Annotated in this window: 57 protein-coding genes (2 of these 57 only partly in view); 27 read left to right on the top strand and 30 right to left on the bottom strand. The window is 35.5% G+C overall.

The window, feature by feature from the left end:
• The 3 genes from PUH65_RS06960 to PUH65_RS06950 all read left to right on the top strand — a co-directional run.
• On the top strand, positions 1 to 211 hold the final stretch of the coding sequence (locus PUH65_RS06960) for a hypothetical protein (protein ID WP_305519149.1). Its footprint begins 374 nt before the window's first position; only the last 211 of its 585 coding nucleotides appear in the window; its start codon lies off the left edge, out of view; the stop codon is at positions 209 to 211.
• Positions 212 to 255: 44 nt separating this feature from the next.
• Positions 256 to 903: an HD domain-containing protein gene (locus PUH65_RS06955; protein ID WP_305519148.1), complete on the top strand. Its 648-nt coding sequence runs from the start codon at positions 256 to 258 to the stop codon at positions 901 to 903.
• Positions 904 to 1,125: 222 nt separating this feature from the next.
• On the top strand, positions 1,126 to 1,737 hold the full coding sequence (locus tag PUH65_RS06950) for a hypothetical protein (RefSeq protein ID WP_305519146.1): 612 nt from the start codon (positions 1,126 to 1,128) through the stop codon (positions 1,735 to 1,737).
• 55 nt (positions 1,738 to 1,792) lie between these two features.
• On the opposite strand, the gene PUH65_RS06945 is transcribed toward PUH65_RS06950, so the two are convergent.
• The 5 genes from PUH65_RS06945 to PUH65_RS06925 all read right to left on the bottom strand — a co-directional run bounded on the left by PUH65_RS06945 (position 1,793) and on the right by PUH65_RS06925 (position 7,061).
• On the bottom strand, positions 1,793 to 1,996 hold the full coding sequence (locus PUH65_RS06945; protein WP_305519145.1) for a hypothetical protein: 204 nt from the start codon (positions 1,994 to 1,996) through the stop codon (positions 1,793 to 1,795).
• Positions 1,997 to 2,339: 343 nt separating this feature from the next.
• Positions 2,340 to 3,536, bottom strand: coding sequence for an efflux RND transporter periplasmic adaptor subunit (locus PUH65_RS06940; RefSeq protein ID WP_305519144.1), 1,197 nt, complete (start codon positions 3,534 to 3,536; stop codon positions 2,340 to 2,342).
• Positions 3,537 to 3,703: 167 nt separating this feature from the next.
• Positions 3,704 to 4,972: an ABC transporter permease gene (locus PUH65_RS06935; protein ID WP_305519143.1), complete on the bottom strand. Its 1,269-nt coding sequence runs from the start codon at positions 4,970 to 4,972 to the stop codon at positions 3,704 to 3,706.
• 100 nt (positions 4,973 to 5,072) lie between these two features.
• Positions 5,073 to 6,302, bottom strand: a complete 1,230-nt coding sequence (locus PUH65_RS06930; protein WP_305519142.1) for an ABC transporter permease — start codon at positions 6,300 to 6,302, stop codon at positions 5,073 to 5,075.
• A gap of 66 nt (positions 6,303 to 6,368) precedes the next feature.
• Positions 6,369 to 7,061: an ABC transporter ATP-binding protein gene (locus PUH65_RS06925; protein WP_305519141.1), complete on the bottom strand. Its 693-nt coding sequence runs from the start codon at positions 7,059 to 7,061 to the stop codon at positions 6,369 to 6,371.
• A gap of 407 nt (positions 7,062 to 7,468) precedes the next feature.
• Here PUH65_RS06925 and PUH65_RS06920 point away from each other — a divergent pair, with 407 nt between their 5' ends.
• From PUH65_RS06920 to PUH65_RS06875, 10 genes are all read left to right on the top strand, one after another.
• Positions 7,469 to 8,443, top strand: coding sequence for a ribonucleotide-diphosphate reductase subunit beta (locus tag PUH65_RS06920; protein WP_305519140.1), 975 nt, complete (start codon positions 7,469 to 7,471; stop codon positions 8,441 to 8,443).
• Positions 8,444 to 8,842: 399 nt separating this feature from the next.
• On the top strand, positions 8,843 to 10,498 hold the full coding sequence (locus PUH65_RS06915; RefSeq protein WP_305519139.1) for a ribonucleoside-diphosphate reductase subunit alpha: 1,656 nt from the start codon (positions 8,843 to 8,845) through the stop codon (positions 10,496 to 10,498).
• A 331-nt stretch (positions 10,499 to 10,829) separates the two neighbouring features.
• Positions 10,830 to 11,681, top strand: a complete 852-nt coding sequence (locus PUH65_RS06910) for a DUF72 domain-containing protein (protein ID WP_305519317.1) — start codon at positions 10,830 to 10,832, stop codon at positions 11,679 to 11,681.
• Positions 11,682 to 11,809: 128 nt separating this feature from the next.
• Positions 11,810 to 12,244, top strand: a complete 435-nt coding sequence (locus tag PUH65_RS06905; RefSeq protein WP_125025885.1) for an Rrf2 family transcriptional regulator — start codon at positions 11,810 to 11,812, stop codon at positions 12,242 to 12,244.
• A gap of 47 nt (positions 12,245 to 12,291) precedes the next feature.
• Positions 12,292 to 14,043 (top strand): cbb3-type cytochrome c oxidase subunit I, encoded by a 1,752-nt coding sequence (locus tag PUH65_RS06900; RefSeq protein WP_305519138.1) that lies wholly within the window; start codon positions 12,292 to 12,294, stop codon positions 14,041 to 14,043.
• Between the two features lie 9 nt (positions 14,044 to 14,052).
• A complete protein-coding gene (locus tag PUH65_RS06895; RefSeq protein ID WP_305519137.1) occupies positions 14,053 to 15,045 on the top strand; it encodes a cytochrome c in 993 nt (330 codons plus the stop codon).
• A 45-nt stretch (positions 15,046 to 15,090) separates the two neighbouring features.
• Positions 15,091 to 15,351: a hypothetical protein gene (locus PUH65_RS06890; protein WP_305519135.1), complete on the top strand. Its 261-nt coding sequence runs from the start codon at positions 15,091 to 15,093 to the stop codon at positions 15,349 to 15,351.
• 19 nt (positions 15,352 to 15,370) lie between these two features.
• Positions 15,371 to 15,784: a cytochrome C gene (locus tag PUH65_RS06885; protein WP_305519134.1), complete on the top strand. Its 414-nt coding sequence runs from the start codon at positions 15,371 to 15,373 to the stop codon at positions 15,782 to 15,784.
• 182 nt (positions 15,785 to 15,966) lie between these two features.
• Positions 15,967 to 16,581 carry a hypothetical protein gene (locus PUH65_RS06880; RefSeq protein WP_305519132.1) on the top strand — a complete coding sequence of 205 codons (615 nt, stop codon included), beginning with the start codon at positions 15,967 to 15,969 and terminating at the stop codon, positions 16,579 to 16,581.
• A 17-nt stretch (positions 16,582 to 16,598) separates the two neighbouring features.
• Complete coding sequence (locus PUH65_RS06875; protein WP_305519130.1) at positions 16,599 to 17,978, top strand: hypothetical protein; 1,380 nt, start codon at positions 16,599 to 16,601, stop codon at positions 17,976 to 17,978.
• 51 nt (positions 17,979 to 18,029) lie between these two features.
• Here PUH65_RS06875 and PUH65_RS06870 read toward each other — a convergent pair whose 3' ends face one another.
• A complete protein-coding gene (locus PUH65_RS06870) occupies positions 18,030 to 18,329 on the bottom strand; it encodes a hypothetical protein (RefSeq protein WP_305519128.1) in 300 nt (99 codons plus the stop codon).
• Positions 18,330 to 18,454: 125 nt separating this feature from the next.
• Between PUH65_RS06870 and PUH65_RS06865 the strand changes: the two genes are divergently transcribed.
• The 4 genes from PUH65_RS06865 to PUH65_RS06850 all read left to right on the top strand — a co-directional run bounded on the left by PUH65_RS06865 (position 18,455) and on the right by PUH65_RS06850 (position 22,543).
• Positions 18,455 to 19,012, top strand: coding sequence for an RNA polymerase sigma factor (locus tag PUH65_RS06865; protein WP_305519126.1), 558 nt, complete (start codon positions 18,455 to 18,457; stop codon positions 19,010 to 19,012).
• A gap of 117 nt (positions 19,013 to 19,129) precedes the next feature.
• Positions 19,130 to 19,996, top strand: a complete 867-nt coding sequence (lipA, locus tag PUH65_RS06860) for a lipoyl synthase (protein ID WP_305519124.1) — start codon at positions 19,130 to 19,132, stop codon at positions 19,994 to 19,996.
• 97 nt (positions 19,997 to 20,093) lie between these two features.
• Positions 20,094 to 20,930, top strand: a complete 837-nt coding sequence (locus PUH65_RS06855) for a dienelactone hydrolase family protein (RefSeq protein ID WP_305519122.1) — start codon at positions 20,094 to 20,096, stop codon at positions 20,928 to 20,930.
• 323 nt (positions 20,931 to 21,253) lie between these two features.
• The gene (locus PUH65_RS06850; RefSeq protein ID WP_305519121.1) at positions 21,254 to 22,543 is read left to right on the top strand and encodes a T9SS type A sorting domain-containing protein; all 1,290 of its coding nucleotides are present in this window, start codon (positions 21,254 to 21,256) and stop codon (positions 22,541 to 22,543) included.
• Between the two features lie 76 nt (positions 22,544 to 22,619).
• Here the strand turns inward: PUH65_RS06850 and PUH65_RS06845 are convergent, their stop codons facing one another.
• Both PUH65_RS06845 and PUH65_RS06840 read right to left on the bottom strand, forming a co-directional pair.
• Entirely contained in the window at positions 22,620 to 23,096 is a 477-nt protein-coding gene (locus tag PUH65_RS06845; RefSeq protein WP_305519120.1) for a Dps family protein, read from the bottom strand.
• A 26-nt stretch (positions 23,097 to 23,122) separates the two neighbouring features.
• A complete protein-coding gene (locus tag PUH65_RS06840) occupies positions 23,123 to 23,629 on the bottom strand; it encodes a pyridoxamine 5'-phosphate oxidase family protein (RefSeq protein WP_305519119.1) in 507 nt (168 codons plus the stop codon).
• A 259-nt stretch (positions 23,630 to 23,888) separates the two neighbouring features.
• Between PUH65_RS06840 and PUH65_RS06835 the strand changes: the two genes are divergently transcribed.
• On the top strand, positions 23,889 to 24,431 hold the full coding sequence (locus tag PUH65_RS06835; protein ID WP_305519118.1) for a lipocalin family protein: 543 nt from the start codon (positions 23,889 to 23,891) through the stop codon (positions 24,429 to 24,431).
• Between the two features lie 186 nt (positions 24,432 to 24,617).
• The gene (locus tag PUH65_RS06830; RefSeq protein WP_305519117.1) at positions 24,618 to 25,871 is read left to right on the top strand and encodes a CinA family nicotinamide mononucleotide deamidase-related protein; all 1,254 of its coding nucleotides are present in this window, start codon (positions 24,618 to 24,620) and stop codon (positions 25,869 to 25,871) included.
• Between the two features lie 4 nt (positions 25,872 to 25,875).
• Here the strand turns inward: PUH65_RS06830 and pdeM are convergent, their stop codons facing one another.
• The 4 genes from pdeM to PUH65_RS06810 all read right to left on the bottom strand — a co-directional run bounded on the left by pdeM (position 25,876) and on the right by PUH65_RS06810 (position 31,740).
• Positions 25,876 to 26,520, bottom strand: a complete 645-nt coding sequence (gene pdeM, locus PUH65_RS06825; protein ID WP_305519115.1) for a ligase-associated DNA damage response endonuclease PdeM — start codon at positions 26,518 to 26,520, stop codon at positions 25,876 to 25,878.
• Positions 26,517 to 28,970 carry a ligase-associated DNA damage response DEXH box helicase gene (locus PUH65_RS06820; protein WP_305519113.1) on the bottom strand — a complete coding sequence of 818 codons (2,454 nt, stop codon included), beginning with the start codon at positions 28,968 to 28,970 and terminating at the stop codon, positions 26,517 to 26,519. The genes pdeM and PUH65_RS06820 overlap by 4 nt, the downstream gene beginning before the upstream one ends.
• A 169-nt stretch (positions 28,971 to 29,139) precedes the next feature.
• On the bottom strand, positions 29,140 to 30,720 hold the full coding sequence (locus tag PUH65_RS06815) for an ATP-dependent DNA ligase (protein ID WP_305519112.1): 1,581 nt from the start codon (positions 30,718 to 30,720) through the stop codon (positions 29,140 to 29,142).
• On the bottom strand, positions 30,721 to 31,740 hold the full coding sequence (locus PUH65_RS06810) for a ligase-associated DNA damage response exonuclease (protein ID WP_305519111.1): 1,020 nt from the start codon (positions 31,738 to 31,740) through the stop codon (positions 30,721 to 30,723).
• 192 nt (positions 31,741 to 31,932) lie between these two features.
• On the opposite strand from PUH65_RS06810, the gene PUH65_RS06805 reads away from it, so the two are divergent.
• From PUH65_RS06805 to PUH65_RS06785, 5 genes are all read left to right on the top strand, one after another.
• On the top strand, positions 31,933 to 32,589 hold the full coding sequence (locus PUH65_RS06805) for a head GIN domain-containing protein (protein WP_305519110.1): 657 nt from the start codon (positions 31,933 to 31,935) through the stop codon (positions 32,587 to 32,589).
• A 95-nt stretch (positions 32,590 to 32,684) separates the two neighbouring features.
• Positions 32,685 to 34,766, top strand: coding sequence for a M13 family metallopeptidase (locus tag PUH65_RS06800; protein ID WP_305519109.1), 2,082 nt, complete (start codon positions 32,685 to 32,687; stop codon positions 34,764 to 34,766).
• A gap of 261 nt (positions 34,767 to 35,027) precedes the next feature.
• On the top strand, positions 35,028 to 37,115 hold the full coding sequence (locus tag PUH65_RS06795) for a M13 family metallopeptidase (RefSeq protein ID WP_305519108.1): 2,088 nt from the start codon (positions 35,028 to 35,030) through the stop codon (positions 37,113 to 37,115).
• 244 nt (positions 37,116 to 37,359) lie between these two features.
• Positions 37,360 to 38,214 (top strand): S9 family peptidase, encoded by an 855-nt coding sequence (locus PUH65_RS06790; protein ID WP_305519107.1) that lies wholly within the window; start codon positions 37,360 to 37,362, stop codon positions 38,212 to 38,214.
• A gap of 61 nt (positions 38,215 to 38,275) precedes the next feature.
• Positions 38,276 to 39,103, top strand: coding sequence for a TerC family protein (locus PUH65_RS06785; RefSeq protein WP_305519106.1), 828 nt, complete (start codon positions 38,276 to 38,278; stop codon positions 39,101 to 39,103).
• Positions 39,104 to 39,174: 71 nt separating this feature from the next.
• Here PUH65_RS06785 and PUH65_RS06780 read toward each other — a convergent pair whose 3' ends face one another.
• Positions 39,175 to 40,089, bottom strand: coding sequence for a T9SS type A sorting domain-containing protein (locus tag PUH65_RS06780; protein WP_305519105.1), 915 nt, complete (start codon positions 40,087 to 40,089; stop codon positions 39,175 to 39,177).
• 189 nt (positions 40,090 to 40,278) lie between these two features.
• Here PUH65_RS06780 and PUH65_RS06775 point away from each other — a divergent pair, with 189 nt between their 5' ends.
• Positions 40,279 to 41,112: a T9SS type A sorting domain-containing protein gene (locus PUH65_RS06775; protein WP_305519104.1), complete on the top strand. Its 834-nt coding sequence runs from the start codon at positions 40,279 to 40,281 to the stop codon at positions 41,110 to 41,112.
• A gap of 70 nt (positions 41,113 to 41,182) precedes the next feature.
• Here the strand turns inward: PUH65_RS06775 and PUH65_RS06770 are convergent, their stop codons facing one another.
• The 16 genes from PUH65_RS06770 to PUH65_RS06695 all read right to left on the bottom strand — a co-directional run bounded on the left by PUH65_RS06770 (position 41,183) and on the right by PUH65_RS06695 (position 55,164).
• Positions 41,183 to 42,262 carry a hypothetical protein gene (locus PUH65_RS06770; RefSeq protein ID WP_305519103.1) on the bottom strand — a complete coding sequence of 360 codons (1,080 nt, stop codon included), beginning with the start codon at positions 42,260 to 42,262 and terminating at the stop codon, positions 41,183 to 41,185.
• Between the two features lie 268 nt (positions 42,263 to 42,530).
• Positions 42,531 to 43,352 (bottom strand): flavin reductase family protein, encoded by an 822-nt coding sequence (locus PUH65_RS06765; protein WP_305519102.1) that lies wholly within the window; start codon positions 43,350 to 43,352, stop codon positions 42,531 to 42,533.
• 128 nt (positions 43,353 to 43,480) lie between these two features.
• Positions 43,481 to 43,792 (bottom strand): GxxExxY protein, encoded by a 312-nt coding sequence (locus PUH65_RS06760; protein ID WP_305519316.1) that lies wholly within the window; start codon positions 43,790 to 43,792, stop codon positions 43,481 to 43,483.
• A 198-nt stretch (positions 43,793 to 43,990) separates the two neighbouring features.
• Complete coding sequence (gene fahA / locus PUH65_RS06755) at positions 43,991 to 45,238, bottom strand: fumarylacetoacetase (RefSeq protein ID WP_305519101.1); 1,248 nt, start codon at positions 45,236 to 45,238, stop codon at positions 43,991 to 43,993.
• Positions 45,239 to 45,315: 77 nt separating this feature from the next.
• A complete protein-coding gene (locus PUH65_RS06750) occupies positions 45,316 to 45,774 on the bottom strand; it encodes a hypothetical protein (RefSeq protein ID WP_305519100.1) in 459 nt (152 codons plus the stop codon).
• Positions 45,775 to 45,816: 42 nt separating this feature from the next.
• On the bottom strand, positions 45,817 to 46,947 hold the full coding sequence (hppD, locus tag PUH65_RS06745) for a 4-hydroxyphenylpyruvate dioxygenase (RefSeq protein ID WP_305519099.1): 1,131 nt from the start codon (positions 46,945 to 46,947) through the stop codon (positions 45,817 to 45,819).
• 203 nt (positions 46,948 to 47,150) lie between these two features.
• Entirely contained in the window at positions 47,151 to 47,936 is a 786-nt protein-coding gene (locus tag PUH65_RS06740; RefSeq protein WP_305519097.1) for a hypothetical protein, read from the bottom strand.
• Positions 47,937 to 48,093: 157 nt separating this feature from the next.
• On the bottom strand, positions 48,094 to 49,374 hold the full coding sequence (locus PUH65_RS06735) for an acetyl-CoA hydrolase/transferase family protein (protein ID WP_305519096.1): 1,281 nt from the start codon (positions 49,372 to 49,374) through the stop codon (positions 48,094 to 48,096).
• Positions 49,375 to 49,569: 195 nt separating this feature from the next.
• Positions 49,570 to 50,757, bottom strand: coding sequence for a homogentisate 1,2-dioxygenase (locus tag PUH65_RS06730; RefSeq protein ID WP_305519095.1), 1,188 nt, complete (start codon positions 50,755 to 50,757; stop codon positions 49,570 to 49,572).
• Between the two features lie 75 nt (positions 50,758 to 50,832).
• Positions 50,833 to 51,369, bottom strand: coding sequence for a hypothetical protein (locus PUH65_RS06725; protein ID WP_305519093.1), 537 nt, complete (start codon positions 51,367 to 51,369; stop codon positions 50,833 to 50,835).
• A 19-nt stretch (positions 51,370 to 51,388) separates the two neighbouring features.
• Positions 51,389 to 51,826, bottom strand: coding sequence for a hypothetical protein (locus PUH65_RS06720; RefSeq protein WP_305519092.1), 438 nt, complete (start codon positions 51,824 to 51,826; stop codon positions 51,389 to 51,391).
• Between the two features lie 11 nt (positions 51,827 to 51,837).
• Positions 51,838 to 52,635: a 1-acyl-sn-glycerol-3-phosphate acyltransferase gene (locus PUH65_RS06715; protein ID WP_305519091.1), complete on the bottom strand. Its 798-nt coding sequence runs from the start codon at positions 52,633 to 52,635 to the stop codon at positions 51,838 to 51,840.
• 25 nt (positions 52,636 to 52,660) lie between these two features.
• Entirely contained in the window at positions 52,661 to 53,290 is a 630-nt protein-coding gene (locus PUH65_RS06710) for a CoA pyrophosphatase (RefSeq protein WP_305519090.1), read from the bottom strand.
• A gap of 62 nt (positions 53,291 to 53,352) precedes the next feature.
• A complete protein-coding gene (locus PUH65_RS06705; protein ID WP_305519088.1) occupies positions 53,353 to 53,955 on the bottom strand; it encodes a hypothetical protein in 603 nt (200 codons plus the stop codon).
• A 37-nt stretch (positions 53,956 to 53,992) separates the two neighbouring features.
• Positions 53,993 to 54,484, bottom strand: a complete 492-nt coding sequence (locus PUH65_RS06700) for a PDZ domain-containing protein (protein WP_305519087.1) — start codon at positions 54,482 to 54,484, stop codon at positions 53,993 to 53,995.
• Positions 54,485 to 54,603: 119 nt separating this feature from the next.
• On the bottom strand, positions 54,604 to 55,164 hold the full coding sequence (locus PUH65_RS06695; protein ID WP_305519086.1) for a retropepsin-like aspartic protease: 561 nt from the start codon (positions 55,162 to 55,164) through the stop codon (positions 54,604 to 54,606).
• Between the two features lie 320 nt (positions 55,165 to 55,484).
• Between PUH65_RS06695 and mgtE the strand changes: the two genes are divergently transcribed.
• Together mgtE and PUH65_RS06685 are read left to right on the top strand one after the other, a co-directional pair.
• The gene (gene mgtE, locus PUH65_RS06690) at positions 55,485 to 56,804 is read left to right on the top strand and encodes a magnesium transporter (protein ID WP_305519085.1); all 1,320 of its coding nucleotides are present in this window, start codon (positions 55,485 to 55,487) and stop codon (positions 56,802 to 56,804) included.
• A gap of 5 nt (positions 56,805 to 56,809) precedes the next feature.
• A complete protein-coding gene (locus tag PUH65_RS06685; protein ID WP_305519084.1) occupies positions 56,810 to 57,535 on the top strand; it encodes an ABC transporter substrate-binding protein in 726 nt (241 codons plus the stop codon).
• A 53-nt stretch (positions 57,536 to 57,588) separates the two neighbouring features.
• Here the strand turns inward: PUH65_RS06685 and dapA are convergent, their stop codons facing one another.
• Positions 57,589 to 57,671: the end of a 4-hydroxy-tetrahydrodipicolinate synthase gene (dapA, locus tag PUH65_RS06680; protein ID WP_305519082.1), read on the bottom strand. Its footprint extends 790 nt past the window's final position; only the last 83 of its 873 coding nucleotides appear in the window; its start codon lies beyond the right edge, outside the window — the gene reads right to left on this strand; the stop codon is at positions 57,589 to 57,591.

Here is a 57,671-nt window from a genome sequence, read left to right as displayed (position 1 = left end):
GAAAAAAATCGATGGGAAAACCTTCATCGATAAATTAAGTTTTGTGGAGAAATTCTTGCCGGAAAATACGATTGATATGAGTTTTTTAGAAGATATTAAAAACGATAAAAGTATCGAGTATTATAAATTAAAAAGATTCCCAAACAGCAGCACAATTATTTATAATCCTAAAACAGAGCAGGTTTTTCAGTTTGTAGAAACCGCGAAATAATTTTGTGACTTAAAGTCTTTACTTCCTAATTCATTTATAAAAATATGCCCCAAAATATAATTCAAAATACAGTCGCTTTTGTTAAAGAAAAATTAGAAGGTGCTGAAGCCGGTCACGATTGGTTTCATATTGAAAGAGTTTGGAAATTATCAAAAAAAATTGCTGCTGTAGAAACCTGTAATCTAGAAGTTGTGGAACTTTCTGCCTTGCTTCATGATATTGCGGATCCAAAATTTCACGAGGGCGATGAAACTTTGGCTCTTAAAATTTCTCAGGAATTTCTAGAAGGTCAAAATGTTTCTGGTGAAGTTATCGATCAGATTTTATTTATTATTAAAAATATTTCCTTCAAAAATAGGGGAGAAATTCCTGATGTTCTGCCTATCGAACTTCAAATTGTTCAGGATGCCGACCGAATCGATGCTATTGGTGCGATTGGAATAGCGCGAACCTTTAATTATGGAGGCTTTAAAAATAATTTAATGTATCATCCCGAAATTCAGCCAAAGTTGAATATGACAAAAGAGGAATACAAAAAGTCTACAGGAACAACGATCAATCATTTTTACGAAAAATTACTCCTTTTAAAAGATTTAATGAACACAGATACCGGGAAAAAATTAGCAGAAGAGCGACACGATTTTATGCTTAATTTCCTTGACCAATTCTCCCGTGAATGGAATGTAGAGTGAATAAGAGCCGAATAAAAGGAGACAATTAAAAAAGAAACGATACAAGTTAAAAGAATTTACGTCCGCAATAAAAAACAGCATTTTTGTTTATGATTTGCGACTTTGTCATAATGAAAAATTACTGCTGCTGTATGATTTTTTAGATTAAAGAATATCTTGTAATAACTTGCTAAGGCAAGAAGTTTCGGTTTGCTAGTTGTTAATTTTATTTATCTTTACGCCATGTTTTATTTGTTTTTCCTGCTTGCCGTTTTACTTGCGTTTTGTTTACTGCTGTCCGTCATTAAAACTGGTAGATTCAAATTTTGGGCGAAAGCGCTTCGGATTGTTATTGTGGGAATTTCCGTGGTGGTTTTTGCTTATTATTTCATTCAGAAAAGTGTGGATCATTTCCTGAAAGATTCTCTCACGATACAAGTTGTAAACAAATTGCCATTTCCATTAGATTTTTATATTATTAAAATCAATGAAGATTCTGATCCTGATTTAAAATACGAAACCAGGCATCTTGGCAAAATTAGAACAGATTATTACAGAATCGATTATTTAAAAATGGATCAATCAGATCAGTTTTGGGTAGCAGGATATATGGGTAAAAAGAATTTGGTTTATTTCTCTCAACATTCAATTCCCAATAAAAATGAAGATCAAATCGTTGAGGTCAGAAACTATATCGTGCAAAGTTCTAAGTTAGCAGATGTGGCCAAAGTTGAAATTGAAGCGCTCAAGTTCGATAATATAAAAACCGCAATTTGGATGACTTTGGGATTGCTTCTTTTATTTCTGAATCTTGCAGTTTTGCTTAGAAAAAATAAAATAAAAAAAATCAGATAATTATTTTTCAATAAATATCTGATTCTAAATTTTACGTTTACAAGAAGAAAACATTTTAAAGAAAATATTTTACCAGAATTAGTAAGCAAACAATTTCTAATTTTTCATATAAAGACATTTTCTTTTTTTTGCGGTTATTATTCAATTGAACTTTATTGCTTAGATCTAAATCTGCATTTCTACAACTTCCCATTTCTTTACTTAAAGAATTACAGGCTGAATCAAAGCAATCATCTACGTCGAAATTAAATGTTTTCATAATGGTGATTTTTTACATTTTATTTTATCTTGAATAAAATGTTCTGTTTTCTAATACAAATTTCAACAAAATAAGAGGCGAAACATACGAGATAAAGACCCAAATTAATGTCAAAAATCACCCTTTTTTTTATGGTGCTTTTACAAGATAAATTAGAAATCATCCCTAAATATTGCTAATGACACAAAATGTTATTTAGGAAAATGTACTTTTTTTTTGGTACTGAGATACTTTATTCATCGCGTTTTTCGATTTGTTCAAATTAATCTGGAGAAGTGTTTACATAAAACAAATCCCGAGAAATTTCCCGGGATTTGTTTATTTTAAAAAAAAGTAAAATTGTTTATTTACCTTTCTTTTCTTTCAATGCTTCTTTATCTTTATCAGACGGATTCCAAACTTTCACTTCAGAATCTTTATTAATTCCTGATAAGATCTGAACATTAATTCCGTCGCTTGCGCCGAGCTTTACATTCACTTTTTTGAATTTTCCGTCCGGCTGTTTTACTTCAACGAAAGAATTATCTTTTCCATTCACCTTTTCATATTGAATTAGAGATTCATCCAAAAGCAAAGCATTTTTCTGAGAACTCAAAATAATTTCTCCGTTTGCAGAAAATCCTGCGCGGATATATTCATTGGTTTTATTAAAAACGTCGGCTTCAATTGGGAATTTAATCGTTCCATTTTCCTCTTTTCCTTTCGGTGCAATCATCGTTACACGACCTGGAAAAGATTTATTTTGCAAAGCACCGATGACCACATTCATATCCAAACCTTCTTTCAATTTTCCGGCTTGTGCTTCGTCAATCGTTCCTTCAAAAATAAGAGAATTTAAATCTGCGATGGAACAAATAGTACTTCCTGCATTAAATGAATTCGCCTCAATGACCTGACTTCCAACTTTTACGGGAACTTCTAAAACAGTTCCATTCGCTTTGGATCGAATTTGAGTGGTTGCCAAACCAGCCAATTCTGGAGTTGCACCCGTTTTTGCGATTTGTAGGTTTTTTTGAGCCGTTTGTCTTTGTTGTTGCGCATTTCGTAATGCTTGCTGCGTAGATTGTAATTGCTGTTGTGCCGAAATATATTCTTGCTTAGAAATTACGCCTTGCGAATACAATCTTTCTTGCATTGCAAATTGTTTTTGCTGTTGCGATACATTAATTTGAGCATTGCTAATCTGCAGATTCGCGTTGTTAATTTCTTGTTGTGCAGCGTTCACATTCTGAATGCTCGGTACAATTCTAATGGTCGCAACCAATTGTCCAGCGGTAACTTTATCACCTTCGGTCACTAGAATTTTATCGATAATCCCAGAAATATTGGGTTTGATTTCAATTTCCTCTCTCGGTACAATTTTTCCAGTTGCCATTACTTTATCGTCCATGTTTTGAACGAATGGTTTTTTAGTCAAAAACTGTTCGCTTTCTTTAGAATTGGATGAGATCAGATATTTAATTCCCATAAACAGTGCCGTGGCAAAGATTACTGCCAAGAGAATATAGATGGCTTTTTTTAAAGTGAACTTCTTTTTCATATATTTCGTTTATTTTTTAATTATTTTTTTGGGCGACTATTTCCGCCCTCCATTCCCGCTTTTTTGTTCGTCGTGCCTCCTCGCAAAAAGAGCTCCATTCAGGTCGGGTCGCAATATCGTCTTGAGTATTAAAATTAGTTTTTAAATTACCCCTTATTCATTACCGATTATTCAGATCTCAACGCTTCAATCGGACGAATCTTCACCGCTCGTTGCGCCGGAATCATGCCGACAATTAAACCTAATACTACCATAATCGCCATCGCACCGAAAACCTGTCCATAATTTACTGTCGGATTATAAAACGGAAAAGTATCCTGGCCTTGAGTCACCGCATTCAGAATCATCAGCAGGAAGATTCCGAGCATAAATCCCAAAAGTCCTGAAGACAAAGTAATAACCACACTTTCTAGTAAAATCTGATTCCGTACTTCTGCGGGTTTTGCACCCAAAGCACGGCGAATACCAATTTCTTTGGTTCTTTCTTTTACTGTAATCAATAATATATTTGATATCGCAATAACGCCGGCTAAAATGGTTAATGTTCCCACTGTAATTGTTAGTAACTGCATTCCTGTAAGAAATCCGGTCAGTTTCGCAAATTCTTTTCCGAGGTTAAAACTTCCAAAAGCATTGGTGTCTTCTGGCGAAACATTATATTTCTTTTTGAGTTCATTTTTTACCTGATCTTCAACAACGCTCAAATCAGCATCGGGTTTACTTACAATTGCAAAAAATCCAACTTTGTCGCCTTCATTATACATTTTGGAAAAAGTGGAAAAGGGGATAAAAGCGGACTGGTCATTTTCTGGTCCACCCGTCTTTTTAACTCTAAATACTCCGATGACATTAAAGAAAATACCTTTCACATTAATGGATTGTCCAATTGGATTTTCATTCTTTTTAGCATCGAAAAAATTTTTATAAATCTCTTCACCGATGACGATTACATTTTTATTTCCGGTAATATCGGCGTCATTTAAATAACGTCCGAAAATCAGTTTCTTCTCAGAGATTTTATTTCCAACTGGGAAATCGCCCGTTAAAGTATAAGTTGCATTTTTTCCATTTCTCGAAAAAGATTCTCCTGGAGTACCGAATTTTCCCCGTGAACTTTGAGGAGAAATATAGTCGATTGCCTGAACTTTTTGTGGAAGCAGATCAAGGTCACTTAAATGCAAATCCATTTTTCTACCCTTCGGAAATCCATCATAAGGAATTGAAGTATTCTGCGCCCAAAGGAAAATAGAGTTGGTTGCAAAGCCAGAGAAAACTTTATCAAAACCATTTTCCATTCCTTTTGCAGCGCCCAAAAGGGCAACAAAAAGAAACATTCCCCAACCTACGCCAATCATGGTTAGAAAGGTCCTCAACTTATTATTTTTCAGGGAATAATAAATTTCTTGCCAGGTATCTATTTTGAAAATGATGTTCATAATGTCAATTTCTTAAAGTGAGTAAATTCACTAATTAGTTCGAAATTAATTTAAATGGTGTTTGTAAAGTCTTTTCTCTATATTCTTTCATCAGCAGAGCCTATTCGCTTCTCAATGCTTCAATCGGTTTAATTCTACTGGCGCGATATGCTGGTACAAATCCTGCAATCAGCCCGGAAATAACCAGACTTACAAAAGCCACAATAACTAATCCCCACCCAACGGAAGGATCTACAATAAAATATTTTTCTAAACTGTCGCCGAGTAAATGCAAGGTCAGAATTCCTAAGGCAACACCCATTAAACCAGAAACTACCGTAATGACGATACTTTCCTGCATAATCAAACCGACAATGCTGCTGGGTTTTGCTCCAATTGCTTTTCGAACGCCAATTTCCTGTGTTCTTTCTTTAACAATGTAAACCATAATATTACTGATTCCGATAATTCCAGCGAGCAAAGTTCCCATACCGATAAAACCAACAATTAAGGTGATAATGAATAAAAATTGAAAAGTCTGACCCATATTTTTAGCATTATTCCTTACGACGACACCATTCTCATCATCGGGAGAAACTTTGTGTTTTGCTTTTAATTCTTTTTCTACTTGTTCACCATATTTAATGGCTTGGTCTGGAGTAAGATTGGTATTGTAAGTCAAGAAAATAGTACTTACGGTATCTGAACCTTTCTTGAGTTGTTGCAGAGTAGTAATAGGAACGGTAATCATTCGTTCATCGAAATCCCCACCATCATCGGAAAACACTCCAACAACTTTAAACATGCTTCCATTAATATCCAAATCTTTTCCAATTGGACTTCCGTTTTTTATTAAATCACGCTGAACCATTCTACCAATCACAGCAACATTTTGTTTGCGGTCCAGATCCATAGGATTAATGTATCGGCCTTCTGTTAATTTACGGTTTTCGATAATAATCTCGTCAGGATTTGCACCGCTAATTTGATAGTTTCCGCTTTCTTTTCCGTATTTCACGGTCATGTTCGAGGAATATCTTGGTGTGGCACTTTCTAATTTTTCAGGTTCTTCATTGGTGATTTTTTCGTAATCCTCATTTTTAAGAACGATTTGGCGATCTGATTGTAAACCGCCGTAAGCGATGGTGGTTTTTCTGGTGAAAATTGTGATCAGGTTCGTTGCGTCTCTGGCGAAGCCTTGAGTAAACGCATTTTGCAAACCAGTACCAATGCCAAAAAGTACGATGAAAATATATAAACCTAAGGCCACTGTAAAGCCGGAAAGTACTGTCCGCAGTACATTACTGCGAATCGATTCGAATATTTCTCTCCAGCGGTCGAGGTCAAACATAATTTTTAATTCTATTTATTTTTATAATGAATTCACCATTCAGTAATTCATTGTTAAGCAAATCTGCTATTGCAAAACTCTTTGAGTAATAAATTCATCACTTTCGATAATACCGTCTTTTAGAATGACGTTTCTTTTCGTTTCTGCCGCAACATCAGGTTCATGGGTAACGACAATAATGGTTTTCCCCTCGCGATTAATTTCCTGCAGCAATTTCATAATGTCGTAGGTTGTTTTAGAATCCAGTGCTCCGGTAGGTTCATCGGCCAAAATTACTTTTGGATCAGTAATTAAAGCGCGGGCAATAGCAACTCTTTGTTTTTGTCCACCTGAAAGTTCATTTGGCAAATGGGTCGCCCATTCTGCAAGTCCAACTTTCTCTAGATATTCCATGGCTCTCTGGTTTCTTTGTTTTCTGGGAACATCCTGATAGTAGAGTGGCAGTGCTACATTTTCTAAAGCAGTTTTATAACCAATTAAGTTAAAAGACTGAAAGATAAATCCGAGAAATTTACTTCGGTATTCTGCGGCTCTCACTTCTGAAAGATGCTCAATAGGAATTCCATCGAGTTCATAAATCCCAGAATCTTTCTCATCTAAAATGCCGATGATATTTAATAAGGTCGATTTCCCAGAACCCGAACTTCCCATAATGGAAACAAATTCGCCTTCATCAATCGAAAGATTAATTCCTTTTAGAACATGGAGTTTGCTCTTACCGGTGTCGTATGATTTATTCAGGTCTTTAATTACTAACATCAAGTGGGGGATTAATTTTATAATAGGTAGGATTAATATTTTATTTGTTACAATTTTACCTTCTAATTATTTTTTCTTACGCTGTTTAATTTAGTTGTATTATCATATTTGGGTTTACAGCGACATGTTTAATAAATATGGTTGTAAAACGTTACTTCAATAATTCAATCTTTGGGATTGCTTTATAGGTACGCCGTCTGTGTGATTGTGGAAAACTTTTACACCTTATAGTCAATCAATTAATCATTACGGCTTTCTTAGTATGGTTTCATTTCCTATTTTTGTACGGAACGCATTAAAGGAGAAATTCTATACATTCTAGTTAATTCTTTTTGCAACCATTTAATAATCATATCGTTATATAATTTTGCTTTTCCAAGAGAAGTGATTTAAAATTAATTTTTACCATGGGAATTTTTGACAAAAGAGTAGGGTACAAACCATTTGAGTATCCGGAAATCTTACAGTTTGTGGAAGCGATTAACAAATCATTTTGGGTGCATTCTGAAGTTGATTTTACGGCAGATGTTCAGGATTTTCATTCTCAGTTAGAACCTCATGAAAAAAACGCGATTAAGAACGCTCTTTTAGCCATTGCCCAAATCGAAGTTTCTGTAAAAACATTTTGGGGAAATCTTTATAATCACATGCCGAAGCCGGAATTGAATGGATTGGGTGCTACGTTTGCAGAATGCGAATTCCGTCACTCCGAAGCCTATTCCCGTTTGTTGGAGGTTTTAGGGTACAATGACGAGTTTAATCAGGTAATCGAAATTCCTGCCATTAAAAAGAGAATTGATTTTCTATCCAATGTTTTAAAACATGCGAATTCAACAACGCATAAAGAATACGTTTCTTCGCTGTTATTATTCAGTATTTTAATTGAAAACGTTTCTTTGTTTTCTCAGTTTGCGATTATTTTATCGTTCACAAGATTCAAAGGTTACATGAAAAATGTATCCAACATTATCGCCTGGACTTCCGTTGATGAGCAAATTCACGCCAATGCGGGGATTTATCTGATCAACAAAATCCGTCAGGAACAACCTGATTTGTTAACCGATTCAGACATCGAAGATATTTACACTTTGGTTGATCATTCCATCAATGTAGAAGAAGAAATCCTGGACTGGATTTTCGAAATGGGAGAAATCGATAATGTGAGCAAGGAGAACTTATTGAACTTCATGAAATTCCGTGTGGATGACAGTTTGAAGAAAATTAATATGAAAACCCGTTACAATATTTCGCCGGAACAATACCGTCCGATGGTTTGGTTTGAAGAAGAAGTTTTCGCCAATTCAATGGATGATTTCTTCGCCAAAAGACCGGTGGACTATACCAAACACGATAAGAGTATTACAGAGAACGATTTGTTCTAGTTTTATTTGGGCGCCTTTTTCCGCCTTCCACTCCCAATCTTTTTGTTCCGCTTTGCTTCACAAAAAGGATTTCCGTTCAAGTCGGGGCGTAGTTGGGAATATTAAATATAATTGGGATTTTAAACGAAAGAATTTCCAGCAGTATCGAAATTAACCTTGTCAAGGTTCGAAACCTTGACAAGGTTTTAAACTGAATTAGAAAATCTTCGAAAGAAAAAAGACAGAAATAAATAGCCGCGATTGAAACGGTATCCTTTTTTGGTGATTGAGCGCAGTCGAAATTACCGAAAAAGATAGAGTGGAAAGCGGGACCGTGATAGAAAAGAAGCGAACATTTTATGCTTCTGGAAAAATTAATAAAAAACACATTGTACGCGGTACATTTTAGAGAGAGAAAATATGGAAGAACAATCAAAAATCTGGTGGCTGAACGAAGAGTCGGAGCAAATGTTAAACCGCGGCTATTTGTTGAAAGGCGAAACCGTAGATGGTGCCATTACCAGAATTACAACAGCAGCCGCGAAAAGATTATATAAACCGGAATTGCAGCCTGCCTTTGAGGAAATGATCAGAAAAGGCTGGATCAGTTTCTCCTCGCCGGTTTGGGCAAATATGGGAACTGAACGCGGTTTGCCGATTTCCTGTTTCAATGTTCATGTGCCGGATAATATTGAAGGAATTACGCACAAATTAGGGGAAGTGATTATGCAGACCAAAATTGGGGGCGGAACTTCCGGATATTTTGGAGAATTGAGAAACCGTGGAACAGCGGTTACGGATAACGGAAAGTCTTCGGGTGCAGTTTCTTTTATGAAATTGTACGATACTGCAATGGATGTGGTTTCGCAAGGTGGCGTTCGTCGTGGTGCTTTTGCGGCTTATCTGGATGTCGACCACGGAGATATTGAAGAGTTTTTATCGATTAAAGATATTGGAAGTCCGATTCAGAATTTGTTCACCGGAATCTGCGTGCCAGATTACTGGATGCAGGACATGATCGACGGCGATATGGAGAAACGTAAAATCTGGGCAAGAGTTCTTGAAAGCCGTGCACAGAAAGGTTTACCGTACATTTTCTTCACCGATAATGTGAACCGTAATAAACCACAAGTTTACAAAGATCAGGGAATGACCGTGAATGCAAGTAATTTGTGTTCGGAAATCATGTTGCCGTCCAGCGAAGCGGAATCGTTTATCTGCTGTCTTTCTTCGATGAACTTAGAATTATATGACGAGTGGAAAGATACGGATGCGGTGAAATTAGCGATCTATTTCTTGGATGCTGTTTTGTCGGAATTCATTGAAAAAACAGAAGGGAATTATTATCTGACCGGAGCGAGAAACTTTGCTTTGCGCCACAGAGCCTTAGGTTTGGGGGTTCTCGGATACCATTCTTATCTGCAGAAAAACATGATTCCGTTTGAAAGTTTTGAGGCGACCCAGTTTAATGCAAAAGCCTTCAGACAAATTAAAGAGCAGTCGATTGTTGCTTCTCAGGAGTTGGCGAATATTTATGGTGAACCGGAATTGTTGAAAGGCTACGGAATGCGTAATACCACAACGATGGCGATTGCTCCTACGACTTCAAGTTCTGCGATTTTGGGACAGACTTCTCCGGGAATCGAGCCGTTTGCGTCAAATTATTATAAAGCAGGTTTGGCGAAAGGAAACTTTATGCGTAAAAATAAATACCTCGCGAAATTACTTCAGGAAAAAGGAATCGACAACGAAGATACATGGAGAACAATTATGTTGAATCACGGTTCTGTTCAGAATCTTGCGGAATTGAGTGACGAAGAAAAAGCAGTATTTAAAACATTCAGAGAGATTTCTCCAATGGAAATTATTTCTCAGGCTGCACAAAGACAACAATATATTGATCAGGGACAATCACTGAACTTGCAAATCCCATCGACTATGCCAGTGAAAGATGTGAATTACCTTTATATCGAGGCTTGGAAGAAAGGCGTGAAATCTTTGTATTACCAAAGAAGTTCTTCTGTTTCGAAAGAAATGATGGTGAACTTTGTGACGTGTTCGAGTTGTGAAGCGTAAACATTAGAGAAGAAAAACATAGACTTTATACAAACCACAGGATTATTTCTGTGGTTTTTTTATTAAACTATTTTGAATGATCTGCGATTGATTTTTCTAAAATGCCAGCAGATTATAGTTCATTGTGAACTTTCCTAAGTAAAACGCCTTTGCGAACTTAAAAGCGAGTTAGAAACAGAATGTTTGTAAGAAAACTTTGTATTTCTTTGCGTTAAATATTTTTATTACGTTTGAATATTAATAAACATAAATCTAAAATCCATAACTTTAAACCTCTAATTCTAAATCAGCACCAGTTTTGAAATTCGGATAAGTAGAAGACCCGTCGCAAATTGATTTTACACTTCCTAAAGATCATCTAAGAACCAAAGAAATTTTAAAGGAAAATCAGTCCAAAGATTTCAATGTTTCCATCGGGTGCGCAAAATGGAACAAAACCGATCTGAAAGGATTTTATCCAAAAAGGACTAAAGATGAATTGACGTATTATTCGACGCAGTTTAATTCAATTGAGTTGAACGCTACGTTTTACAGCATGCCGTCGCCCGAGCAGGTTCTAACCTGGAAAGATAAAACGCCGGCTGATTTTAAATTCTTCCCAAAGATTCCAAATACGGTTTCGCATTACAGAAGACTGTTGAATATTACCGATGTGGTGACGCAATTTGCAACTTCCGTTTTAATTTTTGATGAAAAATTAGGAATGGTTTTTCTGCAACTCCACGATAATTTCAAACCGAAAGATGACGAGCGTTTAGAAAAATTTATTCAGGACTGGCCAAAAGAAGTTCCGCTTGCCATAGAATTAAGAAATAGTGAATGGTTTGCAGATGAAGAAATTTTCAACAAAACAACGGACCTTTTTGAGAAGCACAACATTACCAATATCATTGTAGATACGGCTGGAAGAAGAGATATGTTGCATATGCGGCTTACGACACCAACTGCATTTATCCGTTATGTTGGCGCCAATGCCGAAAGCGATTACACCCGACTTGATGACTGGCTGGAAAGAATTAAACTTTGGAAGAAAGAAGGCTTGGAAAATCTGTATTTCTTTGTTCACCAGAATATCGAGAAAGCCTCTCCGCTTTTATCTGCCTATTTTATTGAAGCAGTAAATAAAGAGTTTGATATGAAAATTCACGTTCCGGTTATGGCAGAAGTAAAAACCAAATTCTAGATTATTTTAAAATTGGTGGTTTCCACTTTTTACTCGATTTTAAATTAGTTAAAATTGAGTAGAAAATAATAAAGGACTTATTTGTCTTTTATTAAATTATTATTTACATTTGTTCTAGTTATAAAAATATGTTTTCAAAGTCATGTGAATATGGTATTCGTGCAGCGATTTATGTTGCCAAGCATTCTCTTAAAAATGAGAAAGTAAGTTTAATAGAAGTAGCAAAACATACCGATTCCCCGCCCGCATTTATGGCGAAGATATTACAGAAATTAACCCGAACCGAAGTGCTGTCTTCTATTAAAGGTCCGAATGGTGGGTTTTTTATAACAGATGATCATTTACATTCAGTATCACTCCTAAATATTGTATTAGCAATGGATGGTGATGGTATTTTTGAAAACTGTACGTTAGGTCTCAGAAGATGTGATGGACAAAAACCTTGTCCGATGCATTTCAGTTTTGTGAAAATTCGGGACGAGATGAGGGAAACCTTACAGAGGGCTACGCTGAAATCTTTGGCTGAAGAAGTCTCCGATGGGATTACGTTTTTAAAGCGCTAGTTTTTTTTACTACAATAAAGGACAATTTTATCTTTTAATATTTCTATATGAATAATTCACTATTTGGGGAATCGGGTATTCAGATTACGGTACTTCTCATTTTAATACCAGTGCTTGCTGGTTTAGTCATTGCTATTGTGAAGACTTATGGAACGTACAAAGACTTAAAAAACCAACGTAAACTTTTAGAATTCCGAAAAAAGATTGAAAGGCTCTCTCCAGAAGAACTCGCGGTTTACGAAAAAAAGAAAAAAGAAGATGATTATCAACTTCCTCACAATGCATTGTCTGGTGAATTACCGCCTTCAGATGAGAAAGGAATTATTCACAATATTAATTCTATCGAAGAACTTCGGGTAATACCTCACAAGAAAAGTTTTGTTCCTCAAAAATATGTTTCACCTGAACTCGCAAAATTAATTTTATATTTTATCGGATTCTCTATTTTTTGGTTGCTGTTCGGAACCACGGTTGGAGAGTACTTGGGAATTAAATTTGTTGCGCCAGATGCCGATCATGTAAGTTGGTTAAATTTTGGGCGGCTTCGTCCTGTACATACCAATATGGTATTTTGGGGCTGGGCTTCTTTTGCAATGGTTGGATTGTCATATTATGTAATTCCGAGAGTAAGTAATGTTGGGATTCACAGTCTCAAAATCGGCTATTATTCGTTAATCCTTATGAATGCTGCAGTTTTGCTGGGAACCATTTCATTAATGGCTGGAATTAATAATGGTGGTGGTGAATACCGAGAATATATCTGGCCAATTATGGCGCTCTTTGCCATAGCAATCATTTTGACCCTTTATAATTTCTTGATGACCGTGGCAAATCGGACAACCAAAGAAATCTATGTTTCGAACTGGTATATCATCGCTGCCGTAATGTATGTGATTGTTATCTTGGTGGTTGCATATCTTCCATTTTGGCAGGATGGACTTGCAGAAACTATTATTCAGGGGTATTATATGCACCAAGGGGTAGGCATGTGGTTTATGTTTTTATGTTTGGGATTAATGTATTATTTCCTTCCGCAACAGTTAAACAAACCCATCTATTCTTACAGTTTAGGAATCTTGGCATTTTGGACTCAAATTTTATTCTACACCTTAATTGGAAGTCACCACTTTATATTCAGCGCAATTCCTTGGTGGATGCAAACCGTTGCAATTGTTGCCAGTGTGGGTATGGTAATCCCTGTTGTTGCAGGAACAGCTAACTTTTTACTTACATTTAATGGTGCTTGGTATCAGGTTAAAAGTTCATATACGCTTCCATTTTATCTCATCGGAATAGTTTTCTACTTCACGGGCTCAATGCAGGGAACGGTAGAAGCATTTCGATTTACGAATCTCATTTGGCACTTTACCGATTTCACGGTTGCTCACTCCCATTTAACCATGTATGGAATTATCACTTTCATGCTGTGGGGTTTTATTTACACTTTGGTTCCAAGACTTACCGGAAAAGAACCACCAAAAATTTCAGTGGGTCTTCACTTTTGGTTAGCGTTAATTGGATTGATGTTTTATACCGTTTCATTAATGATTGGTTCTACGGAAAAAGGATTGCTTTGGATGGATAGTAAACCATTTATTCAAAGCGTAGTTTTAATGGCTCCTTACTGGCTGTGGCGTGCCATTGGTGGAACAATGATGTGGATTTCACACTTTGTGTTCGCTTATAATTTCTACAAAATGATCAATAAAAAACCACATGTGATTATTCCTACAACGCCTGCAGAAATTTTAGAAGCCAAAAGACAATTAAAAAATACAGAATTCATCCCTACAAAATAAATTGGAATAATGGAATTTTTAAATAATCATAAAACTTTGTTTTGGTCAGCATTACTGTTTTTTCTGTTTCTAACGTTACAGATTGCCATATTGCCTGCTTTTACCAATCAACAAATTTATAAACCTCTTCCTGATGCAAAACCTTTAACAAAAGATGAACTTGCAGGTAAGGCCATTTATATAGAAAATGGTTGTATCGCCTGTCATACGCAACAGGTTCGGGAAGTGGAAATGGATAAAGTATTCGGAAGCAGACCAAGTATCCCTGCAGATTATGCCGGCAACCACAGAACCGACGTTTGGCGAAACACTGCAAATTTATTAGGTTCAGAAAGAACAGGTCCAGACTTAACTGCAATCGGCGAGAGACAACCGAGTAGTGATTGGCAATTGCTCCACTTGTATCAACCAAGAGCAGTGGTCAAAGAATCAATAATGCCTTCTTTTTCTTTCCTTTTTGTGGAGAAAGATTATTTAGATAAAGGGGACGTGGAAGTAAAAGTTCCCGCAGAATTTTTGAGAAATAAATTTAAAAAAATTGTAGCCACTAAAAAAGCATTGCAACTGGTGGCTTATTTACAAAGTTTGAAACAAACAAAATTACCAGAAGGAGTAAAACCTCAAGAATTCCTTTATAAGAAAGAAGTGAAGAAAACTGCAGCGGGTGGTGGCGCAGATGCTTTGCCAGATGGTGGTGAACTGTTTACTGCGAACTGCGCAAGTTGTCACCAAGCCAATGGTGAAGGTTTACCTGGAGCATTTCCTCCATTGAAGGGAAGTCCGATTGTAGGAGGTGATGACATTGCAGTTTATGTGAATATTATTATGACTGGTTATACTGGTCGACCAGGATATGGACCAATGCCTGCAGTTGGTAAAAATGCCAACTTTACACCGGAAATGGTTACTGCAATTATGAATCATGAAAGATCATCTTGGGGTAATAATGCGAAACCAGTGACTTTGGAACAAGTGAAAGCAGTGATGGATCAAATGAAATAAATTATATAATCAGTAATTCAACATTAACAAAAATATTTAATGATTATGAAAACAATTAAAAATACCGCAATCTTCTTTTTTTTGTTAGTAGTCAATTTTGCCTTCGCCTGCGATGCCTGTAAACTACAACAACCAAAAGTTACCAGAGATTTTACCCATGGTGTTGGACCACGTGGAGATTTCGACTGGATTATTGTTGCCGTTATCGCAGTAATTACCATCTTAACTTTTATTTATTCTTTAAAGTTTTTGGTAAAACCTGGGGAAAAAGACCGAAACCATATTAAGAATTCTATTTTAAATTAATACCGTAAAAAATTAAAAGATGACCAAAGATAGCAGTTCCGTATATCTCTTCATCGACGATGAAATAAAACCACTTGCTGAATTACATACTCCAATTGTATTTGATTTTGATACCTCAAAACTTAGCGATGGAGAGCATGTCCTGAAAATTGTGAGCAAATCGCCGGCAGGTCGGGAAGGGATTAGAAAAATTAATTTCATCGTAAAAAATGGACCATCCATCAGTGTGGAAGGTTTAAAAGACGATGATATTGTCGATGGTATTCTTCCCCTGATGATTAATGCTTATGACAAGGGAAATCAAAAAAGTTTCGTAATAGAAGGAAGTGAAACTCCACAAACTGTTCCCGTTTGGATGTGGGTAATCATCATTTTAATTGCAGGTTGGGGCGCCTATTACGGGATAACCTATTTTAGTGGATTTCCGTACTAGTTTGAATTTTTTTTTCTTTTCAGATAAAATCCTGAAATTTATCTTTAAATTTTTCAGATTGGAGTAGTTTTTTATAAATTAAATAATAATTAAATTTATAATATTTAATTATTATTTTTAATGTCAAGGATATAATTTCTTTTAAAAGTAATTTGTATTTTTGCTCATTAAAAATTATTAAATTGACAAAAGAAATTATCCTTTTCGCATTATTCGGAACGAGTTTAATGTATGGCCAAGTTGGAATCAATAACGAAAGTCCAAAAGCCAATCTTCACATTACAAAATCTGCAATTACTACACAACCTGATGGTTTAATTACTCCGCGCTTGACAGGTGATGAGTTAAAAGCGAAAGATGCACTATATACAGCAGATCAAAATTCAACTGTGGTCTATGCTACTGCTCCAGTTACTACTACCAGTACAAAAACTTCAAATGTAACTACTCCTGGTTTTTATTATTATAATAGTGGTATTTCCAAATGGGTTGGGCTTTCTATGCCGAAGTTTTTCTATATGCCATCCGTTTACTTTGATACGACAACATTAGGTTCTTTTAGTAAAGATCTATACCAATTGTATTATGATCAGTTCACTAGTCCTGCAGCGAAAAACACTTCAGCTTCTGGAAAAATTCCGGTAGTGGGTAGAACGGATCTTGAATATTATATTACCTCATTTGATGCAACTGTATTTGGTCCAGTCACGATTACCGATGCTGGTGTTGTTAATTACACGGTAAAAGCCAATGCGAATGACGGTACTTTCTTGAATATTGTTTTCGTTGTTAAATAATTTTGGTCACCATTAAAATGAATTACAGAAAACAAATATTATTTGCTTTCCTATTTGTTATAGGGTTGCAAAATACCAAGGCGCAATTTACCATTACGAATACATTTGCTACTAATGATGCAACAGGATTGAAAATTGGTGATAACGCCTATTTAACTGCCGCTGCTGGAGCAGATCCTAATGGGCAAGGCTATTTAAGGTTAACTGAGGCTAAAACTAATCAAAAGGGTTATTTATATGTTCAACAAAGTTTTCCGACTTCATTAGGTGTTATTGCGGATTTTGAATATAAAACATGGCGAAATATTGCTGATACTACATACGATGGAGCAGATGGCTTCTCGGTTTTCCTCTTTGATGGTGCTACTACAGAAGCTAATTTTAAATTAGGAGGATACGGTGGATCTTTAGGGTATTCGCCGAATAGTGGTACAACACCCACTGGTCTGTCAGGCGGATATATTGGAATTGGTTTTGACGAATATGGAAATTTTTCCAACCCTAGTGAAGGGCGAGTTGGGGGACCTGGATATTCCCCAAATGCTGTCGTATTGCGTGGCCCAACAACTGCAACTGCCGGTACTACGAACCCTTTTTTAAAAAGTATAAATTTAGGAGATCGAACTGGAGGAGATGCCGCAATTAGAAAGAGAGATGAAATTGATTATAACACAACTACCGCGACCAGGCCTACAAATTCAGTTTTTTATAGAAGAGTCCAGGTAGAAATTTCCAAAAGTGGGGCAGATTATCTTGTTACTATTAGATGGAGAAAGCAAGGTCAGACATTGTTTACTAATATTATTTCCTACACGATGAGCGGAACGACTTATCCACTTCCAACTTCTCTTAAACTGGGATTTGCTGCTTCGACTGGTGGAGGATTTAATCTTCATGAAATACGAAATTTGATTCTTACAACACCTGGATTTATCCGCGTTGACAGCAGAGCAAATACCTCTTTTGTTTGTAAAGAGAAAAAAACACAGGTAGTTTTCAATATGGAAGTGACCAATGATACTGCAGCTGCATTGACCAAAATAGATTTTAAAAATAGAATTGTAGATGAAAATGAAGCCGTACTAACAAATAGTCAATTTACAATTACAGGCATCACCACTACCGGATTTATTAATTCTACCCTTCCTGGTACAAGTGTTACCAACCAATTCAGTGGAGAGGTAGGGCTTGCTAAAAATAGTTCTGGAATTGTCACGGTTACTGGATTTTATAATTCTAAAGGATTAAAAACGAATAAGAAATTGTTTAGCAAATCTTCCGTTAGTACTACTGAAATTACTGACACAGACCTCACCAATAACGTTGCGCAGTCTGAAGTTGTCGCACGGAAATGTTCAGTGATAAGCAATCCTATGCTTCCATCTTATACGAAGTAAATAAAAACGGTTTCAATATAATTGAAACCGTTATCTTTTTGAAAATATATTTTAAGCCAAAAACTCAATTTCTTTATCCTTGAAATCGCTGTTGTCAACTAATTTCTGCATCGTTTTCATAATTTTTTTTCGAAGTTTAGCAATTCTTCTCACATTTTTATCTTCGCTGTAATCAAAGATGTTGTCTTCAAAAGAAAAAGTATCGCCTTTTTTGAATTCGATTTTATTCTCTTTTAATTCTTTCAACAACATTAAGTTGGTCATTGTTTCTAATAAAACATGTTCTGTTTTTGCCAATTCTTCTAATGATTTTAGAACTTGCTTTTTATATTTCTTATTCGCTTTATCCATTTTTATCTTAATTTTATACCGTTAACTTAAGTCCTGCAAGTTAAGGTTTTAATGTAAATTTATCAAACTAATTTATCGCTGATTCACCTAAAGTTAATTCTACAAATTCTTATCTTTGTTAATTCATGAAAAGTAAAGATCTCTTAACCCTTATTGGATTTGCTAAAAATAAAAATCAAAAAGCACAAACTCAATTAATTAATTTATTTTGGGTTGATGTTTTTAGTTTTGTAATGAAGAAAGTTCAGGACGAACACGTTGCCGATGAACTCACGGTTTCTGTTTTTTCCAAAGTATTGGCCAAGTTAGATTTGTTTGATCCTAACTTTCAGTTTAAAACCTGGATTCTTACCATTGCTCAAAATACGATTATTGATTATTGGCGAAAAAAATCCCGTGAAAATGAAGATTCTACCGATAATTTCGATGGATTCAAAAATCACCTGGCACTTTCTCCAGAAGAATTGCTTATTTCTGAAGAAGATCAAAAGCAGATTTTAGCCATTATAGAAAGTTTAGATTCTAATTACAAAGACATTATTCAACTTCGGTTTTTTGAAGAAAAAAGCATTAAAGAGATTGCCGAAGAATTAAATATCACCGTGTCTAATACAAAGGTTAGAATTATGAGAGCCAAAAAACTTCTCGCTGAATTATTGAAAAACAAAGAATTGGAAGACTAATATTTCAATTTTACAAAAACGATTAATATTTTAGATTCAGAATTTTTTCTAAAGAACAACAATCTCAAGGTAGGAAACCAATCTAAAGATTTGTAAATTTGCTTTTTATTTTTAATAATGAACAACACACCAACTGATACAGTAATTCAAAAACCAAAATGGATTCGCGTAAAACTTCCGACCGGAAAGAACTATCGAGAACTCAGAACCTTGGTTGATAAATACAAACTTAACACGATTTGCCAAAGCGGAAGTTGTCCAAATATGGGCGAATGTTGGGGCGAAGGAACAGCAACCTTTATGATTTTGGGAAATATATGTACCCGAAGTTGTGGTTTTTGTGGTGTGAAAACAGGAAAGCCACTCGATGTGAATTGGGATGAACCGGAAAAAGTAGCACGTTCCATTAAATTGATGAAAATTAAACACGCCGTTTTAACTTCTGTTGATAGAGATGATTTGAAAGATATGGGATCGATTCTCTGGGCAGAAACGGTAAATGCGGTTCGCCGTATTTCTCCTGGAACGACCATGGAAACTTTGATTCCGGATTTTCAGGGAATTACAAAACACATCGACCGACTGATAGAAGTTCATCCGGAAGTTATTTCTCACAATATGGAAACGGTAAAACGACTGACCCGTGAAGTTCGAATTCAAGCTAAATACGAAAGAAGTTTAGAAGTTTTATCCTATTTAAAGGAAGCGGGACAAAAAAGAACCAAAACCGGATTAATGCTTGGTTTAGGTGAGGAAAATGCAGAGGTCTTTCAAACCATTGAAGATATTAGAAATGCAAACGTAGATGTAATCACAATTGGACAATATTTACAACCAACGAAGAAACATTTACCAGTGAAAAAATTCGTTACTCCAGAAGAATTTAATGAATTCGGTGATTTTGCAAGAAGTTTAGGGTTCCGTCATGTAGAGAGTTCACCGTTGGTAAGAAGTTCTTACCACGCTGAAAAGCATATTCATTAAAACGAAACTATTAAAATAGACTTAAGCGCAGCGATAACGTTGCGTTTTTTTATTTCTATACCATATAATTCTTATCTTTAAAACTTAAACTTTAATTATGAAAATCCTTAAAATATCCACCGTTTTATGCGCTCTGTTTTTTGCTTTCTCTTGCCAGGAAAAAAAAGCAGACGATATTATTAATTTAAATTCTGTGAAAACCATTTCGGGAAAAATGACGACCGAAGAAGTGAGTTATGATATTGATGGTAAAACGCATCAATCTTTTGTGGCTTATGAAGGTGATGCGGATCAAGTAAAACCTGTTGTTATGGTTTTGCCAGAATGGTGGGGCGTGACCGAATATACTAAAAACAGAGCCAAGGAATTGGCTGAACTGGGTTATTTTGCAATGGTAGTTGATTATTATGGCGAAGGCAAAACGGTAGATAATCCCGAAGAGGCAGCTAAATTATCTGGAGATTTTTACAAAGTTCCCATCAATGCGAAATTAATGTTCGACAAAGCAAAAGCACAACTTTTGAAATATCCTAATGCAAACTATGATAAAATCGCGGTGATTGGCTATTGTTTTGGTGGAGCACAAGCATTAAATATGGCAAGGCTTGAAGATGAATTAGTAGGCGTCGTGTCTTTTCACGGAAATTTAATGACTGGCTTGAAACCAAAAAATAATGCCGTAAAAATTCTAGTTTGCAATGGAGCAGCAGATACTTATGTGCCGGCGGAAGAAATTGCAGCTTTCAAAAAGCAGATGGATTCAGCAAAAATTGATTATAAATTCATAGATTATCCAAATGCTCTGCATTCATTTACCAATCCTGAGGCAACTGCAATGGGGGAGAAATTTAAAATGAAAGTAGCTTATAACAAAGAAGCGGATGAAAAATCATGGAATGATATGAGAGCTTTTCTTTCCGAAATTTTCAAATAAAAATATTTTAATTAAATCATAGAAGTCTCTTTCAAAATTGAAAGGGATTTTTTTGTGGAAATCTACAATGACAGGAAATAGGTAAAAAGAGAATCTATTTCTTTTCATTCATCATGTAAATAAGTTATAAAAGTCACAGTTTTTTTCCTGTATTTAGTAACTATTTCGGAAACAGTCACCATAATGAATTAAATTTATCACATTTTTAATCTGCTGGTTATTAGTGTTTTAGTATTATCGTTTTTCGTGAATTTAGCAAGTCAAAATCTTTCCCTGTAGAACTTGATAATTTATATTTGTTCATAATTAATAAATAAATTAATATGGAAAAGTTTTACAGTTTAGTACTAGGAGTTTGCAGTCTTGCTTTGACAAATGCGCAGGTCAGTGATCTTGGTAGTTATGTTCAGGTAAGTGATATTTCGAACACGGGCGTCGCTGTTGGTAACGTTTATGGAAGTGCATTTTTTATGTGGTCAGAAAATAACAGCGGAACCATCATTGGGGAGGCTGGGGCAAATGGCGTATCTGGAAATTGTAATATTTCAGCGGATGGTTCTGTGATTTCTATGTCGATTCCGAATCCTGCAAATCAAGATAAAGAGGAAGCGGTATTATATAAAGTAGCAGATCAGTCCTTACAATTTCTTGGTTATTTAGGGTTCTCTACGGGTATCGATACTTCTTCCGCCTGGGGAATGTCATCTGATGGTAAAAATTTTGTAGGATTTGCCTGGACCTCTGCCTCAAAAGGAGAAGCAGTAATCTGGAAAAACGGTGCTCCAACTGCAGGGTTGGGAAGTACGGTACCAACCAGAAGTTCCAGAGCTGATGCCGTGAGTGCAGACGGATCGGTTGTGGTAGGCTGGCAAGATGCAATAAATGGTGTTCGCCAGGGTGCAATTTGGATCAATGGTGTTCAGCAATTGCTAAAAGATAATAACGGTAATATTCTTGGAGCTGCCGTTGCTGTAAGCGCAGATGGAAAAACAGTAGTCGGTATAAAAAATGAAACTGGCGAAGGATATATCTGGAATCAAACAGAAGGTACAATTTTCTTAAGTAGCGACAATCCGGATTATATTACCAGTGTATCAGCGCTATCTGACGATGGTAAAGTAGCTATTGGATTATCTTTTGATCCAACGGAAAGTATTCTTTTAGGAGAAGGTTTTATCTGGACCAAAGAAGGAGGTAAAGTAAATCTAAACGACTATGTGACCAGTTTAGGATATAATGATTTAGACATTGTATTTTCAGTCCCAACAGGAATTTCACCAGACGGAAAATTCATCGGTGGTATCGGTGCTAATTTTGTAGAAAATGATGCGAAAGGATTTCTAATCAAACTTCCGGGAGTCTTAGCTTCTCAAGAGGTAAAAAGTATCAACAAAATAAGTGTTTATCCAAACCCGGTAATCGATTTCGTAACCATTAAATCTTCAGACAAGATAGAATCTGCAGAGGTTTATAGTACAGCAGGTCAATTGGTCTTCACGTTAAAAAATATTTTTAACGATAAGATTAATCTTACTTCCCTAACCAAAGGAATTTATATTCTTAAAGTTAAAACCGATAAAGGAGTTCAAACGGTAAAAATCATGAAGAACTAAGTTTTTTTCGAGTTTTTTTTTAAATGTAAAAAAGTCCCTATCGTATTCGATAAGGACTTTTTGTTTTTGTTACGTCTTAGTTTTTAAAATATTTTCTCAGTTTCCAAGCCATTTTTTCATGCTCTTGCATTAGTCCGTTTAAGAAATCTGCGGTTCCTGCATCTTTATGATCTTCTTCCACTTTATCTAAATTCTCACGAAGTGATTTCACGATACTTTCGTGATCAGAAACAAGTTCTTTTAGCATACCTTGAGTATCCGGCACTTTTCCCGGCGTTTCTTTCAGTTGAGATTCCTGCGCAAATTCAGAGGTTGTTCCAATTGCTGTTCCACCTAAGGTCGCAATTCTTTCTGCAACTTCATCAGCGGCTTCTGCTACTGCAGTGTATTGATCTTCAAATAAAAGATGCAATTCCATAAAGTTATCTCCCGATAAATTCCAGTGGAATTTTCTTAATTTAATGTAAAGAATATTTCCATCAGCCAAAACTGAATTTAAAATTTTGTGTACTGCGGTTAAGTTTTTCTGTGTTATTCCTAAGTCTGGTTTCATATTTTATATTTTTTAATGTGTTAATATTATATGTGTAAATTTCCTTCTCTTCCGTCATCGTTGTCAGATTTCTGTCCAGTAATCGCTGCGGTTGCAAAGTGAAGCATCGATACGAACTTTCCGACTTTTGGCTCCCAATAATAAGTTTCCTCCGGAGTCACTCTAATCACTGAAACATTTGGATCCTCTTTTCCATCAAACCAGGCATTTGCCATGGGCGTCCATTTATCTTCAATGGTACTTTTGTCTTTATATATAAATGCCTTCCCCAAAATGGAAAGATATTCAGAATTGCCGTTGTTCATAAAATAAAGTTGAACACGGTTGTCTTCTTTTATTTCAAAATTTTTGTGACTTTGCTCGCTGCTCAAAAACCAAAGATTTCCTTCTTCATCGGTCTCTTTCAGGCTCATCGGTCTCGACGCGTTCGGAATGGTATCTAAATCTGTACAGAACATACAGATTCTTGCGCTTTCAGATAGTTTCTTTAAAGTTTCTATGGCTTCTTTTTGACTTAAATTCTCGGTTGACATAAATTTGAATTTTTTAATGTTAAGAAATGATTCGTCAGAGTTGACAGAATCGAATTTCATTGGTATTAAAGTAGATTCAAAAAGCAAACCATTATTCGTTAAAACAAATTTTAAATTGTTAAAATTTTCTTAAATCACATTAATTCGTAATTTTTATGGCAATTTATTGTGGATTTAAAACTGCGGCGTAGTTTTTGATTTTGGACATTTGAAATATTCATTAGCAGATTATTTCAAATGTGATCAAAAAGTATAAATCATGACTAATTTAAAAAAAATAGCAATTCCTGTGGCAGTAGGTATTTTCGGACTTGCCTTGTTAAGTTCTTGTTCCGTTGGACTTCCGAAAGGAGCATCAGCAGTTCAAAACTTTAATTCTCAAAAGTTTCTGGGTAAATGGTACGAAATCGCACGCTTCGATTACCGGTTTGAGAAAAACATGAACAACGTCACCGCCACCTATTCCAAGAAAGACAACGGAAATATCAAGGTGGATAACAAAGGGTACGATTATATAAAAAATAAATGGAAGGAAAGTATCGGTGAAGCCAAATTAGTAAAAAATGAAAATATTGGCGAATTAAAAGTCTCTTTTTTCAAACCGATTTGGGCAGGTTACAACGTTATCGATATTGATGAGGATTATAAATATGCTTTAATTGCAGGTAATAATCTGGACTATCTCTGGATTCTTTCCCGTGAGAAAACCATTCCTGCAGAATACAAACAGCGGTTTTTAGCAAAAGCAAAAAGTATTGGTTACAACACCGATCAATTGATTTGGGTGGAACACGATAAATAAGATTTAAATTTATTGGGCAGACATTTCCGCCTTCCACTCCCAATCTTTTTTTGCCTCGGCATTTGCTAACGCCAAAAAAAGGATTTCCGTTCAAGTCGGGCTGCAATTCGCGCAACTTTACAAATACTGAATTTTATTTCACTTTCCGGAATAAAATTCAGTATTTTTAAATCCTTAAATTCTTATATGAAAGCAATCCTTATCACCATCGGCGACGAAATCCTTTCCGGAAATACGGTCGATACCAATTCTAATTTTATTGCTGGAGAACTCAAAAAAATCGGAATTCCTGTGGTTCAGATTTTTACGGTTTCAGATGAAATAGAAAGTATTAAAGATAGTCTGGATGCTGCCCTCAAATTAGGCGATCTAGTCATTGCAACGGGCGGACTCGGACCGACCAAAGATGATAAAACCAAAACGGCTTTTAAAGAATTTTTCCACGATGAAATCATTTTGGATCCGGATACTTTCGAACATCTTAGAAAATATTTCGAAAAAAGAAATCGAGGACATTTATTAGAGTTGAATAAACCACAGGCCGAAGTTTTAAGCAAAGCCTTTATTTTCCAGAACGAAAACGGCAGCGCTCCTTGCCAGATGATTCAGGAAAATGGCAAGATTGTAATATCACTTCCTGGCGTTCCATACGAAGTAAAACCTTTAATTAAAGATAAGATCATTCCTTTTCTCGCCCAGAAGTTCAGTTTAAATCACATCGTAACCCAGACCATTTCCGTGGTCGGAATTCCTGAAAGTTTATTGTCAGAACAAATCGAATCCTGGGAACTGGCTTTACCAGAAGATATTTCACTGTCTTATCTTCCCGTCGGAAACCGAATAAAATTACGCCTCACCGCTCAAGGTAAAAGTGAAAAAGAGTTAGAGCAAAGAATAGATAGGGAAGTTCAAAAACTAAAACCGCTAATCGGAGACAACGTTATTTCCTGGAGCGGCGATAATATCGAAGAGATTTTAAAAGAAATTTTGGATGAAAAGAAACTGACCGTTTCCACGGCAGAAAGTTGTACAGGCGGCGAATTATCGAGGTTGCTAACCTCAATATCGGGCAGTTCAACTTATTTCCTAGGCGGAATTGTGGCTTACGATTATCATAAGAAAATAGAAATCTTAGGCGTTTCAGAAAAAACAATTCAGGAGAAAACAGTGGTTTCAGAAGAAGTTGCACAGGAAATGAGTTTCGGTGCTCAAAAATTATTCAAGACCAATATCTCACTTTCTACAACCGGCGTTTCCGGCCCAAATTCCGATGAATTTAATAATGAAATTGGAGCGGCTTTTTATTCTATTCGAGTTAATGATTTCGAGAAAACCAATCGTTTACATCTTCCACATTTTGAAAGAAATGATTTTGCAAACTTCGTTTCACAAAGAGTTTTACAGGATTTGGTGGAGATTTTAATAAAAGAAAAATATTAATATTTTACAGTTCAAAAATAAGATCCTCTGTAAAAGCAATACATTCAAGATTCTCGCAAGACTTAGTATCCAAACCTGTAAATTCACTAAAAGCAGGAAGAATTAATTGATTGTCAGAAACTCTAAAACATGGCAATCGTACCGTTTTTCTTCTTTCCAACTTCACCGTTACGCCGGGATGAAGATGTCCTGAAATCGAAAAATCATTTTCGGAATCTAGAGGTTCATGGATAAAAGTAAAAGGTTCCAATTTCAAAGAATTATCAACAATTGTGATATCCAAATGCTTCAGGAAATCTGCTTTGTGAATGTCGTGATTTCCTTTAATTAAAATAATTTTTAAACTAGAATTCTTCGAACGCCACTCCTCGAAAAGTTCGAAATCTTTATTTTTTCCAGCGTGTAAAAAATCGCCCACAATTAATAATTGTTCTGCGGAGAAATTTTCAATTAAAATTGATAAACGTGTTAAATCCTTTTCTAAAATATCCGACGGAATCGGAATTCCATTTTTACGGAAATAGGCCGTTTTTCCAATGTGCAGATCGCTGATAATGACTGCTTTTTGTTCTTGCCAAAATAAAGCGCGCTGATTGGTAAATACGAGTGTTTGGTTTTGGATGGATTTTTCTAAAGTCTGCAACGTCATTTTTTCATTTTCTTTTTCATGGCTTCCATTTTCATGCGGAGAATTCGGGCTTTTAAATCTTCACTGCTTAAACTTTGACGTAAACTGTCCACTTTAATCGGGAAACTTAAGGGCGTAAAGGTATTTGAATTTTTAATAATAATTTCACTTTCATGAATTCTCTTAAAGGCTTCCACCAATCTCGCTTCATCAATTTGCTGAAAGAACACTTCAGAATAGGCTTGCTTTAACAGTAAGTTTTCGGGATCAAAATCTTCCAAAACATTAAAGATCAATCCTGATGAAGATTGCAAATTTTTATTGTTTTTCTGCTGTCCCGGATAAGTCCGAATGACCATTCCTGAAATGACTGCGATATCGCGAAACTTTCGTCTGGCCATTTCAGTTGAATTTACGGAGGCCATCACATCTCTAATTAGATTTTCTTTGGATAAAATCTCGTGAATGTTTTCCTCCGTTAAAGGAATTTCCAGTTTCGAAAATAATTCAAAACCATAATCGTTCATCGCAATCGAAAAAGAAATCGGGGAAATTCTCGAAATTCGATAGGCAATTAAGGCGGACATCACTTCATGGATTAATCTTCCCTCAAATGGATACATAAATAAATGATGACCTTCGCGCGTTTTGATGCGTTCGACCAAAAACTCATTTTCACTGGGAATATGGGAGTTTTCCTGTTGACTCATCAAAAGTGGATGTAAAAATTGCAGTTCTTTTTCGGAGGATTTTGCATCCAAAGATTCAGAGAGTTTCTGTCTCAGAAAAACGCTTAAGTATGATGACATAGGCAATCTTCCACCCAAATAACTCGGTACAATTCCTTTGCCGGTAGAGTTCCGAACATAAACAGTCATTTCTTTAACGTGAGAAACTTCCAAAACTCGTCCAGCCAAAATAAACTTATTATTCTTCTTCAGTTTCGAAATGAAATACTCCTCAATCATTCCGACATAACCGCCCGAAAAGAATTTTACTTTCAACATCGAATCGCTGACAATTGCACCAATATTCATTCGATGCAACATAGCAATTCGGCGGGAAGTTACTTTGTACAAGCCATTTTCAATAACGACCTTATGATATTCTTCGTAGTTTTTTAATTTTCCACCGACCGTTATAAATGTTAAAATCCAATTCCATTCTTCAGGAGATAAATCTCTAAAAGCATTAGTTGACGTAATTTGTTTGTAGGTTTGCTTTTCGTCAAATCCATCGCCTACAGCCAAAGTCAAAACAAACTGCAGCAAAACATCATAACATAAAACCAGAGGTTCACGCGGCTCAATCTTATTTTGTTTTACGGCTTCCTTTAAAGCAGCAACTTCAATTAATTCTAAGGAATGCGTGGGAACGAAATATATTTTAGAAGTTTCAAAAGGCGAGTGTCCACTTCGTCCGGCACGTTGTAGAAATCTGGCAATTCCTTTGCTGGAACCAATTTGAATCACGGTATCGACCGGTTTAAAATCAACTCCCAAATCTAAAGATGAGGTTGAAATAACGGCTTTTAAATAACCTGAAGATAAATTTTCTTCAATCCAGATTCGAATATCTTTATCGACGGAACTGTGATGGATCGCGATTTGTCCCGCAAAATCCGGATGCGTATTCAGCAAAACCTGATACCACATTTCCGCCTGACTTCGCGTATTCGTAAAAACCAAAGTCGTTTGACTTTCTAAAATAATGGGAATAATCTTATCGGCGAGTTTTGTTCCCAAATGTCCGGCCCAAGGAAGAACTTCAACATCATCCGGAAAGACGGATTTGATTTCGATCTTCTTTTTTTCCTTCGCAACAACTTTTGTTTTTTTGATGTCATAAGGAATAAGAACATTCATCGCTTCCTCTAAATTTCCGATGGTTGCTGTAATTCCCCAGATTCGTAACTTTTTCTGATAACTAAAGATTCTTGATACGGCGAGTTCGCTCATCACTCCACGTTTTGAACTCAATAATTCATGCCATTCATCAACAACAATGCATTGTAAACTTTTAAAGAATTTTTGATGTTGTTTCTGAGCGAGAAGTAAATGCAAACTTTCGGGCGTGATGATTAAAATATCAGGCATTTTCTTTGTTTGCTTTGCTCTGTCTTTGGTAGAAGTATCACCATTTCGAACTGCAACTTCCCAATCCAAACCAATTTCTTCCAAAGCCTCGCTCATTGCTTTTGCGATATCTTTTGCTAAAGCGCGAAGTGGTGTAATCCACAATAATTTCATTCCGGTCTTGTAATTCGCCGGATGATTCATATAATCGATGACTACCGCTAAAAAGACGGAGAATGTTTTACCAAAACCTGTTGGAGCAATTACCATTCCTGAATAATTGTTGGAAAATTTAAACCAGGTTTCAGACTGAAAACCAAATGGTTCCCGATCTTTTTCATCCATCCATTTTTTGATGATCTGGAAACCTGTGGAGTTTTTAAATTTTTCGGTCATTCAGATTTTTAAATATAGGTTTAAACACTAATAACACAAGTGATTGCACGAATTTCACGAATGAATATTATAATTGAAGTTATCTTTTAACAAGGTTCTTGCAACTTATTTTTTGCTATTTTGATTAATTTAGAAGAAATAAACTTTTGTGACTTTGTGGTTTAAAAAATTAGGTGATCAGTTTTTTTATTTCGTCGAGTTCATCAATTTCTTCTACAGTTTTATCGCGACGCCACCTAACAATCCGGGGGAATCTCAAAGCCACGCCACTTTTATGTCGGCTGCTAAAACCAATTCCTTCGAAAGCAATTTCAAAAACAAGTTCAGGTTTCACGGTTCGAACAGGACCGAATTTTTCAATGGCATTTTTATTCACAAACTTGCTGACTTCCATGATTTCCTTGTCGGTCAATCCGGAGTATGCTTTTGCAATTGTGACTAATTTATCTTCGTTTTTAACGGCAAAAGTATAATCGGTGTAATAATTACTACGTCGTCCGGAACCTTTTTGTGCATAAATTAAAACGGCGTCAATCGTGAGCGGACTGACTTTCCATTTCCACCAATCGCCTTTTTTTCGACCGGCATGATAGTGAGAATTGAGTTCTTTCAGCATCAAACCTTCGGAGTTATTGTCACGGGAATTTTCCCGAACTTCTGCTAAGTCTTCCCAAGTTTCCGCGTGAACGATTTCAGAAATTCTAATTCTTTCGACGGGACAATTTTCAATTAAACTTTCTAAAAGCAATCTTCTTTCAGATAAAGGTTTTTCTCTTAAATCTTCAAATTCCAGTTCTAAAATATCGTACACGAAAATATGAACTGGTAGTTCTTCCAACATTTTCTTTGGAATTGTTTTCCGATTCAAACGTTTTTGCAGTTCATTAAAATTAAGGACTTTATCATCTTTAACAACGAGAATTTCTCCATCAATGGCAAAATTTCCTTCCATTTCTTTTAAAGCCGAAACGATTTCAGGAAACTGTTCGGTTACCAATTCTTCTCCGCGAGACCAAATGAAAATCTCGTCATTTCGTTTGATAAACTGTCCACGGATACCGTCCCATTTAAATTCTGCCAGCCAGTTTTTTCGGTCGCCTAAATCGTGCGTTTCTTTCTCTAAAGGATAAGCAAGACAAAACGGATAAGGTTTGGATTCATCTGGATTAATGTTGGTTCCCTGAATCAAATCATCAAAATTTTCTTCCTCTATTTTCCATTTTCCCATGATGGAATGCATCAGGATATTTCCATCAACACCGGAAAATTTAGCAAGAGCATTAATTAATAATTTTTTAGAAACTCCAATACGGAAACTGCCGCCAATTAATTTATTAAAGATGAAACGTTCGACATGATTTAAACCGTTCCAGGATTCCAAAACATATTTTTTCTTTTCTTCATCGGTTTGATCTTTCAAGGCAATGAGTTCCGTCATCCATTGTGTTAAAGATTTATCGATTTCATTTTCAGCATTGGGAAGAATCAGTGATAAAGTTTCGCCCAAATCGCCGACGGAAGAGTAGGATTCAATAAAAAGCCATTCCGGAAGTTGCGTAATTTCTAAAGCCCATTGTTTTAACAGATTTGTATTCACGGGTCTTTTCGGACGTTTCCCTGTAAACAAAGCCAAAAACCACAACTTATCGTTGGCTTCTGCTGTTTGCAAATAGGAAACCATTGCCTCTACTTTCGCGGTGGTTTTATTTGTGCTGTCGAGCGCATTGATGAGTTGGGCAAAATCTTTCATTTAATCTTCTATCAATTCTTTTTCATTGCTTTCTTCGTCGCCAAAAATGGTTTTTAATTCGACGGCGTTGATTCCAATTTCATTTAAATATTTTGAAAAGACAGCAGTTTGTCCATGAGTCACGTAGACTTTTTCTGCTTCGGTCGCTTTTACAGTTTCGATTAATCCAGTCCAATCGGCATGATCGGAAATAGCGAAACCTGCATCTGCAGACCGCCAGCGTCGCGAACCACGGACCTGCATCCAACCGGAACAAATTGCCGTCGCACGGTTTGGGATTTTTTTAATAATGTTGGAATCAAATAAAGCGGGCGGTAAAATCACGATTTCACCATCAGCGTGTTTTACACTCTCCTGAAAATCCAGTGTTTCGTATTCTGGTAAATCAATTCCGACGGATTCCATTCCTTCGTTAAGTTTTCCGATAGAGCGGTGGACGAAAATTTTTCCACTTCCTTCGATTGACTTCATAATTCTTTGGGCTTTTCCTAAAGAGTAGCCGATGAAGACTGAGGTTTTTCCATTATCTTTATTCTGTTGAACCCAAGTCTGCATTAATTCTGCATTTTCCTGAGGCTTTAACCAGTGATAGATCGGAAGTCCAAACGTACTTTCTGTGATAAATTCATTACATTTCACCAAATCAAAAGGCGTTGATAAACCGTCGTCATCTGTTTTGTAATCGCCGGAAAACACGATGACATATCCTTTGTATTCCATTCTAATCTGGGCAGATCCTATAATATGTCCGGCAGGAAACATGGAAACTTTTACTCCATTAATATTGATTTCTTCGCCATAACCAATGGTTTGAATCTCAATGTCTGGACCGATTCTATGTTGTAAAATAGGTTTGGTAAAATGGTGACATAAATATTTTTTCATTCCCCAACGTGCATGATCACCGTGTCCATGAGAAATCACAGCAAGGTCAACAGGTTTCCACGGATCGATATAAAATTTCCCCGGAATGCAGTAAATTCCTTTGTCGGTTAATTTGATGAATGTTTTTGATTTCATAAAAAGTGGAGAAAATGAATTTTAAGAAAAGATAATTTAAGCATATTCAAAAACTACACCTTTCTATCTTGATTTATATTGCTATTCTTAAAAATCGGTTAAATCGTTGAAACTTTCATTCTCTAAAAAAAGGATGATTTCAAAATAAAAAAGAGTTAGAATCGTTATCTTTACTTAACTAAATTTAAAATTATGAAAAAAATAGTAGTAGGTTTAATGATGATTGTGATGCAATATTCATTTGGTCAGGTAACTAGAAATGTGGGAGAGTTTTCATCACTGAAAGTGTATGATAAAATTATCGTGGAGCTTATTCCATCGAATGAAAATAAATTTGAGGCCGAAACTGATGACGTAGAAACCGTCAATAAAAATGGGGAATTGAAAATCAGAATGGCACCTGCAAGAATGTTACCGGGAACTCCGCCTTCTGTAAAAGTATATTATCAAAGTTTGAATAATTTACAGGCGAGTCAAGGTTCTTCAATTAGTTCTAGCGGAACTGTAAAAGCAAAAATGTTGAGTTTAACGGCCAATGAAGGTTCAAAAATAGATTTGGGAATTAACACTGGAAAACTAAATGTTAAAACCAATTCCGGTGGCGAAATTAACCTAACCGGGAAAGCAGATAATCAAGATATCATCGTGAATTCTGGTGGTAAATTTTACGGTAAAAAATTAGATGCCCAAAGTGCAACGGTTACCGCAAATGCTGGTGGAATTGCAGAAGTATTTGCAACTGAATGGGTAGATGCAACGACCAGAGCGGGCGGAAATATAGATGTTTATGGTGATCCAGATGATCGAAAATTTAAAAATGTAATTGGTGGAAAAATCACCTTTAAATAAATCACTGAAAGTCATTCGCTAAGAATGGCTTTTTTAATTGTGTAAAGATGTAACAAATAAAAAAAAGTTAAGACTAAATAATAAAGTACTTCTTAATGAAAAATATAAACATTGGCATCCTCGCATTTGCTGGAATTGTCGCTCTTAATTCTTGCGCCTCAAAAGTGGTAACTTCATCAGAACCAACTGTTGCGCCTGTGGAAGCTGTAAAAGAAACTCCAGAAAAAGGATTAGATTTCACAACCTTTGATAAATCAGTTCGTCCGCAAGATGATTTTTATAATTTCGTGAATGGATCTTGGATGAAAACCGCAAAAATCCCGGCTGATAAATCAACTTGGGGTTCTTTCAATAAACTGGCTGAAGACACAGATAATAATTCGATGACGATTCTACATTCTTTATTGAATGATCAATTTGCACCGGGAAGTGAAGGCAAGAAAATCCAAGATTTGTACGCGACGTACATGGATATGAGCAAAAGAAATGCTGATGGAATCTCTCCAATTAAATCTGATTTAGCCAAAATTGATGGAATTAAATCGTTGACTGATTTGCAAAATTATTTAGATGAAGCCACCAAAAATGGTGAGAATCCGTTCTATTCCTGGGGAGTGTTTTCAGATCTGAAAAATTCAAAAATGAATGCGATCTATCTTGGAGATGCAAGTCTTGGTTTGGGTAGAGATTATTACCAAAAAACAAATCCGAAAAACACCGAAACATTAGCAAAATATACAGAATATGTCGCTTCGATGTTGAATGTTTTGGGCTATAAAAATTCAATGGCAACTGCGCAAAATATTGTCAATTTTGAGAAAAGCATTGCGCAGACTTACCTAACAAATGAGCAGATTCGTGATGCTACTTTACAGTACAATCCGCGAACAATGCCGGAACTTTCTAAGATGGTTAAGAATATCAACTTGCCGAAATATCTGACGTCAGTTGGTGTTAATACTGATGTTGCAATTATTGGAGAGTTAAAATATTATCAGAATTTAGATAAATTCATCAATGCGAAAAATCTTCCTTTGATTAAAGATTATATGAAATTTAATCTTCTTTCCGGAAACGCTAGTTATCTGTCGAAAGATTTAGATGATATGAAATTTGGTTTTTATGGTAAATATTTAAGAGGGCAAGATGTTCAGAGAGCGCAGGACAAAAGGGGATTTGAGTTGATCAATGGAACTTTAGGTGAAGCCTTTGGAAAATTATATGTTGAGAAATATTTCCCGGCAGAAGCAAAAAATCAAATGGTGGAATTGATCGGTTATTTGAAAAAAAGTTTCGGTCAGCACATCAATAATTTAACCTGGATGTCGCCTGTTACCAAAGAAAAAGCCTTAAATAAACTGAACAAGTTTACCGTAAAAGTTGCGTATCCGGACAAGTGGAAAGATTATTCACAATTGGCGGTAGATTCGAAAGAAGACGGCGGAACATTATACAAAAATCTTCAAAAAGTAACGGCTTGGCAATACAGTAAAGAATTGGAGAAAGTTGGAAAACCAGTTGACCGTACAGAATGGGGAATGACGCCACAAACCGTGAACGCTTATTACAATCCGGTAAACAATGAGATCGTCTTCCCAGCCGCGATTTTACAGCCGCCTTTCTTTAATCCAAATGCAGATGCCGCCATTAATTTCGGTGGAATCGGTGCCGTAATTGGTCACGAAATGACGCATGGTTTTGATGATTCCGGAGCACAGTTTGATGCCGATGGAAACTTGGTAGATTGGTGGACGCCAGAAGATAAAGCCAATTTCGAAAAAGCCACGAAAGCGCTTGCTGCACAATACGACAAATATGAACCTGTGAAAGGAACTTTCGTAAATGGAACCTTTACCAATGGAGAAAATATCGCTGATTTAGGTGGAGTTAATATCGCTTATGATGCTCTTCAAATGTATTTGAAAGACCACGGAAATCCGGGGAAAATTAGTGGTTATACGCAAGATCAGCGATTCTTCCTTAGTTGGGCAACCGTTTGGAGAACCCTTCAAAAAGAAGCCGCTTTATTGAATCAAGTTAAAACCGACGAACATTCACCAGGTTTGTACCGAGCGTTCGGACCACTCATCAACACTGATGCTTTCTACAAAGCGTTCGATGTGAAAGAAGGAGACAAGTTGTATAAAAAACCGGAAGACAGAGTTATTATCTGGTAAATAAATTTGGAGTGATATCTAAATAGTCACCCAATTTATTTTGGGTGATTTTTTTTTGAGCGTAACCCTTGCCAGTGCTTTAGCCAACGCTTGGGTCGGGCTTTCCGCTATATCTTTTTTTTTGCCGGCGCAATGGCCATTTCAAAAAAAGGATGCCGCTTCAATCCCTTACGCAATAAGAAATTGAGGAATAAAGGTACTTGTGTACAATAAATAATCATTATCTTTGAAATAATCTTAACAATAATCAATAAAAGTCTTATGAAGAGAATTACCATCGCAGCCCTCGCTTTTACGGGAGTTGTTTTACTAAATTCGTGTTCAACTACTAAAGTTGCAACTACGGAAACAGAAACTACAGTGACTACAGAGGTGAAACCGACATCAACTAAAGATGAAGGTCTTAACCTTTCTTATATGGACACCACGGTTCGTCCACAAGATGACTTCTTTAATTATGTCAACGGAAACTGGATGAAAACTGCCGAGATTCCATCTGACAAAACAAGTTGGGGAAGTTTCAACGCTTTGAGAGAAGATGTTGATAATGCTTCTTTAGGAATTTTAGATAAAATCTTAGCAGATAAATTTGCCCCAGGTTCTGAAGGTCAGAAAATCCAAAACCTCTACGGGACATTCATGGATTGGGACAAGAGAAATGCTGATGGAATCAGTCCTATCAAAGGTGATTTGCAAAAGATCGATCAAATCAAAACGGTGGCGCAACTACAGTCTTATTTAACCGAAGCAACCAAAACCAATGATAATCCTTTCTACGCTTGGCGTGTAACTCCAGACATGAAAAATTCTGTGATGAATGCTGTTTATTTGGGTGGAGCCTCACTTGGTTTAGGCCGTGATTATTACCAAAAAGAAAATGCTGCCAACACCAAAACTTTGGCGGAATATAAAAATTATCTGGCTCAGTTATTTGAAGTGATCGGCGATAAAAATGCAGATCAAACTGCACAGAGCGTTGTGAATTTTGAAAAGAAATTAGCACAGGATCTTTTGACCAACGAGCAAAACCGTGATGCGAATCTGCGATATAATCCGAAAACAATGCCTGAACTTTCGAAATTGGTTAAGAACGTTAATCTGCCAAAATACTTTGACGATGCTGGCGTTAAAACCGACAAAGTAATTGTAAGCGAATTAAAATATTACCAAAATATGGATTCGTGGATGACGGCGAAAAACCTTCCACTCATCAAAGATTATATGAAAGCGAGAATGGTGGCTGGAAACGCTGGTAATCTTGACAAAAAATTAGATGATCTGAATTTTAATTTCTATTCTAAATATCTTCAGGGTCAGCAAGAGCAAAGACCAATGAACAAAAGAGGTTTAGGAATTATTAATGGCGTGTTAGGAGAAGCATTTGGTAAATTGTATGTCGAGCAATATTTCCCGGCAGAAGCAAAACAGCAAATGGAAACCTACATCGGTTATTTGAAAAAATCATTCCAGCAGCATATCGCAGATAATGATTGGATGTCGCCAGAAACCAAAGTTAAAGCACAGGAAAAATTATCGAAATTCTCAGTGAAAATCGCTTATCCGGATACCTGGAAAGATTATTCTAAACTGCAGTTAACCGGTGTGGCTGATGGTGGATCGTATTATAAAAACTTACAGAATATCACCGAATGGTCGTATGCTAAGAATTTAGAAAAAGTAGGTAAACCAGTTGATAAAACCGAATGGGGAATGGCACCACAAACGGTAAATGCTTACTACAGTGGTTCTAACAACGAAATCGTTTTCCCAGCGGCAATTCTTCAGCCACCTTTCTTTAACTTCAAAGCAGATCCTGCAGTTAATTTCGGTGGAATTGGAGCCGTAATCGGTCACGAAATCGGTCACGGATTTGATGATTCAGGTTCAAGATTTGATGGTGATGGAAACCTTAACAACTGGTGGACAGATGCTGACCGTAAAAACTTCGACGCGAAAGTGGGACAACTTGCTGCTCAATACGATAAATATGAACCGGTAAAAGGAAGTTTCGTAAACGGTAAATTTACGAGCGGTGAAAACATTGGTGACTTAGGTGGAGTAGCAGTTGCTTACACTGCTCTTCAAATGTATCTGAAAGATCATGGTGATCCGGGACTAATTAGCGGTTTCACTCAGGATCAAAGATTCTTTATGAGTTGGGCTACAGTTTGGAGAACCAAATCTACAGAGCAATATATGGTGAATCAAGTGAAAACCGATCCACACTCGCCAGGCTATTTCCGTGCGTTTGGACCATTGGTAAACCAGGATTCATTCTATAAAGCATTCGACATTAAACCTGGTGATAAATTATACAAAGCACCGGAAGAAAGAATCAAAATTTGGTAAAACCGAATTGTAAATAATTCCAAACCCTTTCAGTCTTTAATGGCTGAAAGGGTTTTTTTTATTTTTTGTTCCACAAATTTTAAATATGAAAAGTCACGTTACTTTTCAGTACACTTCAATTTCGGTAACTACTTAATCAAACCTTCATCTTGAAATATTATTATTTAAGTTTTAATTTAATTTTCCAAATTAGAAATTCTTAAATTTGAGATGATCTGAAATTATCCATTAAAATATTACTCTTATGAAACTCAATACCGACCGAAATATCATCATTAAAAATAGAGAAACGCGCGATTTTTTAGCCGATGCTTTTTATCCTGAAAGGTTAGAAAAATTGGCACTCGTTATTTTTGCCCACGGTTACAAAGGTTATAAAGATTGGGGCGCCTGGGATTTGATGGCGAAGAAATTTGCAGAAGCCGGATTTTTCTTTGTTAAATTTAATTTCTCTCATAACGGAACCACGATAGATCAAGCCAAAGATTTCGCCGATTTGGAAGCCTTTGGAAATAACAATTTTTCTAAAGAAATGTCAGATTACGATGAGGTTTTAAATCACTTTTATAATCATCCGAAAATCGATCAAGACAAGATTGCGATCATTGGTCACAGTCGTGGTGGCGGAATTACAGTCATCAAAGCCTTCGAAGATGAACGGGTGAAATTGGTTATTGCTTTAGCGGGCGTCAGTAATTTTAAATATAGATTTCCGACACAAGATCGTTTTGAAGACTGGAAAAATTCGGGCGTCATGTATTCTGAAAACAAAAGAACGCATCAACAAATGCCGCATTACTTTCAGTTCTATGAAGATTTTGAAAAAAATGAAAACCGATTCGATATTCAATACGCGGCACAACATTTAGAAAAACCTTTTTTGATTGTTCAGGGAACGAATGATGAAGCGGTAAGAGACAAAGAAGCAGCGCTGTTGAATGAATGGTGTAAAACTTCTGAGTTGGTTCTTTTAGAAAGCGCGAATCATACTTTTGGAGCCAAAGAACCCTGGACTGAAAATGAACTTCCGCAGGATTTAAAAAAAGCGACATCATCGATGATCAGATTTATTAATGCTCACTTTCAAATTTCAATGTAAATAAAACTTAATATTAAAGCAACCGAAAATTTCTTTAGTTTTACCGACCAAAATTTAATTTATGATGTTATTGTCGGTCCTCGAATTTCCTGATTTTGCACAACCGCAAATCTGGATCAGTTTGTTAACGTTAACTTTTTTAGAAATTATTCTCGGCGTTGATAACATCATCTTTATTTCCATCATTTCCGATAAATTACCAAAAGCCAGACAAAAGTTTGCCCGTAATATCGGATTGACTTTCGCGATGGTTTTCCGTGTTGGATTATTATTAATGATCAACTGGATTATCGGTTTGAAAGAACCCATTTTAACCTTACCATTTTTAGAAGAACCAGGAACTGATTTAGCATTAGCGCTAAGTTGGAAAGATCTAATCCTATTGCTTGGAGGGATTTTCTTGATCGGTAAAAGTACCTTTGAAATTCACGGCAAAATGCAGTTGCATGATGAGAATCATAAACCAAAATCTGCAGGTTCATCATTAATGACAATGGTGATTATTCAAATCATTTTGATCGATATGGTTTTCTCGCTGGATTCAATTCTTACGGCGATTGGTTTGGTAGATAACGTGATGTTAATGATTATCGCAGTTGTAATTTCAATAGGAATCATGATGGCGTTTGCCGGTCCTATTTCTGCGATTATCAATAAATATCCAAGTTTACAAATGTTGGCACTTGCCTTTTTAGTGGTGATTGGAGTAATGTTAGTTGCAGAAGGAATTCACCAGCATGTGAGTAAAAACATTATTTATTCCTGTCTTGCTTTCAGTTTATTGGTTGAAGTTTTAAACATTAAATTAAGAAATAATCAAAATAAAAAAGCTTTGAAATTGAATCCTGATCTCAATGCAGATTTGAGTATTAAAGACGACAATGAATAAAAGATTCTCCAAAAAAAATGCATAAAAAAATCCCGCTTCAATTGCTGAAGCGGGATTTGTGTTTTGAATAATTATTCTTTAATTATTTTAGTTCTGTAAACTGATTCTTTGTCAGTAAGAACTTTTACTATATAAAGACCAGGTTTTAAGGAGTCCATTGAAACTTCTTTTTGGTCTGCAAACTGAGCAACTTTTTGTCCGACTGCATTATAAACTTCAAAAGAAAGGATTTTTTCTCCTTGCGGAATTTGTAATTTTAGAACATCTTTTACCGGATTTGGATAAATTAAAAGTTTTTTGTTTTTGATGGACTGAACAGATAATTCTACATTGTTAAATTTAATATTGTCAATGTACGCAGCTCCGCCAAAGTTATCATGCACGAAATTAATTCCTTCAATATTCGTTTTTGAGAAATTCTCGCCGGTGGCAATTAAATTTCCGTCAATATAATATTTGATTGAACTTTCTCTGATTTCAACTTTCAGTTTGTACCATTTATTCGCTTCCCAGTTGAAATTGGCATTTTCGTAGTCATAATCTGTACTGCTTATTAATTCCAGATTTCCCGTGTAATTAAAAGAATACACAAAAACCGGAACATATTCATCAGCCACAATTCCGTACGTTCCAAACTCGAACGTAGAGCCTCCTAATTCGGAAATATAAACATCGAACTCTACATTTAAATTGTTATAATTAAGGGCAGGGCTTAAATCTTTTGCAGCCCCAAAAATTGGAAACCACCCAAAATTTTCGTTTTCATCTACTGCGATTTTTAGGGATTGCGTTCCCATTGACGCGAATTCATTGGAAACATCTTGGTTTAGAATCGGTTGATTATCTGAATTTAAAGTTACTTCCCAACCATTCTGATTGTGGATATTTCCTAAAGTGAAATTCTCTGAATTTTCGAAAGAAATGGTTTGTTGTGCTGCGCAAAAAAGAGAGGCAACTCCCATCGCGATAAGATAGATTTTCTTCATGTAATATAAATTTTCATCAATGATAAGAATAAAAATTTAATTTCTTTTTTTTGTTTATTTTTATTTATTTAATAAAGCGTTCAAAATATTTAATTATTTACAACTCCAATATAAAATCAATAATAGTTTGAGGAATTCGTTTATCTAACTTGGTTTTGCTAGGTTTGAGTTAACTTTAAATTGAATACTATGAAGAATTCTTTATTTTTTGGAATTTCTCTGTTTTTAGGTTCCTATTTGATGGCTCAAAATAACAGTGGAAATGAAACCCCTTTAAAACCTGCATCAACCGTTAATTTGCCGTACTCCTATGGGTTTGAGACTGCTGATTTAGACGAATGGTTCATCACCAATGAAGGTACCGGAAATATATGGGAGCGAATGACAGCGTCGTCTTCTACACCTGATGCTTCAGAGGGAACTTATTACATGCTTTATCAATGGGATGATACTGAACAAGCCAATACCTATCTTTATTCTAGAGGTCTTAATTTACAAGCGGGTAAAAATATCACTTTGCAGTTCGATTATCAGGGAACTAGTCCTTATTTTCCTGAGAAAATGGAAGTAAAGATTGGAACTGAAACTACCGTAGCAGGGCAAACTGCTCAACTATGGATTGATGAGGAGATCGGAAATTATCCTTACGAAACTGCGACTGTGAATTTCACCGTTCCTGTAGATGGCGTGTATTATTTATCCTTTAGAGCATTTTCTGATCCCGATGAATTTTATTTAGCCTTAGATAATATTAGGGTTTTCGAAAATGATTTGGCAACTCAAAATGTAACTAAATCAACGCTGAAATTTTATCCAAATCCGGTGAAAGATATTCTTACCATTTCCGATGTTAAAGAAATCTCGAGTTATACCATCTTTGATATTTCTGGAAAACAGGTTCTTTCCAATTCTGCCAAAACATCGAAACTGGAATTGAATGTTTCTCAGTTAAAACCTGGGATGTACGTTGTAAAAGCCAATTCAGATGGAATTATGAAGACATTTAAATTTATTAAGAAATAATATTATTTCGAAAATGACTCAATAAAAAAAGCCACAGTAATCTGTGGCTTTGCGTTTGAAAGGCGTGTGGTTAATATCTTGTAATTGCTCCAAAACCATTGAATTTATCCAATGAACCTTTTGGTAAAAATACTGCGTCTCCGCCGTAGTTCATGTTCATTTCAATCATTTCATCGTAAATATCGTCGATCATTTCTTTTGGTTTTTCGTCGGTTCCCGTTAAAAGAGTAACCGAACCGTTTTCTAATACTGCAGGTTGAAATAATCCTTGCTGCACAAAAAGCGTTTGAACTTTTCCTTCTTTAATCGCCGACATAATTTCATTTACATCGCTTAGGAAACGTCCGGTTCCCACGGCTTTATCAAGATCTTCTTTTCGCTCGATATTTCTTTTTTCAACATGTTCTTTAATGATTGGCCAAGCCTCTTTTACGATTCCTCCTGCTTTTTCTTCTAATCTGTTACCGTTAAGATACGTTTCAAAAATACTTTCTTTTTCATCGGCAATTTTTAAATATTCATAGAAGTTTGCTTCTTCCGTACAAATCAAAACCGGAAGTGGATTTTCTTTTCGGATGATATTCACTTCTTTATCAACGCGGTTAAAAAACTCTGCAATCAAATTAGTTTGTCGACCGGCATCTGATGCTTCAATGCTGGACGACGTATGGAATTCCGTGTTTTCAATAGGGAAAGGACTGATGATTTCTTTGATGACCTGATCATTCATCGCCTGGATGAAACGGACTTTTTGCTGGCTTAAAACCAAAACATAATAACTGGAAGTCAGGTGAATCGCCCTTAGTAAATCCCGCGTCGCAAAGGTATCTCCAATGATTACACGGTCTACCACCGGAATCGGCAGGCGCAGGTATTCTGCAATTTCCTTTTCAGTGTTTACAAAAAGCACCAGACTTTCTAAGTTATGAGAATGGTCAATGGTTGCTTCCAAATTCGTTAAATTTTCCACGATGGTTTGCGCCTTCTTTTTGTCTAAGGACTTCATCAGTCTTTCCTCTGCTTCCTTAATGAGGTTTTTCAGCATGATCGCATCTTTCTGATTGTCGGGAGCAGTTCGGTGCGTGTTCAAAATTAGCGCTACACAATTTTCAGCATTAACTTTCTTCAGTTCATTTAATTTCTTGTTCATATCGTTTATTTTAAAAATTATTGTAATTCTGCTTTAGAATGACTTTTTTATTTTAACTCATCAGTTTTTGATTTTTAGTTTGGAATTCCGTAATTATTAAATCAAAAGGTTTTCTGATTATTTTTAATATACAAAAAATAAATGACATTTCCTAATTTCAGGACGATACAGAAGATTTGGCCGACGTAAACTATCCATTGAAAGAATTTTCCGACGAATTTAATTTTGATTTTAAACCAAAAAAAGAGTGACTTAATCACTCTTTTACTTATTGTTTCAAAATTTCCCAGGCTTCCAAAATTTGATGTTGATGGAGGAGTTTTTGTGCTTCGATGTGAATTGATTCATCACTACTGAAATTTCCTGTAGGCAGTTCTTCTACGTTGGCGAGCATTCCCAAATCATTTCCCGTAAAAATATCGCTGAATTTAATTTCCTCAGGTAATCTGTCAAAACCAATTCCTTTTGTTACTAAAGGTTTTGGAACTTCAAATAAACTAGTGGCATTATTTCTGGAATACCAGTTTCCGCCTAATCTGGCGACGAGATCTAATTTTTTTTGATCTAATGTTCCTTGCTCATTCAGATATTCCTCCCGAACATGAATTTTAATGACTTCGCAAATAACCAAATTTCCAGCGCCACCTTCTGTTCCTAAATGTTTTATTTCTAAAACTTTACATTCTAAATTTACCGGACATTCCTCGATCAGTTTTGGTTTTACCAAATCTGCATCTTTCATCGTCAAGCCCGATTTTACGAACTCATTAACCTCTTTTCCATATTCTGTTGAAGCCAGCGAAATCTGCTGTACGATTTTATAGTTTACAATTCCGATGACAACTTCGTGAACTTCCAATACATTTTCCAAAGTATGTTTCGTGGTATTATCACGAACTCTTCTTGCCGGCGAAAAAATCACAATCGGCGGGTTCGAGCTGAACATATTAAAAAAACTGAACGGACTTAAATTCACGTTCCCGTCTTTATCAACGGTTGAGGCCAAAGCAATCGGCCGTGGCGCAATGGCAGTCTGCAAAAGCGTCTGCAATTGAAAGTTGTTTAATTCTGAAGGAGATATTGTTTTCATTGTTTATGTTGTTTAACCGCAGAGTCACAAAGTTTTTATTAATTTTTTTTACACATTAGTCACATTAGTTTTTAGTGAAATGCTTTGAAAATAGTAGAGAACACATTAGTTGAAAGAAATGATATTTGTTATTTTAACTGACTGAAATATCTGCTGACAAATGTTTCATGACCTTCGTGATATAAGTTTTTGACATTAAAATTTACGAGAATTGCTTTTGGAACTTTCAATAGATTCATATAATTCATGGCTTGAGCGCGATGGATATTGTAGAGTTCGTTAACTGCTTTTATCTCCAGTACAATAAGATCTTCGATTAAAAAATCGCACTTAACGATACAGTCAATAATTTCTCCTTTGTAATCGAAAGGAATTGTCAACTCTGATTTATATTTTAGATTTAATAAATCCAATTCTTTTTTAAGGCATTGGTGGTAAATGTTTTCGTAAAGTCCCGGACCAAGTATTTTATGAACTTCAATGCAAGCACCCGTAATTTATACGTCAGTTCATTAATATATTTTTGAGTGATCTCCATAATTCTAAAATTTAAAATTAATACGGTCACCTAATGTGTCCTAATGTTTACTAAAATCTGCGTTATTCAAAATAAACTAACTAATGTGTAAAGGTGTTTTTTACTTTGCAGCTAAAACTTTCCCTCTAACTTCACCAAATCCAACACGCATTCCGTCTTTCTCAGCATGTCCTCTCATAATCACCGTATCATTATCATTAATAAATTTACGTTCTGTTCCGTCTGATAATTTCAAAGGTTCAGTTCCTCTCCAAGTCAGTTCGAGCATTGAGCCGAATGAACTTTTCTCAGTCCCTGAAATAGTTCCCGAAGCATACATGTCCCCAACTTCTACATTACAACCATTTATCGTGTGATGCGCCAGTTGCTGTAACATATTCCAATACATGAATTTATAATTGCTTTCTGAAATTAAATTTTCTTTGCCGTTTTCCGGTTGAATATAAACTTGGAGTTGAATATCAAAATTCTGCTGACCTTCAAATTTCAGATAGTCTAAAACCTCAGGTTCCTGTTTGGGAGAATCAGTTTTAAAAGGTTTCAATGCTTCTAAAGTTACTACCCAAGGAGAAATCGTAGAGCAGAAATTCTTCCCTAAAAATGGTCCCAACGGAACATATTCCCAACTTTGGATATCTCGTGCCGACCAGTCATTAAACAGAACCATTCCAAAAATTGCATCTTCGGCTTCGGCAGTTGAAATACTTTCGCCCATTTCTGTGTTTTTATTCACGATGAAGGCCACTTCCAATTCGAAATCCAGTTGTTTACAAGGTCCGAAAATCGGATTTTCCTCGCCAACAGGTTTCATCTGACCTTTCGGACGGTGAAATTCGGTGCCGGAAATTACAATAGAAGAAGCACGACCATGATAGCCAACCGGAAGATGTTTCCAGTTTGGAAGAAGTGCATTATCTTCTCCACGGAACATTTTTCCAACATTGGTAGCATGTTCGATGCTGCTGTAAAAATCAGTATAGTTCGGAACGTGAACAGGCATCATCATTTGAACCTGAGTAAAGTCGTAGAAACATTCTTCAATCGTTTTTTTATCACCGGCCAATTTCGAATCTTCGTGCAATAGTTCCTGCAGTTTTAACCGTACGGCTTTGGTGACCGGTTTTCCTAATTCTATAAATTCATTTAAAGTAAAGGCTTCGAAAATGTTTTCCTCAATTCCTTCGATATCATCAAAAAATCCATAGTCGTACAAAGTGGCTAAGTCGATAACCTGGTCGCCAATCCGCGTACAGCATGCGATATATTCTTTGTTAAAAACTCCCACTCCAAAAGGAATATTGTGAATTGAAAAATCTGACTTTTCAGAATATTTTATAAATGATTTCATAGTAACTGTATTTAAAATAAAGGTTCAAAGCGACTGTTTTTGCATTCTGCTTTGAACCTTATCTTATAGATTAATAATTATTTTTTGTTAATTGAACTTTCCTCAATCCATCTTTCTTTGGTATTGATATCGATGAGATAAAGAATCTTTTTCTGTTGGGTCATCAGGAACGTTTTTGTAATCGCAATCGGAATTTTCTTTCCTTCTAATTGATCTGCACGAAGCGAAACAATTTGATTTTTTGAACGAACAACATCACCTGTAAAAACATTCGATGAAGTTTCTCCCGTTTGTTTATCATCAAAAACTTCTACATAAGTTGCTTTGTTTCCTTTAATAATGATAAAATCTCTTTCGGTATGATCAGCGAATTCTTTAATTAAAACAAATTTAACATCATCGATATTGACGTTGCTTAAGTTTTTATTCAATCCTTTTTTCGCTTCCAGAATATCGAGGATCGCATTAACGCTGCCGTATTGTGCGTTCAACCCAAGTGTTGAAATAAAAAGAAGAAGTGCAAATATTTTTTTCATCAGCGTTTTTTTAGTTCAAATTAAATCGAACTGAAAGGTGTTTTATAAGTTTCCTCTTTTTTCCTGTTCTCTTTCTAGGGCTTCAAATAGTGCTTTGAAATTCCCAGCACCGAAACTTTGTGCACCATGTCTTTCGATAATTTCGAAGAAAAGAGTAGGGCGGTCTTCAACTGGTTTCGTGAAAATTTGGAGCAAATAACCTTCTTCATCATGGTCAATTAAAATACCAAGATCCTGCAATTTTTTTAAATCTTCATCGATGTGACCAACTCTTTCAGGAACCATTTCATAATAGGCTTCCGGTGGAGCAGAAAGGAATTCAATTCCTCTGGCTTTTAATTCTACGACCGTTTTGATGATATCTTTTGTGGCAACTGCGATATGCTGAACGCCTTCTCCTTCATAGAAATCTAAATATTCTTCAACCTGTGATTTTTTCTTTCCTTCTGCAGGTTCATTGATCGGAAATTTAGCGAAACCGTTTCCGTTGCTCATTACCTTAGACATCAGTGCAGAATATTCGGTATTGATTTGTTTATCATCAAAACTAAGAATATTTACAAATCCCATTACATCTTCATACCATTTCACAACCGGAATCATTCGGTCCCAGCCCACATTTCCTACGCAATGATCTACATAAAGAAGTCCAACATCATATGGATTATAATCACTTTCCCATTTTTGGAAACCCGGCATAAATTCACCGGTATAATTTTTTCGTTCTACAAACATATGAACCGTTTCGCCATAAGTATAAACTCCGGACATTCTTACTTCACCATTTTCATCGGTTAAAGTTTGAGGTTCAAGATAAGGTTTAGCGCCTCTTTTCGTAGTTTCTTCAAACGCGGAATACGCATCATCAACCCACAATGCAAGAACTTTGACTCCATCGCCATGTTTTTTTTGATGTTCACAAATCGGTGAATCTGAATTTAAACCGGAAGTAAGAACAAGACGAATTTTCCCCTGCTGCAAAACATAAGATGCCCGGTCGCGAATTCCCGTTTCAGGCCCTGCGTAGGCAACGGATTGAAATCCGAAAGCAGTTTTGTAAAAATGCGCGGCTTGTTTTGCATTTCCTACATAAAATTCGATATAGTCTGTTCCGTTGATAGGCAAGAAATTTTCGGCTTTTGCGATTTTTTCAGCAAAGGTAAGTGTAGACATTTTTTTAGTTTTTTAGATATTGCAAATTACAAAAATTTTAGGAGTACTAAAAAGTTGCTAAAATAAATATCAATAATAATAGGTATTTTTAAGTTTTTTTATGTCTAAATAGTATAGAAAAATCAAGATACTTTTGCATCAGAAAAAAAACACAGAGCGATTCTAAAAACACAAATGATTTTAAACTAAGCCAGTCGAGTGGCTTAGTTTATTTTTGCGAAATTCGCAGAATCTGGATTATAATTATCCCATATTTTCCAGTGATTATCGAAGTTTTTGATAAAGTAAAACTGCGTATTGATATGATTTATAATGTAATTGTTTTCTTGCTCATCTTTAAAAACCAAATTCCAGAATTCTTCTGTTTTAATTACTTTTAATTTAGAATCTTCAGAAACCGTAGTGATTTTAAAAATTTCATAATTAGACCGGTTGTTTTCTGTAACAAAAACCAGATTTTTTTTTCTCTTTTCCTGCAGATATAAATTTGTTCGTTCTAATATTGGAGAATCTTTGCAAACGGTAGTTGAGATCTTTTCCAGATTGATGGTGGGCAAATATTTCAACGCTTCAAACTGAAATTCACAAAATTTGGTAATTAATTCTTTGTCAGATAAATGATTACTGGAATCTTCTTCCAGTGTCAAATTAGTTCCCTGTTTAAAGTGATGGATATAATCATTCAAATCATTTTTGCCCAGGAAGATGCAAAGTTTATCTAATGTTTTAATGAAACGTAAATCATTATGCGTCTTAATTTGATAGTCGTTTTCGAAAAACCGCTGTAAAGTAATTGGGGAAATCGTGATACCCAAACTTAATCTTCTCGCATCAGTAGAAGTTATTGATTGGGCTAAATTGTCGGATATGAGATCTGCCAAAATTACAAACTGACTTCTTTTCCATTCCTTCATCATTCCTAAAATAGAAGATTTCAAATCAGGGTGATTTTTAATATCTGCTTTTATTGCATTGTAGATTTTTTCCAAATTAGTTTCCTTTAACTGACAAATATAATATTCTTATCAAAGAAAAGGAGAGATAGGTGATTATTTAACAAATTTTTTCTGCAATTGTCTCTTGGAATAAAAATTTTAAACAAAAAATTCCCAGTGAAAACTGGGAATTTGTACTGTTCAATATTATTTAGACCAGAACTTTAAATCGATCAAACGCGGCTGCATCAAGCATTTCTCTATCGTCAGGATGTGCAATCTCGATTAATGCTTTTGCTCTTTGACGTAAATTTTTACCATACAAATAAGCCACACCGTATTCAGTAACTACATAATGAATATGTCCTCTTGTTGTTACAACTCCGGCGCCCTGTTTTAGGAAAGGTGCAATTCTCGGAATTCCTTTTTTGGTTCTGGAAGAAATTGCGATAATCGGTTTACCGCCGTCAGAAAGTGCTGCACCACGCATGAAATCCATTTGACCGCCAATTCCACTGAACTGAAGCGTACCAATAGAATCTGCACAAACCTGTCCCGTTAAATCTATTTCAATGGCGGAATTAATCGCGACCATTTTTTTATTTTTCATGATATTGATAGGATAGTTCACATGCTCCACATCCATAAATTCGAAGGATGGATTATCATCAATATAATCATAAAGTTTGCGGGTTCCGAAAGCGAAACTGGTAATTGTTCTGTTAAGATGCGTTCCTTTATATTTATTCGTAATCACATCATTAGCAACCAAATCTACAATTCCGTCGCTGATCATTTCTGTGTGTATTCCCAGATCTTTGTGATTTTGCAGGCATTTTAAAACGGCATCAGGAATGGTACCGATTCCCATTTGTAAAGTTGAACGGTCATCAATTAATTCAGCCACATTTTTACCGATCAACATTTCACAGTCACCAACTTTAGCACCATAATCAATGGTTAACAATTCTTCTTCGTGCCACACCATTTTGTGGATTTTAGAATAATGAATCATTCCATCTCCATGTGTTCTTGGCATTCTCGGGTTTACCTGAGCAATGATGATTTTCGCAGTATCTACCGCACTTCTCGCTACGTCAATAGATGTTCCTAAAGTACAATATCCGTGAGCATCTGGTGGAGAAACGGTTACCATCGCAACATCAATTGGCAGTAATCCTCTTTTAAAAAGAATAGGAATTTCACTTAAGAATACGGGAACAAAATCACCACGATCCGAATTCACTGCCTCACGAACAGGCGTTGATACGAACAATGAATTGATGTAAAAACTATCTTTATATTGAGGTTTCGCCACTTCCACATTTCCTTGTTGTGTGATGGAAACAAACTCTACACCTCTCAATCTGGATGATTGTCTTGCCAATTCACTAATCAAAAGATTGGGTGTACAGGCGCTACCATGAGAAAAAATTCTGTCACCACTTTGTATTAATGAAACCGCTTCTTCGGCGCTTACATACTGAATCATATTTTTATTTTTTTTATATATAATTTTTCCTGGAAGTTATTTTCGTCTTCCACTCCCGATTAAGTTGCGTTGGGCTGCAAACTTCGAATTTTTAAAAGAGATTTAATAATTTGAAACTGTTTACTTCTCAAAATTAATTATTTCATTTCAGAATTGAAATGAGCAATATCAGTTTTGATAAAAGTCATAAAGTAATTATTCCTGACTGCGATCTTCCAAATGGTTTTCATCAGATTCCAGCCAAGAAGTTACATAAGAAGGATCTTCAATTTTCATGGCTTCCTCCGTAATTTTAAAAGGTCTGAAAGGATCCACCATCACCGCAAATTCTTCCGTAGATTTTTTGCCAATGCTGCGTTCCATTGCTCCGGGATGCGGTCCATGAACAATTCCGCCTGGATGAAGCGTGAAATCCATTAAATCGATATGATTGCGACTCATGAAATCTCCTTCAGTATAAAACAGAACTTCATCAGAATCGATGTTGGAATGATTGTAAGGTGCCGGAATCGCTTGCGGATGATAATCGTACATTCTGGCCACAAACGAACAAACCACGAAGTTATGCGCTTCGAAATTCTGATGAATCGGCGGCGGTAAATGAACGCGACCCGTAATCGGTTCAAAGTTTTTAATATTGAATTTATAAGGATAAAAATAACCATCCCAACCAACAACATCAAATGGATGCGTGGCGTAAATGAAATCCCAGATTTGATCTTCTTTTTTTACTTTAATTAAAAATTCTCCTTTTTCATCGATCGGTTCCACAAAAGTTGGCGCAATCATATCCCGTTCGCAAAAAGGCGAATGTTCCAGCATTTGGCCAAACTCATTTCTATACCTTTTTGGAGTGTAAATTGGCGAATGACTTTCTATAAAAAGAAGGGTGTTTTTTTCGTCTTTAAATTCTATAGAATAAATCGTTCCTCGTGGGATGATGAGGTAGTCACCGTAGGAAAATTCAAGGTTTCCTAAAAATGTTTTCAGGGTTCCACTTCCTTCATGAATGAAAAGAAGTTCGTCGCATTCTGCATTTTTATAAAAATAATCGGTGGATTTTTTAGGTTTTGCAAGACCTAATTTCAAGTCGTTATTCACTAATAAAATTTTGCGACTGTCGATAAAATCGTTTTCCTGCGTAACGTTCATTCCTTTGAACATTCGTGGCGTTACGTTTTTATTTACCGCAATTTTCGGCGAAACATCTTTCGGTTCGCTGATTGATTTTATTTGCGTTGGTCGGTGAATGTGATATAATAAAGAAGAAATGCCGTGAAATCCTTCGGTACCGAAAAGTTGTTCGTAGTAAAATTGGTCATCCTGTGATTTGAAAACAGTATGTCTTTTTTGAGGAATTTTTCCGGCCTGCTGATAACTCATTTTTTACATTTTTAGATAGGTAAATTTAACGAAATTTTCAGACTTGCAGAAAAGGATGACTAAAGACTTTTCTATTTATGTAAAACTCATAACGGGTTCGTAGAAATCCTCTTCCATCACGCCAAACTGCTGAGAAAGTAGTTTTACGCCATCGATGTTTTTAATTAAATTTTCATCAGAAGATGAAACAGGAATTTCCCCGATATTGGTTTGTAGCGTAAATGAATTGTTCGATTTTTGAAAATCAGTTTCTGTAAATTCTAACTTTCGAAAGAAGTTTTCTGATTGATCCACCATTTCAGAAATACTTGAGTGATAAATTAAAATACCACCAGCAGTAATTTTATTTATTAATGGTAATAAAATATCGTCAGAAAATTCTGATGTTATTAGAGCAATATTAGGTTCAAATAAAGTTGCTTTCACCAAATCAGCAGTTTCCAGAATAATGAAATCGCTGTTCGAATTATTGAATTGACCATTTTCTAAGTAATAATCGAAATCCTTTCCGTGAAAATGGAGGACTTCAAGCAATAATTTCATTACAGAAGGTTGCGTACTTAGAACAAGAACTCGGGTTTTGTTTTTAAATTCCTCGAAGATATTTTCCATCGGTCCGGTCAGATTATTTTTAAGATTCAGTTTTTATATTGCTGTCAATCACTTGCTGAAAGGCAGAAACAATCTTATCCCAATGCTCTTTGTTTTTTGGCATAATCAAAGAAGCGTCACTTTTACTTCCGGTATTATCGCCTTTTTTAACATTGATTTCGACCGAAATATTATCATACAGTTTCTTGTAATCTTCCTGAATTTTTCTAAACTTATTTTCAGTCAGTGTATTTTCGATATTTTTCAGATCATCATTAGAAAGCGTAAAATCTTTTTTAATGTTTTTTCCAAGTCCTTCAAAAGAATAATGGGCTTTATTTCCTTTGATGAGCAGGTTTTCATAAATCGGAGAAATACCACCGCTTCTGGCAAAACTATAATCGAAATCAGAATATTTTTTTTGACTGTTGCATCCTGCTAAAATGATCATTAGAAAGGTAAAAATCAGTTTCTTCATAACAATTCTCATTAATTTTTAACTTCAGTTTTTTGAGCTTTAAGTTCTTCGTCGTAATCATGTAGAACGTTAAAATCTTCGGTTTGTTCTATGGCAACCATTATTTTGTGCATGATTACGCGGGCATCATCATTTTCATAATCAATGTCCAAAGGAGGTTTGAACTCCATCGTTGGTTTGCAACCAGTCACTTTTACGCGCAAACCTTTTTTATCAAACGCGCGACGGAAACCATTAATTTTTATTGGAATAACAATTGGCTTTTGATTTTTTACCAGTTTGGCTGTTCCTTTTCTACCTTGTGCAAAGGCAGAAGTTGTTCCTTGCGGAAAGGTAATCACCCAACCATTGTCGAGCGCTTTCATAATGTTTTCAACTTCTGTTAAATCCACCATTCTGTTTACGTTGTGACCTTCTGCTCGCCAGGTTCTTTTTACGGTTACTGCTCCTGCTAATTTAAAAATCTTCGTCATGAAACCTTTGTTCATGGTTTCTTCAGCCGCCACATAATAGATGTCAACTTTAGGATTTAAGAGATAAATAGGATTTTTAATTGAATTTAAATAACCATTATTTACTGCGCAGAAAGCCTGATACATCGCCGCAACATCAGCGAAATAAGTTTGATGATTGGATACGAAAAGCACATTGGAATCTGGAAGATCAACTAAGTTTTCAGTACCAGAAATCTTCAATTTATTAAAACCATTGAACCTTCTGTAGGAAACCATTCCTAAGATAAAAATAATCAGTCTCTTCAGGAAATACAGATTACCAAAGGCATCCGTGAAAATATTTTTCTTGGCCATTATCTAATTAACATAGTCCGCGAATTTACAAATTTTTCAGCAACTGACTAAACTCGCTTAATATCATGGAAGTCGCGCCCCAAATGATATAACCGTTAAAATCGATTACCGGAACTTTCACGCCGCGGGAACTTGGTAAAACTCTCATTTCAGGTTCGTTAGCCAAACTGAGAATTGACGAAATCGGGAATTCAATCAACTCAACTGCTTCGGTTTCCTGAAGGATAAATTCAGGATTTTTCTTGGTGTAGGAAACGAACGCTTTCACGTAAAAGTTGCTCGGCGGAATATAAATCGGTGAAAGTTCGCGGATGATTCTAATATAATGTTCATCAATTCCTACTTCTTCCGAAGTTTCACGTTTTGCCGTTGCCGCAAAATGAGGATCGAAATCTTCTTTTTTTCCGCCTGGTAAAGAAATTTGTCCGCTGTGTCGGTCGCGTTCATTTTCACTGCGAACGATGAGTGGCAAATACCATTCGTTATTTTTTAAATATAATAAAATATTGACCGCGGCGAATTTTGGGTTTTTTGTTAAAATTTCGTCGTAGGAATAAAGCGGTCGGTAAGGTGGTGAGTAAATTTCGTGCGCGGCTTCACCCTGAAGTGTGGCCTGTTGTATTTTTGTGAGTAAATCTCTGCCAAAGGTTTTCATGACGTAAATTTAAGGAATTTGTCTTTGAAACTGTTTTAAATGAAAGTTAAATTTATTAAGAATTAGTTCAAAAATTCAGTCGCACAATAATCGATGAGATAGGAGTTTTTGTTTTTAACCAAAGTAACTTCATTTAATGTTTGATACTGATTTCCATAATCCACAAACACCCGATATTTTAAATCTGATATTTTCTCTATTTTTACATTTTTAATGTTTTCCATATCATCTTGACCACGACCGAATAGCCAAGGTTCCATATCTTTTCTCAAGGGATAGATCTGTGACCATTTTTCTTGATACTTCTTTTTGGCGAGTGGCATTTCTTCGTCAGACAAATTAGTCGCGCCATAAATTTCTTCAGAATCAATCATAAATTCATAGAATCTTTTGGTCGTTGCTTGTTCTTCGGTTTCGAGATAGAAACAAAATTTATTTCCGTTCCTGCATTTGAAGAGATTTTTTAACCATTCTTTCGCCGGATCTTTTGAAATATCATTTTCTACATTTTTCTCATTGTCAGGAAGAGCGATACCTTCGTCGACCTGAGCGGAAAGAGTTGCTGCTTCTTTGGTTTCTGTATTTTGGGAAACTGTAGTTTCTTTACTTTGAGTACAAGCCTGCAGGAATAGAATTGCTGAAAAAAGATAGATTAGTTTTATCATGATGCATTTTTTACCTAATAAAAATATATTTTCTTTTCTAAAAATAGGTAATCTTTTCTAAATCAAATGTTTTGATGTCGGTCCCTCTTTTTATTTTTATGGTGATTTTTGATAGTTCTTTTTCAATTCTATTCAGATAATATTGGCAAGATTGTTCACTGTTTAAATTTTCTAAACTAATACCATTGATACTTAATATTTCGTCGTTCATTACTAGAGGAATATTTTTATCCTTAAATACTAATGCGATAATTGCTTTGTTGTTGACGAAACGGTAACTGAACCCGAAACTTTCATAGTTTGTTTGAGGTTGATTAACAGGTTTTAAATAGAGGTTGTTTTTCTTCCAGTCCAATATGAATTCATAATTTTTTAAAAATTGGTTTCCTAATAAATTTAATGTTCCAGTCTCTAAAACTTGATTTTCAAATTCCTCATTTTCCAACGTCAATTTGTTCAGTCTAAAGATATATTCAACTGTTTCTTTTGCTGGTCCGTATGTACTGACCGAATTTATTCCTTTTGTCAAAAGATATTGATCTTTCGGAATGTTCTCTGGAACATTAAACTCATTTTTATTAATTTGAATTTTACCACTGAACGCGGTATCAAGTTCCAGAGAAATATCTTTATTTTTTATTTTTGATTTTATAAAAGGTATTTTCTGTCTGTTTGATTTAAATGGATTGTGCTGTAATCGTTATTGTTGGTTAAAAGTTTTAAATCTTTAGATACCAGCATTGAATTCTCTAAATAATTTATTTTCCAAAAAAGCAGCGCCATTTGATTTGAACCGATAAGTCCATCAACTTCCAAACATTTGAATTCTGGTTGTGTTAAATCAATAACAATTGCACCAACATTTTTAAAAGATAAATTTCCGATGCTAATCTCTGGTACAAATGTGAAGGTTTGTTTTTGAACTTTGTTTTGAGAATCGCCAACTTCAGATTCGAAAATACTTTCTAAACCGAGCTCTTTATAAATTGCAGATGAAATTATTGTAGGTGCTCCAGTATCGAACAGAAAATTGTAAGCCTTTCCGCCAATAATGACTTCTACAAAAGGCAAGTCATTAATAAAGTGTAGTGGCAATTTTTCCACAGATTTGCCCAGTTTAACAGTTCCAGTATTAAAAAAATTTCTATTCTGCGAAGAAAAGTGGGAAGGTAAGAGGATGATAAAAAGGTAAAGTAGATATTTCAACATAAAAAATAGTTTTAAAATGTCACAGTGTTTTTAATTGCTCAGTCTGTTTAAGTGTTATTTCCCAGAATTATAGCCTTCATTATATCTTTCTTTGGAATGATGAAACACTGTCTTTCCAATCTCAAACACTTCCAATAAAAAAAGTGAAAATTCCTAAAAGTGAAAATTTTACATTTCTTTTGTTGGTTTTGTTAATTTAGTTTTTTTGCAAATTAATGATAATAGGTTGAAATTACCCATTGAATCTCAAAACTACAACATTTTTAATTTACCATCTTTTTAATTTTAGCTACTTTTGCAAATCTCTTTAAAATAACAGTTTGGAAACTCAGGAACTAATTTTTAATCCTCAGGATATTGCAGAAACGCTCAGCCAACTTAAGGCTGATGAGCGTCTTTTGGCATTTCTAAAGGTTCCCAAACAATATAAGGCAGATGTATTTTCGCATTTAGATCCCGATTTCCAGGAAGAAACGATTCGAAGTATTGCCAGTGAAGACGCTTCTGAAATTCTGAACTCGATGAGTCCGGATGACAGAACGGCCTTGTTTGAGGATTTTCCAGATGAGTTGATTCGTTATTCCATCAATCATCTTAATCCACAGGAAAGAAGAATCGCCCTGAAACTATTGGGTTATCATGTTGATTCGATTGCGCGTTTGATGACGCCGTATTATATTCAGATTCGTAAAGAATGGACGGTAAAAAGATGTTTCCAGCAAATTAAAAAAGTCGGCAAGAAAGTAGAAACCATGAACCATCTTTATGTGGTTGATGAAAAAAACCGCTTGGTCGATGATATTGCAATAGGCTCTTTATTGCTTGCCGAAGAAGATACTTTGATTTCGGAAATTACAGATAATCATTTTGTTGCCATTACTACAACCACAACCAAGGAAGATGCGGTAACCTATTTCGAAAAATATGACCGGTCTGCTTTGCCAATTGTAACTGAAGCCGGCGTTTTGGTGGGTATCGTAACCATAGATGATATCCTCGATCAGATTGAAGCACAAAATACCGAGGATATTCAGAAATTCGGGGGTGTAGATGCGCTGGATATGCCTTATACGCAAACCTCGTGGACAGAGATGATCAAGAAAAGAGGAACCTGGTTGGTCATCCTTTTCTTTTCGGAAATGTTAACAGCCTCAGCGATGGGATTTTTCGAACATGAAATTGAAAAAGCAGTAGTCCTCGCACTTTTTGTTCCGTTGATTATTTCTAGTGGTGGTAACTCGGGATCGCAGGCGGCAACGTTGATTATTCGTGCCATGGCACTGCAGGAAATTGGGTTGAAAGATTGGTGGTATGTGATGCGAAAAGAAATTGTGTCCGGAGTTTTTCTGGGTGGAATTTTGGGAATCATCGGTTTCATTAGAATTATGATGTGGCAAGAATTGGGACTGTATGACTATGGTGAACATTGGTTTTATATCGCATTGAGTATCGCTGTTTCCCTTTTATTAATCATACTTTGGGGAACACTTTCCGGCTCTATGATTCCTTTTGTTTTAAAGAAATTTAAACTTGATCCGGCAACTTCTTCCGCACCTTTTGTCGCAACACTGGTCGATGTAACCGGTTTGATTATCTATTTCACTGTCGCTGGATTGCTTTTGGCAGGTAAACTTCTTTAATTTTTATGAAAATCATTTCGCTGGTTCCCAGCATTACCGAAACGCTTTTTGATTTTGGCTTAACTGATGATGAGGTTATTGGCAGAACGAAATTCTGTATTCATCCCTCAGATTTGGTAAAAAATGTTGAAGTAATTGGTGGAACTAAAAATTTGAATATCGATAAAATTAAATCTTTAAAACCTGATTTAATCATCGCCAATAAAGAAGAAAATGAAAAAATTCAGGTCGAGGAATTGATGAAAGATTTTAAAGTTTGGGTGACTGATATCGAAACTTTAGAAGACAATCGAGATTTTATTTCTGAACTCGGAAAGACTTTAAATAAGGAAAATTTAGCAGAAGATTTTAATCAGAAAATTGCGTCAGTTTTTAATAATATTAAAGTTTCTGATCGTAAAAAAGTGGCGTATTTAATCTGGAAGAATCCTTATATGACCGTTGGTTCTGACACATTTATTAATGAAGTTTTAAAGAAATTAGGCTTTGAAAATTTCTTTAAAAACAGAACAAGATATCCCGAAGTCTCGGTTGAAGAATTGAAAGATGCGGATGTGATTTTTCTTTCTTCAGAACCATTTCCTTTTCAGCAAAAACATATTGATGAACTTCTATTCCAACTTCCAGAAAAAGAAATCATTTTGGTTGATGGTGAAGCATTTTCGTGGTTTGGAACGCATTTAATAAAGGTTGATAATTATTTGAAAAGATTATCTTTTAAGTTTTCATAAAAATAAAAGGACTCTTCTAAGAAAAGTCCTTTATTATATTTAAAGTTTGACCATTAAATTTTCGCCATTTCTGCTTTAATTTTGTTTTGTAATCCTTCTGTTGCAATTACCAAAGGCAATCTTACATAGTTTTTGC

Source organism: Kaistella sp. SH40-3 (assembly GCF_030686865.1).
Taxonomy (GTDB): Bacteria; Bacteroidota; Bacteroidia; order Flavobacteriales; family Weeksellaceae; genus Kaistella.
Note: the sequence above shows the minus strand (reverse complement) of the source record. Positions and strands in the feature narration are given on the sequence as shown.

What these genes read in the sequence shown, in the direction of transcription:
- PUH65_RS06955 (WP_305519148.1), top strand. Translation starts at nt 256, where the DNA reads ATGCCCCAAAATATAATTCAAAATACAGTCGCTTTTGTTAAAGAAAAA.
- PUH65_RS06950 (WP_305519146.1), top strand. Translation starts at nt 1,126, where the DNA reads ATGTTTTATTTGTTTTTCCTGCTTGCCGTTTTACTTGCGTTTTGTTTA.
- PUH65_RS06945 (WP_305519145.1), bottom strand. Translation starts at nt 1,996, where the DNA reads ATGAAAACATTTAATTTCGACGTAGATGATTGCTTTGATTCAGCCTGT.
- PUH65_RS06940 (WP_305519144.1), bottom strand. Translation starts at nt 3,536, where the DNA reads ATGAAAAAGAAGTTCACTTTAAAAAAAGCCATCTATATTCTCTTGGCA.
- PUH65_RS06935 (WP_305519143.1), bottom strand. Translation starts at nt 4,972, where the DNA reads ATGAACATCATTTTCAAAATAGATACCTGGCAAGAAATTTATTATTCC.
- PUH65_RS06930 (WP_305519142.1), bottom strand. Translation starts at nt 6,302, where the DNA reads ATGTTTGACCTCGACCGCTGGAGAGAAATATTCGAATCGATTCGCAGT.
- PUH65_RS06925 (WP_305519141.1), bottom strand. Translation starts at nt 7,061, where the DNA reads ATGTTAGTAATTAAAGACCTGAATAAATCATACGACACCGGTAAGAGC.
- PUH65_RS06920 (WP_305519140.1), top strand. Translation starts at nt 7,469, where the DNA reads ATGGGAATTTTTGACAAAAGAGTAGGGTACAAACCATTTGAGTATCCG.
- PUH65_RS06915 (WP_305519139.1), top strand. Translation starts at nt 8,843, where the DNA reads ATGGAAGAACAATCAAAAATCTGGTGGCTGAACGAAGAGTCGGAGCAA.
- PUH65_RS06905 (WP_125025885.1), top strand. Translation starts at nt 11,810, where the DNA reads ATGTTTTCAAAGTCATGTGAATATGGTATTCGTGCAGCGATTTATGTT.
- PUH65_RS06900 (WP_305519138.1), top strand. Translation starts at nt 12,292, where the DNA reads ATGAATAATTCACTATTTGGGGAATCGGGTATTCAGATTACGGTACTT.
- PUH65_RS06895 (WP_305519137.1), top strand. Translation starts at nt 14,053, where the DNA reads ATGGAATTTTTAAATAATCATAAAACTTTGTTTTGGTCAGCATTACTG.
- PUH65_RS06890 (WP_305519135.1), top strand. Translation starts at nt 15,091, where the DNA reads ATGAAAACAATTAAAAATACCGCAATCTTCTTTTTTTTGTTAGTAGTC.
- PUH65_RS06885 (WP_305519134.1), top strand. Translation starts at nt 15,371, where the DNA reads ATGACCAAAGATAGCAGTTCCGTATATCTCTTCATCGACGATGAAATA.
- PUH65_RS06875 (WP_305519130.1), top strand. Translation starts at nt 16,599, where the DNA reads ATGAATTACAGAAAACAAATATTATTTGCTTTCCTATTTGTTATAGGG.
- PUH65_RS06870 (WP_305519128.1), bottom strand. Translation starts at nt 18,329, where the DNA reads ATGGATAAAGCGAATAAGAAATATAAAAAGCAAGTTCTAAAATCATTA.
- PUH65_RS06865 (WP_305519126.1), top strand. Translation starts at nt 18,455, where the DNA reads ATGAAAAGTAAAGATCTCTTAACCCTTATTGGATTTGCTAAAAATAAA.
- lipA (WP_305519124.1), top strand. Translation starts at nt 19,130, where the DNA reads ATGAACAACACACCAACTGATACAGTAATTCAAAAACCAAAATGGATT.
- PUH65_RS06855 (WP_305519122.1), top strand. Translation starts at nt 20,094, where the DNA reads ATGAAAATCCTTAAAATATCCACCGTTTTATGCGCTCTGTTTTTTGCT.
- PUH65_RS06850 (WP_305519121.1), top strand. Translation starts at nt 21,254, where the DNA reads ATGGAAAAGTTTTACAGTTTAGTACTAGGAGTTTGCAGTCTTGCTTTG.
- PUH65_RS06845 (WP_305519120.1), bottom strand. Translation starts at nt 23,096, where the DNA reads ATGAAACCAGACTTAGGAATAACACAGAAAAACTTAACCGCAGTACAC.
- PUH65_RS06840 (WP_305519119.1), bottom strand. Translation starts at nt 23,629, where the DNA reads ATGTCAACCGAGAATTTAAGTCAAAAAGAAGCCATAGAAACTTTAAAG.
- PUH65_RS06835 (WP_305519118.1), top strand. Translation starts at nt 23,889, where the DNA reads ATGACTAATTTAAAAAAAATAGCAATTCCTGTGGCAGTAGGTATTTTC.
- PUH65_RS06830 (WP_305519117.1), top strand. Translation starts at nt 24,618, where the DNA reads ATGAAAGCAATCCTTATCACCATCGGCGACGAAATCCTTTCCGGAAAT.
- pdeM (WP_305519115.1), bottom strand. Translation starts at nt 26,520, where the DNA reads ATGACGTTGCAGACTTTAGAAAAATCCATCCAAAACCAAACACTCGTA.
- PUH65_RS06820 (WP_305519113.1), bottom strand. Translation starts at nt 28,970, where the DNA reads ATGACCGAAAAATTTAAAAACTCCACAGGTTTCCAGATCATCAAAAAA.
- PUH65_RS06815 (WP_305519112.1), bottom strand. Translation starts at nt 30,720, where the DNA reads ATGAAAGATTTTGCCCAACTCATCAATGCGCTCGACAGCACAAATAAA.
- PUH65_RS06810 (WP_305519111.1), bottom strand. Translation starts at nt 31,740, where the DNA reads ATGAAATCAAAAACATTCATCAAATTAACCGACAAAGGAATTTACTGC.
- PUH65_RS06805 (WP_305519110.1), top strand. Translation starts at nt 31,933, where the DNA reads ATGAAAAAAATAGTAGTAGGTTTAATGATGATTGTGATGCAATATTCA.
- PUH65_RS06800 (WP_305519109.1), top strand. Translation starts at nt 32,685, where the DNA reads ATGAAAAATATAAACATTGGCATCCTCGCATTTGCTGGAATTGTCGCT.
- PUH65_RS06795 (WP_305519108.1), top strand. Translation starts at nt 35,028, where the DNA reads ATGAAGAGAATTACCATCGCAGCCCTCGCTTTTACGGGAGTTGTTTTA.
- PUH65_RS06790 (WP_305519107.1), top strand. Translation starts at nt 37,360, where the DNA reads ATGAAACTCAATACCGACCGAAATATCATCATTAAAAATAGAGAAACG.
- PUH65_RS06785 (WP_305519106.1), top strand. Translation starts at nt 38,276, where the DNA reads ATGATGTTATTGTCGGTCCTCGAATTTCCTGATTTTGCACAACCGCAA.
- PUH65_RS06780 (WP_305519105.1), bottom strand. Translation starts at nt 40,089, where the DNA reads ATGAAGAAAATCTATCTTATCGCGATGGGAGTTGCCTCTCTTTTTTGC.
- PUH65_RS06775 (WP_305519104.1), top strand. Translation starts at nt 40,279, where the DNA reads ATGAAGAATTCTTTATTTTTTGGAATTTCTCTGTTTTTAGGTTCCTAT.
- PUH65_RS06770 (WP_305519103.1), bottom strand. Translation starts at nt 42,262, where the DNA reads ATGAACAAGAAATTAAATGAACTGAAGAAAGTTAATGCTGAAAATTGT.
- PUH65_RS06765 (WP_305519102.1), bottom strand. Translation starts at nt 43,352, where the DNA reads ATGAAAACAATATCTCCTTCAGAATTAAACAACTTTCAATTGCAGACG.
- fahA (WP_305519101.1), bottom strand. Translation starts at nt 45,238, where the DNA reads ATGAAATCATTTATAAAATATTCTGAAAAGTCAGATTTTTCAATTCAC.
- PUH65_RS06750 (WP_305519100.1), bottom strand. Translation starts at nt 45,774, where the DNA reads ATGAAAAAAATATTTGCACTTCTTCTTTTTATTTCAACACTTGGGTTG.
- hppD (WP_305519099.1), bottom strand. Translation starts at nt 46,947, where the DNA reads ATGTCTACACTTACCTTTGCTGAAAAAATCGCAAAAGCCGAAAATTTC.
- PUH65_RS06735 (WP_305519096.1), bottom strand. Translation starts at nt 49,374, where the DNA reads ATGATTCAGTATGTAAGCGCCGAAGAAGCGGTTTCATTAATACAAAGT.
- PUH65_RS06730 (WP_305519095.1), bottom strand. Translation starts at nt 50,757, where the DNA reads ATGAGTTATCAGCAGGCCGGAAAAATTCCTCAAAAAAGACATACTGTT.
- PUH65_RS06725 (WP_305519093.1), bottom strand. Translation starts at nt 51,369, where the DNA reads ATGGAAAATATCTTCGAGGAATTTAAAAACAAAACCCGAGTTCTTGTT.
- PUH65_RS06720 (WP_305519092.1), bottom strand. Translation starts at nt 51,826, where the DNA reads ATGAAGAAACTGATTTTTACCTTTCTAATGATCATTTTAGCAGGATGC.
- PUH65_RS06715 (WP_305519091.1), bottom strand. Translation starts at nt 52,635, where the DNA reads ATGGCCAAGAAAAATATTTTCACGGATGCCTTTGGTAATCTGTATTTC.
- PUH65_RS06710 (WP_305519090.1), bottom strand. Translation starts at nt 53,290, where the DNA reads ATGAAAACCTTTGGCAGAGATTTACTCACAAAAATACAACAGGCCACA.
- PUH65_RS06705 (WP_305519088.1), bottom strand. Translation starts at nt 53,955, where the DNA reads ATGATAAAACTAATCTATCTTTTTTCAGCAATTCTATTCCTGCAGGCT.
- PUH65_RS06695 (WP_305519086.1), bottom strand. Translation starts at nt 55,164, where the DNA reads ATGTTGAAATATCTACTTTACCTTTTTATCATCCTCTTACCTTCCCAC.
- PUH65_RS06685 (WP_305519084.1), top strand. Translation starts at nt 56,810, where the DNA reads ATGAAAATCATTTCGCTGGTTCCCAGCATTACCGAAACGCTTTTTGAT.